Genomic DNA, 53,556 nt, shown 5'->3' on the forward strand with positions numbered 1-53,556 from the left:
GCGCCTATGGCCGCAGCGGCGAAGGCTGGTTCGACGCGCATGCGATGCTGATGCTGTTCCGCAAGGCACTGCGAAGCAAGAACATCGATTTCATCACAGCGTCGGTGACCGGTATCGAGCGGCAGGGGAAGCGCGTCGCCGGTGTGACCCTCGACAATGGCGAGCGGCTCGAGGCCGGTACCGTCGTTAACGCCGCCGGGCCGAATGCCGGCAAGGTGGCAGCAATGGCCGGGCTGGCGCTGCCGGTGGAGCCGCGCAAGCGCAATGTCTTCGTCTTCGAGGCGCGCGAAAAATATGACGACATGCCGCTGCTGGTCGACCCGAGCGGCATCTATGTCCGGCCGGAGGGCTCGGTCTACATCACCGGCGGCGCCGAGCCGGAAGAGGGCGAAGGACCGGCCGACCCCGCCGACTTCGACCCCGACTGGCCGCTGTTCGAAGAGGTGATCTGGCCGGTGCTGGCGACCCGCATTCCGGCCTTCGAGGCGATCAAGCCGACGCGCGCCTGGGTCGGCCATTACGACTACAATACGCTCGACCAGAACGCGGTGATCGGCCCGCACCCGGAGGTCGGCAATTTCCTCTTCGCCAACGGTTTTTCCGGCCACGGCTTGCAGCAGGCTCCGGCGGTCGGCAAGGCGCTGGCCGAACTGATCGTGCATGGCGGCTATCGCACGGTGGATTGCTCGGCGTTCGGGTACAGCCGGATCGCCGACGGGCGGCCGTTTCGGGAATTGAATGTAATTTAACGCTGGCGCGAAGGGATGCTACCGTTGCTTGGTGGATTGAGCCGCCACCAAGCCGCCCGTACCAAGATACGCCTGAAGCCAGCCCAGCACCCGGGCCCAGCCTTCGGCATGCTTCGTTGCGGCAGCAGCGAGGCCGGCGAAGCCGCCATGGCAGATGGTGACGCGTGTGCCGCCGGCGATCGGCTCCAGCAGCCAGGCGACTTTGGTTTCGCGGCGGCCAAGCGTCGGATGGTCCCAGTCGTATCTCCGCGTCTGCACGATCCGGCGCGGCTCTTCGATCTCCAGGAATTCGCCGCTGGCGGGCAGGTGTCTGCCGGCCGCCGTCTCGACGGTGACGCTCCAGCGGCCGCCGACGCGGAGGTCGGCCGCCCATCCGGTCATCCGGTAGGTCCTGGCGGACCCCCACCAGCGCTCGACCTCGCGTGTAACGAGCGCGTCAAATATCCGCTCGGGCGGCGCGCGAACATCGGCGCTCGCCATGACGGTCTCGCCATTGGTCATGCTGTGCACCGCGGAACCGTGCATCACCTGTCCTCCAGAAACGTTTCGCTATCGAAACAACCTCAAGCCTTCGACGCCGGGCGCGACAGGCCTTTGCCGGTTTCGAGCAGGCTCTTCAGGCTGGACAGGATGAGCGGCCAGCCGTTCGCCACATGGCCAAGCAGCTTGTGCGGTCCATCGGCTTCGTGTGTGATGGCGAGCTTCATCATCTCGCCCTCCTGCTCGAGGGCGAAGGTGCAGCGTGTGTAGCCGTCCGCCTTGACCTCGGGCATGAACTCGTTGCGCCATTTGAGCACGATGCGCTTGGGTGGATCGATCTCGAGGACCTCGCCGCTGTCGGTGACCCGGCCGTCGGTGTAAACCATCTTCCACGCCGAACCTTGTTTCCAGTCGCTTAGCATCTGAGCGCCGAGGAAATATTGCCGCTGGAACTCCGGCGCGGTCAGTGCTTGCCAGAGTTTTTCGGGCGAAGTGCGGATGTAGGTGACATAAACGAAAATGTTGCTCATCAGTCTTCCCTTTCGAGACGTTTCTTCAAATCGCCGAGGGCGCCCAGTCGCCCCCGCTCGAATTTGCCGATCCAGCGTTCGGCGATCTCGTTGATGGGAACGGGATTCAGATAATGTTGCTTCTCGCGTCCCTTGCGGATGGTGGCGACGAGGTTTGCTTCTTCCAGGATCGCCAGATGCTTGGTCACCGCCTGGCGCGTCATGTCCATCTCACCGCACAGCGCGTTCAGCGTCTGCCCGTTCCGGGCATGAAGGCTGTCCAGCAATCGCCGGCGTGTCGGGTCGGCCAAGGCGCGAAAGACAGCATCCATGCTCATGACTCTAATATGCAACCATTTGGTTGCATGTCAAGAGGCAGAATGCGCGGGTTGAGGTCGCTGGGAGTGGATTTCAGCGCTTGCGGCCGAACCAGAATGCGTTGGGCATGCGCTCCATGCCGATACGCTCATAGAAGCCGACGGCGTCGGGTATGGAGATCAGGCTGATGGCAACGGAAGGTCCGAGTTGCCGGCGTGCCTCATCCATCAGGCCCTTGCCGATACCCAGCCCTTGCGCCGATGCAGAAACAGCGAGCTCGGAGATATAGCAGACCCAGGAAAAGTCGGTGATGCCGCGAGCGACACCAACCAGCGGTTTGCCCGGTGCATCGATGCGCGCGGTGAGCACCAGGTCGGCACTCGTGAGCATCGCCTTCAAACGGGCATGATCATCGACGGGCCGTGTCTCGCCGAGGCCGGATTCCACCAGAACGCGGCGGAACTCGGCGATGCCGAGGCCCGGTTCGCTGGCGTAAAGGATCGTGGATCGCGTTGTCATGTCGACAAAAGTGCACCATGGGCAGGTGGTTTTGAAGCTGTTTTGTACCGAACTTGTGTTTCGATCGACGACGGAAGTCCAAAAACAGCCGTCTTTTATTTGCCCGCGGCATTGTGTAAACCGGGCGCCAGCAATTCCCCGCAACGAGAAGAAGACGGGCAAGAACCATGGAAAAATTCACCAAGCTCACCGGTGTCGCCGCGCCGATGCCGATCGTCAATGTCGACACTGACATGATCATCCCCAAGGATTATCTCAAGACGATCAAGCGCACCGGGCTCGGCACCGGCCTGTTCGCCGAAATGCGTTACAAGGACGACGGCTCGGAAAACCCGGACTTCGTGCTCAACAAGCCGGCCTACCGCAAGGCGCAGATCCTGGTCGCCGGCGACAATTTCGGCTGCGGTTCGAGCCGGGAACATGCGCCGTGGGCGCTGCTCGATTTCGGCATCCGCTGCGTCATCTCGACCTCGTTCGCCGACATTTTCTACAACAACTGCTTCAAGAACGGCATCTTGCCGATCACCGTCAGCGCGGAAGACCTGGAGAAGCTGATGGACGATGCCTCGCGCGGTTCCAACGCGACGCTGTCGGTCGATCTCGAAGCCAAGGAAATTCGCGGGCCGGACGGGGGCGTGGTCAAGTTCGACCTCGACGAATTCAAGCGCCACTGCCTGCTCAACGGGCTCGACGATATCGGTCTGACCATGGAGAAGGCCGGCGCCATCGCTTCGTTCGAGAAGAAGAACGCTGCTGAGCGCCCCTGGGCCTGAGCGGTAGGATGACCTGGCCGCGACAGGCCGGGTTCGTGGCGGCTGAACGGAGGGGACAGTCATGACACGTTCGCTTCTTGCCGGAGCCTGCGCGCTGGCGTGGATTCTGATGCCGGTGGCAGGCGCGCATGCACAGACCGACATGGTGCTCGTGCCGGCTGACGATGCGTCCGGCGGGGCCGCCGACCAGGGCGCGGTGAGCAATGCGGCCCTAGCCGACAATGACAAACAGGCGCCGGTCCCGTTCGAGGGCGGCCAGCTGACCATCACTCAGGAGGAAGAGTACGGGGAACGGGTGCTCGCCTTCGACGGCAAGGAACTGGCGCGCAATTACGACGTCTTCTTCGACAAGATCGTCGAGGTCGGCGGCGTCAAGGTGGCGCTGGTCGATGTCGGCGACGGCGGCAATCAATGCGGCCCGGCCAAGGTGATCGTGTGGAAGCCGGAAGGCGGCACGATCCAGACGACCACGGTCGAGCAGGATGAATGCGGCGCGCCGCCGGCCGCGATCTCCGACAGCGCCATCTATTTCGTGCCCTATCTTTTGCCGGGCGATTCCAAGCCGGCGCTGCAATGGTCGCCGACGGACGGACTGACGACGTCCGGCAATCTGACCTACATGCCGGAGCTGGGCACCGACTGGAAGGACGTTGATCCGTCGAAATACGACAACATCATCGACGCCTTCCACAATGAAGCGGTCTACAAACTAGCCGAGACACTGCTTGGCAAGGACATGCCCGACATGGCGACCAGCCTGCTGGTCGGCGGCGGCACGGAAAAAACCGCGTCGGGCGCCTTTTTTGCCAGCGGCTGCGTGCCGCATGATTGCGGCGGCAATGACGGCTTCATGGCGGTCGACCCGGTCAACCGGAAGCTCTATTTCGCCCGCCGCGGCGACAAGCCCGAGCCGGACGCGTGGCCAGCGGTGAGTACATGGCCGGCCGACGTCAAGGAAGCGCTGGACAAGGCGCTGGGGTCGGCGAATTAGGTTTTTTTGCGCGGCGCGGCGACTACCCTGCTTTCGTCATCCTCGGGCTTGACCCGAGGATCCATGCCGTAACATCGGCCGAAGAACCGTTGTGTCGCTCGGATGTCACGGCATGGATCCTGGGGTCTGCGCCGCGTCGCTTCGCTCCTTGCTTCGCCCCAGGATGACGACTGGAGAGATGTTCTGGCCAATCTCCAAGGTCTGCGCTTTCCACGTCGTAACAACAATCGGTTGCCTCTGGCCCATGGCCGGGTGGACCCTATACCTTCAGGATGGCCGCAACCACTGCGAGGAAGCCATGCGAAAACTGATCTCCACCGGTTCGCCCTTCGAGAAGACCGCCGGCTATTCGCGCGCCGTGGTGCAGGGCGACTGGTGTTTCGTGTCCGGAACGACCGGCTACGATTATGCGACCATGTCGATGCCGGAGACCGTAGAGGCACAAACGCGCAATTGCTTGGCGACGATCGCCAAGGCGCTCGGGGACGGCGGCTTCGAGATGGCCGATGTGGTGCGGGCACATTACTATATTACCGATGCGGCTTTCGTGGATGTGGTGTTCCCGATCCTCGGCGAGGTCTTTGGCGAGATCAGGCCGGCGGCAACGATGATCGTGTGTCAGCTCAACAAGCCGGAGATGAAGATCGAGATCGAGGTGACGGCGCTGCGGCGCACAGCCTGATGCCTGTCACGGTTGCGAAAACGACACGGTCAGCACGAGGATCGGCCCATGGCGAAGGTCAGGCGCATCGTTGCAAACATAGACACGCAGGATATCGCGGCGGCAAAGCCCTTCTATCAGGATGTGCTCGGCCTCGATCTCAAGATGGATTTGGGCTGGATCGCTACCTACGGCTCGCAAGAGACGATGTCCGTGCAGGTCAGTTTCATGGCCGAAGGGGGATCAGGAACGCCGGTGCCGGACATCTCTATCGAAGTCGACGACGTCGATGCCGCGCTTGAAAGCATGAGGACGGCCGGCTTTGCCATCGAATACGGTCCGGCGGACGAACCCTGGGGCGTGCGGCGCTTCTTCGTACGCGACCCGTTCGGCAGGCTGGTCAATATCCTTTCGCATCTCTAGGCATTTTGTCTTGAGCATCGGAGTTTCCCAAAACCGGTTTCCACTTTTGGGTCCGATGCTCTGAACCGCAGGCTTGCGCGCCGGCCGCTTGGCGTTTAGCAAGGCCGCGGCTCACGACACAATCAGGACGGTTCCCCATGGCTTCGAAAAATCTTCTCCTGCTTGCCGGCGACGGCATCGGCCCCGAGGCGATGGCCGAGGTGAAGAAGCTGATTTCCGCCATGAACGACAAGCTCGGCAGCGATTTCGTCACCGATGAGGGCCTTGTCGGCGGCTGCGCCTACGACGCGCATGGCGCGGCGATTTCCGATGCCGACATGGCCAAGGCAATGGCGTCGGACGCGGTGCTGTTCGGCGCCGTCGGCGGGCCGAAATGGGATGCGGTGCCTTACGAGGTGCGCCCGGAGGCGGGTCTGCTGCGGCTGCGCAAGGACATGGAGTTGTTTGCCAATCTCAGGCCGGCAATCTGCTATCCGGCACTGGCGGCGTCCTCCTCGCTGAAGCAGGACGTGGTCGAGGGGCTCGATATCCTGATCGTGCGCGAGCTCACCGGCGGCGTCTATTTCGGCGAGCCTAAGCAGATCATCGACCTCGGCAACGGCCAGAAGCGCGGCATCGACACCCAGGTTTACGACACGTTCGAGATCGAGCGCATTTCGGGCGTTGCCTTCGAGTTGGCACGCACGCGCAAAAACCACGTCACCTCGATGGAAAAGCGCAATGTGATGAAATCAGGCGTGCTGTGGAACGAGGTCGTCACCCAGACGCACAAGGCGCGCTATGCCGACGTCAAGCTCGATCACATGTTGGCCGATGCCGGGGGCATGCAGCTGGTGCGCTGGCCGAAGCAGTTCGACGTCATCGTCACCGACAATCTGTTCGGCGACATGCTGTCCGACATCGCCGCCATGCTGACCGGCTCGATCGGCATGCTGCCGTCGGCCTCGCTAGGCGCACCTGATGTCAAGACCAAGAAGCGCAAGGCGCTCTACGAGCCGGTGCACGGCTCGGCGCCCGACATCGCCGGCAAGGGTATCGCCAATCCGATCGCCATGATCGCCTCCTTCGCCATGTGCATGCGCTATTCCTTCGGCATGGTTGATGAGGCCGACAGGCTGGAAGGCGCGATCGCCGCCGTGCTCGATCAGGGCTTGCGTACCAGGGATATTCATTCGCCGGGGATGACCGAGGTCGGCACCGCTGAGATGGGCGATGCGATCATCGCCAAGTTCCTGGGCTGATCCCGTGTCGGTCGACGTCCGCTGGGCGACGACCGGGGATGCGGCGGCACTCGCCGCCATGCTTTGCGAAATGGCGGTGCATTACCGGCAGCCGCCACTCGACGCCAGCCAAGCTTTGTCGGCGGCACAGAAATGCCTTGGCGACGAAAGTCCGGCCTATCCGCATTTTGCGCTCGCCTTCGTCGATGGTGGAGTTTGCGGGCTGGCCTCGGTTGCGATCGCGCATCCTGGCATCGATCTCGAGCGGCTGCTGTTCCTCAAGGACCTGTTCGTGCGCGATACCGCCCGCGATGGCGGTGTCGGTCGAGCGCTGATGGCATTCCTCGCTGGCAATTGCATGCGCGAAGGCATCGGCCGTATCGATCTGACCACGGAGGACTGCAACGAAGGCGCGCTGCGCTTCTATGCCCAATTTGGTGCCGAGCGTCACGAGCAGAAGGTCTTTCTCAGGCTATCCGGCGAGGCGCTGCTGGCGATCGCGGCTGGTTCCTCGACGCGATCTTGGAAGCCCTAAATTGGAGATTGGCCGAAACATCTCCCCCTTCGTCATCCTGGGGCGAAGCAAGGAGCGAAGCGACGCGGCGCAGACCCCAGGATCCATGCCGTTACCCGGCGGCAGTGCTCGGCCGACCAGAACCGAGTGCTTCTTCGTGGTGGATATGAGCGCCATTCTGAACCGCTGCGTTCCTCGGCTTATGTCGCGGCATGGATCCCAGGGTCTGCGCTCCGCTTCGCGTCGCTCCGCCCTAGGATGACGAAGGCGTGGCGGCCGGCGACCCAATCATGGAGGTACTAAACCCTGACACCTACTGGCACCGGACCCCACTGGTTTTCGCGCGGCTGGGTCGGGATCAGCGCAAAGATCAGGATGATGACGGTGCCGAAGGTCGGGATCAGGAAAAGCAGGAAGAGCCAGCCGGTCAGGCCGGTATCGTGCAGGCGACGCACGTTGAGCCCGAACCACGGCAGGGCTGTCGCCAGCAGGAAGAGACCGGAAAGGCCGACCGTCACTGCCGGCAATTCACTGTTGTCGAGATTGCCCATGGCGTCGTCGATAAAGACGCCGAGTCCTATGACCACGATCAGCGCGATCGTCCAGAACAGGCAATAGCCCCAATATGCCTTGCGGCGGGCACGGCCGGCGAAGTTGAAGTAATTCTCGGTCAGACCCCGCCGGAAGTAGCTCCACAGGCCAGCCGATTCGGCCCGACTTTGCTCAGCGGAACGGCCGAAATGTTGCGGCTGACGTGCCGCGGGCGCATTGCCGGCCTGAGTTGGGGCGGCGGTTGCAGTGGAGGCGTCGGCGGGCGCGCTGGCAGGTTGGGAGCGGATCGAAAAAACATCGCGTGCCCGTCCGCCAGCCGGCTGGAATTCGACGGTCGTACCTCCGGCAACCGATGCTTCGCGGCGCAAATCTTCGCGCGCCAAAGTGTAGCGGTTGCCGTCGGCTCCGGTGATGAAGCCGAAACCCTGGTCTTCGTCGTAATGAAGAACTTCGCCGCGCATGTCCTGCCCACCCCCATTTCCCCGCCCCAGACTGTGCAAAGTTCCGGCAGACCGCAAGAGGCGTGCGGAAATGGAGAGTTCTGGCTATTTACCCCGGCCGTTTCTTCGATTTCTTGTGTTTCGCAGGCCCGCCTTCGAACTTCGCCTTGGCCGGTTTCCCGCCCCAGGGCTTCGCCTCGAATGCCGGGCGCTGGTCGGCCGGTGCGCGCTTCTCGAATTTGGGCGTGTTCTGATCGAAGGTGCGCTTGCCGCGGTGCGGCTTCTTGTCGGGTCGTGGTTCCTGATAGCCGGCCCGCGACAAATCCGGCGTGCCGTCCAGCCGCTTGACCGCAATGTTGCCCTGCAGCTTCCGGTCGGGGCCGATCGCAGCGAGGAAACGCTCGGCCCAGTCCGCCGCGATCTGCACGAAGGTTTCCTCCGGCTGCATCTTGATGGCGCCGATCTCGCGCTTGGAAATGCCGCCTGTCCGGCACAGCATCGGGATCAGCCAGCGTGGCTCAGCATTCTGCCGGCGTCCGACCGACAGCGAGAACCAGACGCTGTCGCCGAAATCGTCGCGGCGGCTCGGTGTCTCGTCCCGGCGCGCAAATTTTTCGCCCGACGGCGTGAACGCTGCCACGTCGAGAAGATCCTCCGGCGCCGAGTGGCTGGAGCGGCACATCCGCACGAAGGCGGCGGCAACCTGTTCGGGCCCGTGCTGATCGAGAAGCGCCTCGACGAGGCCGCGCTCCTCATCCTTCATAGGCTCGCTGAAGACCGGATCAGCGAGAATGCGCTCATCGTCGCGCCGTATCACGTCGTCGGCCGACGGCGGGCTCGCCCAGGTTGCCGCAAGGCCGGCACTTTGCAGCAGCCGCTCGGTGCGCCTGCGGGCACTATTGGGCACGATCAGCGCGCTGACGCCCTTGCGTCCCGCACGACCCGTGCGTCCGCTTCGGTGCAGGAGCGTTTCCGGGTTGGTCGGCAGGTCGGCATGGATCACCAGCTCGAGATTGGGCAGGTCGATGCCGCGTGCCGCGACGTCGGTGGCGATGCAGACCTTGGCGCGGCCGTCGCGCATCGCCTGCAGCGCGTGGCTGCGCTCGTTCTGGCTAAGCTCGCCGGACAGCGCCACGACGGAAAAGTTGCGGTTGTTGAAGCGTGCCGTCAGATGGTTGACGGCGGCGCGCGTGTTGCAGAACACCAGCGCGTTCTTGGCCTCGTAATAGCGCAGCACGTTGATGATGGCGTTTTCGCGGTCCGCCTGGGCGACGCTCAGCGCCCGGTATTCGATGTCGAGATGCTGCTTTTCCTCACCGGAGGCCGAGATGCGTACCGCATCGCGCTGGTAGCCCTTGGCCAGCGTGGCGATGGAGCGCGGCACGGTCGCGGAAAACATCAGCGTGCGGCGGTCGGCGGGTGCGGCATCGAGGATGAATTCCAGATCCTCGCGAAAGCCGAGATCGAGCATCTCGTCGGCCTCGTCGAGCACCACTGCCTTGAGCGCCGACATGTCGAGCGAATTGCGGGTGATGTGGTCGCGCAGGCGGCCGGGCGTGCCCACGATGATATGGGCGCCGCGCTCCAGCGCGCGCCGTTCGGTGCGCATGTCCATGCCGCCGACGCAGGACGCCACCGTGGCGCCGGTCAGTTCGTAGAGCCATTCCAGCTCGCGCGTTACCTGCAGGGCCAGCTCCCGCGTCGGCGCTACGGCCAGCGCCAGGGGTGCCGCCGCGTGGGAAAAGCGCTCCGCGCCATCGAGAAGGGTCGGCGCCAAAGCCAGACCGAAGGCGACGGTCTTGCCGGAGCCGGTCTGGGCCGAAACCAGCGCATCGGCCTGGCCAAGCTCGAGAACGGCCTTCTGCACCGGCGTCAGCTCGACATAGCCGCGTTTTTCCAGCGCCTTTGCCAGCGCGGGAACAATAGCTTCGAAATTGGACATCTTGCTCTTTCGAAATTCGGATTCTGAATACCCGGCGACGGGTCAAATGTCGGCAAGCGCCACAGACGGGCGCCACGAGCCAGACAATGCTCGTTCGTACTTGGTGCCGCCGTCATTGTACAGGGCGGGCGGGTCGGCCTGGTTGCGATTGACTCTAGACGTAAACCGCGTAAAAGCCGGCACCGAACGGGATAGTTTTCGATGCGCGGCCTTTTGATGGCGCTTTCTGCCTTCGACATCCCCGGCCCCAATGCGAACCATTGGGCCGGGCGCGTCGCTGCGTCTCCTCGTTCCAGCAAAATCACGTTCTTGCTCAAAAAAACCGGCAAAACGACCACCAAAACGGTCTGATTCCCTTGGCCTAACCACCCTCTCCCGGGTCCGGCCCGGGGGTTGAAACCCGCATCGGCCGGCGGGTTTTCTCCAGAAACCGAGCGGAGAGGGACAGGAGATTTCGATGAGTTTCAAGGTTGCGATCGTCGGCGCCACGGGCAATGTGGGCCGGGAAATGCTCAACATACTGGAGGAACGCGGCTTTCCGGTGAGCGAGGTGGTTGCGCTGGCCTCGCGGCGCAGCCAGGGCACGGAAGTGTCGTTCGGCGACCGCACGCTGAAGGTCCGGACGCTCGACCAGTATGATTTTTCCGACACCGACATCTGCATCATGTCGGCCGGCGGCAACGTCTCCAAGGAATGGTCGCCGAAGATCGGCAAGCAGGGCTGCGTCGTCATCGACAATTCGTCGGCCTTCCGCTACGACCAGGACGTGCCGCTGATCGTTCCGGAAGTGAACCCGGACGCGATTTCGCTGTTCACACGCAAGAACATCATTGCCAACCCGAACTGCTCGACGGCGCAGCTGGTTGTGGCACTGAAGCCGTTGCACGACTTCGCCACCATCAAGCGCGTCGTCGTCGCCACCTACCAGTCGGTCTCCGGCGCCGGCAAGGAAGGCATGGACGAATTGTTCACGCAGACGCGCGCCGTGTTCGTCGCCGACCAGGTCGACGTCAAGAAATTCACCAAGCGTATCGCCTTCAACGTCATCCCGCATATCGACGTCTTCCTCGACGACGGCTTCACCAAGGAAGAGTGGAAGATGGTGGCCGAGACCAAGAAGATGCTCGACCCGAAGATCAAGCTGACGGCGACCTGCGTGCGCGTGCCGGTGTTCATCGGCCATTCGGAAGCGGTCAACATCGAGTTCGAGAAGCCGATCACCGCCGATGAGGCGCGCGAGATCCTGCGCGAGGCGCCGGGCTGCCAGGTCATCGACAAGCGCGAGGACGGCGGCTACATCACGCCGCTGGAATCGGCCGGCGAGGACGCCACCTTCATCTCGCGTATCCGCGAGGACTCGACCATCGACAACGGCCTGTCGATGTGGATCGTCTCGGACAATCTGCGCAAGGGCGCGGCACTCAATGCGGTGCAGATCGCCGAGCTGCTGGTCGAGCGCGGGCTGATCCAGCCGAAGAAGAAGGCGGCATAGTTCGCTCACGGGCTCGGCCTTCGGCCGGTTTAGTTTCGCTCACGGGCCGCACCGCCGCTTCGCGGCCGGCCCTTCGCGGGAGCGCCGGAAAGCCGGCGGCCCGCAGTCGCGGGCTCGGCCTTCGGCCGATAGCTCCCTTCTCCCCGCTCATGAGGAGAAGGTCCCGGCAGGGGGATGACGGGCGGCACCGGCATCTGAAGTAAACAGCAGGTGCCGGCGTCACAGCGGGCTCTCCTCCGCCAGCTTCTCCAACATCGCCACCGCCTCCTCCGCCCGGTCGGCGGGCACGAACAGATAGTCGTGGTAGAAGGCCGAGACCGGATTGACGCCCATGCCGGCGGTAGCCAGCCGCGCGGTGATGGCGGCGAGGAAGCCGACCGCTTCCAGCGACGAATGGACGTTCAGCGTCAGCATCCGGCAGCGGAATGTTGGTTGCAGGCCGGCGGCTTTGGCCTCGTCCTCAGGCACGATCAGCGTCACGCCCTCGTGCTCGTAAAACAGCATCAGCGGATGAAGCTCGCCGGGAATAGGCGCACCGGGCGGCAAGCTGGCAAAGACATAGACACCGGCTGTCAGCTCCGGTTGCATTCCGGCCAGCAGCGTCTTCAAATCGGTTTCGCCGGCCATGCCATGCCTCCCGGATATTGTGCGGATCACCCTGCCGAGAACCCGCGTTTTGCGGCGATGATTTTGCGGGCCACTTGATCACACGAGACCCGCTTGGTCTGCCGCCGACCTTCTTCATTGGATCAAATCGCCAGGTTGCGAGTTAGGGGGTGCAGCGGCGAGGACGGCACCCTGTTGGAGAGGAACGACAATGAAAAAGGTGATGATCTTGATGGCCTTGCTGGTCCCGCTCGGTGCCTGCTCCCGTACTGAGCAAGGCGCGGCAGTTGGTGGCCTGGGCGGTGCGGCGGTCGGCGCTGCTGTGGCCGGCAACCCGACCAAGGGCGCGGTGATCGGCGGTGCGGCCGGCGCTTTGGCCGGTGCACTGATCGGCCGTGCCAGCGAAAGCGGCCAATGCCGTTATCGCGATCGTAACGGTCGTGTCTACGTTGCGAGTTGCCCGGAAGGCTATTGATCGGGCCGCATCATATGGATGCAATAGCAAAACGGCGGGCAGGGCCCGCCGTTTCGTGGTTGTGGAGATGATTTTATTCGGCGCTGGCGGCTTCCGCCTCGGCCGGCGCGGCTGCGGCGGCGGCAACGGCCGCGGCGGCATCTTCCTGCGCCTTCTTCAGCAAGGCTGCGCGCTCCTGCGCCTTCTTGCCGGGCTCGGCCTTTTTCGGGTTGGCGCGCGCTTCGCGCTTGGCGATGCCGGCTTCATCGAGGAAGCGCAGCACGCGGTCGGTCGGCTGGGCGCCATGCGACAGCCAATGCTTGACGCGCTCGGCGTCGACCTTGACGCGTTCGCCGTCCTTGGGCAGCAGCGGATTCCATGAGCCGAGCGACTCGATGAAACGGCCGTCGCGCGGCGAACGCGCGTCGGCGACGACGACATGGTAATAGGGACGCTTCTTCGAGCCCGCACGGGCCAATCGGATTTTCAGTGGCATTTCTTTTCTCCTAAAAGCTCTGATTTGGTTGATCGGTTGGTGGCTGGTCCTCAGCCGGTTTTCGCTACGCCGTTGGATGCGGCGATCTGCTCGTGATGGCGGATCACTTCGCGGACGACGAAGTTCAGGAATTTCTCCGCGAAATCCGGGTCGAGATGGGCGTCCTTCGCCAGTTGGCGAAGACGGGCGATCTGCTCCTGCTCGCGCGCCGGGTCGGCAGGCGGCAGGCCATGTTCCGCCTTCAGCACGCCGACTGCCTTGGTGCAGCGGAAGCGCTCGGCCAGCATATGGATCAGCGCCGCGTCGATATTGTCGATCGAGGCGCGATAATTGGCCAGCGCCGCACGCGCGTCCGCCATGTCCTTCTCTTCGTTCATGGCGCCCTCACTTCTTCTTGCCGAGGCCATTCTTGCCAAGCATTGGCAGCCCGCCACCGCCCGGCAGGCCGGGAAGTTTCATGCCGCCGGGCAGCCCAGGCAGGCCACCGCCACCGGGAAGACCACCGGGCAGGCCCTTCATGCCGCCGAGCCCGGCCGCCTGGGCCTGCTTCTGCAAGGCGTCGAGCTGCTTGGGGTCCATCTTGGAGAGGTCCGGCATGCCGCCGCCCATCATGCCGCCTGCGCCGCCAGGCATCATGCCGCCGAGCCCCATCTTGGAAGCGAGGCCGCCCATCATGCCGCGCATCAGGCCGCCGCCTTTGCCCTTGCCGCCCATCGCCTTCATCATGTCGGCCATGCCGCGATGCATCTTCAACAGTTTGTTGATTTCGGCCGCGTTGGTACCCGAGCCGGCGGCGATGCGCTTCTTGCGCGAGTGCTTCAGAATATCGGGGTTGGCACGCTCGGCCTTGGTCATCGACGAGATGATGGCGAGCTGGCGACCGAACATCTTGTCGTCGAGCCCGGCGGCGGCCATCTGGTCCTTCATCTTGCCCATGCCGGGCATCATGCCCATGATGCCGCCCATGCCACCCATTTTCGACATTTGCTGAAGCTGGCCGGCGAGGTCGTTCAGGTCGAACTTGCCCGACTGCATCTTCCTGGCCATCGCCGCGGCCTGTTCGGCGTCGATGTTCTCGGCCGCCTTTTCGACGAGGCTGACGATGTCGCCCATGCCGAGGATGCGGTCGGCGATGCGCTTGGGGTGGAATTCCTCCAGCGCGTCCATTTTTTCGCCGGTGCCGATCAGCTTGATCGGCTTACCGGTGACGGCGCGCATCGAGAGCGCCGCACCACCGCGGCCGTCGCCGTCCATGCGGGTCAGCACGAGGCCGGTGATGCCGACGCGCTCGTCGAAGCTTTTTGCCAGATTGACGGCGTCCTGGCCGGTCAGCGAATCGGCGACCAGCAGGATCTCGTGCGGCGACGACATCTTCTTGATGTCGGCCATCTCGACCATCAACGGCTCGTCGATATGGGTGCGGCCGGCGGTGTCGAGGATGACGACGTCATGGCCGCCGAGCTTGGCCGCCTGCACGGCGCGGCGGGCGATATCGACCGGCGTCTGGCCGGCGACGATCGGCAATGTGGCGACCTTGACCTGCTCGCCGAGCTGGCGGAGCTGCTCTTGCGCGGCGGGACGCCGCGTGTCGAGCGAGGCCATCAAGACTTTCTTGTTTTGACGGTCGGTGAGGCGCCTGGCGATCTTGGCCGAGGTCGTCGTCTTGCCGGAACCCTGCAAGCCGACCATCATGATGACGACCGGAGCCGGTGCATTGAGGTCGATGGCGACGCCCTCGGCGCCGAGCATGTCGACCAGCTCGTCATGGACGATCTTGACGACCATCTGGCCGGGCTTGATCGACTTGACCACGGCGGCGCCGACGGCCTTCTCGCGCACCTTGTCGGTGAAGGAACGCACCACTTCCAGCGCCACGTCGGCCTCGAGCAACGCACGGCGCACCTCGCGCAGCGCCGCCGAGACATCAGCCTCCGACAAGGCGCCGCGGCCGGTGAGGCCGTTCAGGATCGAACCAAGGCGCTCTTGCAGGGACTCAAACATTGGTCAAACCGCCGTGCGAGAGCGCCTTGGATTCATGCTGATCCCCGTCGGGCCTGCGGCCCTCCACGCCTCTTGTGCGTTCCTGTAGCGATTCAAACATTCTTTTTCCTTTTCCCTGGCACCCGGATGATGCCCGAGAGGTAATGCGTTCGCGCCAACTGTCCAAGCAAAAGCCGGTCCGGGCAAAGCCCAAAGCCAAAAAGCACCCGGGGGCGCACAGCGCTGCCGGGTGTTGGCCTCCGGGATCGATTTACAGCACTTCACCTCAAAGAGGTTTCGGCGTCCCGGTCGGTTTGCTCGGAGGAATACTCGTCGCGGAATTCGCGGCGTGTAGACAGGAAATCGGCCGCAGAGTCAAGCTTTGGTCAAGCTTTGCGTCAAATAGCTCAGGACGACCAGGCAATGCACATCAGCGCACGCTGCCGGCGCGCGCCATATCCGGCTCGACCTTCAGCGGTGAGCGCGGATGTAAAAGCAGCAGAACGGTCAACAGGCTGCTGACGATGCCGATCGAAGCGATGAGGACGGCGTCTGAAGTCGTCCAGCCGGCGGCTTCGAGCGGCTTGGCGTTGAACAGGGCGAAGGAATTATAGCTTTGCTGGTGCGAAATCAGCAGGAAGCCGGTCAGATTGTTACCGAGATGGGCACCAAAGCCGGCACCGAGATTACCGGTTGCATAGACCAGAAGCGTTAGCAGCAGCGCAAAGGCGGCGATCGAGGCCAGCACGCAGGCATTGATGGCAGCGCTCGAACCTGGGCTCCAGTGCAGGGAGGTGAACAGCAATCCCGGCAGCAGCGCCCAGATGAAAGGGTTCCGGAACCGGCTCGCCAGGCCCCTGAGCAGATAACCGCGAAACAGCATCTCCTCCGACGAGGTCTGCAGAAAGGTCAGGGCGGTGATCGGGATCAGGAACGAAAGCCACGCGGACAGGCCGATCGCGCCGCGCGCGATGTCGGGCTGCAAACCATAAAGCAGGATCTCGGAAAGCAGCGAGGTGATCAGCACCGCGGTCAGTCCTTTCAGGAACCCCGACCAAGAAATGCGCCGGCTGACGCCAATCAGGGCTGTCAGCTTCTCGCGATGGATCCAGCGCATGGCAGCCCAAAGGCCGAGCCAGATTCCGGCAAATGAAGCCAGCGCCGCGAGGATGCCCGCAGGAGAGGCCATGAAATCCTGCACCGCTCCTCCACCTGGCGGGGCGGTGCCAGACGATGCCTGCCAAACGGCAAAGGCATAGGTGCCGCCGAACAGCACGGCGGCAGTGGTTCCGAGCCAGAACAGGATGACGACCACCGCTCCAAGCAGAAGCCGCGGCAAAGTGGTCTTGTTGTTGGCGGTGTGCCGGTACTGTTGGAAGGCGGTTGGGTCGATCGTCACGCGGGCTCGCTGGCTGGTGCTTCGGCTCGCAAGGTCTAGAACATCGGCCCCAATGTGGAAACCGGTATTGCAGCGGCAATGCCGGCTTGTGGCAATGTCGGGAGTGCGAGCGGCCGCCATTACAGGGCGACCGCCCTGTTTGTATCGTCAGCGCACGACGTACACGATACGCCGGCTGCCCGGATCGACCAGTGCCGGCTGGCCGTTCACATAGACGTAGCGGTAATCATAGTCCGGAATCTCGCGCAGCTCGACGGTGTCAGGCAACGTCGCGCCCGTCACCACCTCGCCCTCCAGATAGACCGGATCGAGCCGATGCGTACGCACATAGGTACGGATCTCGGCCGGCGGTCTCCGGATAGGCTCGATCGCCTCGCCGGCGACGATTGCTCCGGTATAGCTGTCGGAATACTCGACGCTATCGGCGGGCGGCGTCACGACGGCAATGTCGGCGCCGGCCGGACGCTGTGTCAGGACCACACGGCTGCCGCCGAAATCGGCCGTCACATAGTCGGAATAGACCCAGCCCTGGCCGTTAGCCTCGGCGATAGTGCACCATTTGCTGTTAGCGATGCAGCCGTCGAGCGTCGCCGACTGGCCGGCCGCGAGCACGCCGATCACCGGATATTGCGGGCCGGGGCCGGCGCGTACATTGAGATCAGTGATGGCCGAGACGGCGGTGTCGGCCAATGCAGAGCCCGACATCGCTATGAGCGCTCCGGCCACCGCCGGAAACAATATGCGTTTCATGGTCTTCTCTCCGTTTCACAGTCCCTTGGCACGGAAAACGAAGCAAAGCCGCATGCGTTCCGGCTAAAAGGCTTCGGCCGGCTCACGATTTGTTCCAGTCGTTTTCGGCAGGTCGGTCAAAAGCTCGTGAACAAAAGCAAGTTTTTGCGCCGCCACGTCCGAGATGACGAAGGGATAGAGATCGGGCAGGCCCATGCAGCGGTTGATCGAGTTGGACGCCTCCGACAGCACCAGCCAGCGGTCGAGAATCCTTTCGAAAGGCTCTGGCCTGGAGGCGGGTTCCGATGGTGCCGGCTGCAGCTTGCCGCCGGTATCGGCGCGCGGCAGCTCGTTGGCTTCAACGGTTTCCAGCCGGCCGAGCGGGAAATTCAGGGCATGCACCATCTCCAGCGTGTCGGTGATGTGCATGTGATGCGCCCATGTCTCGGCCCAGTCCTCCCATGGGTGCGACGTCGCATAGGCCGAGATATGGCGCTGCTGCCAGTCGGGCGGCGCGCCATCGGCATAATAGGTCTTCAGCGCCTGTTCGTAGCCGGCGCGCTCGTCGCCGAACAAAGCGCGAAAACCGGCAAGCTTTTGCGAATCGTCGCGGATCAGGCGGTCCCAGTAATAATGGCCGAACTCATGGCGGAAATGGCCGAGCAGCGTGCGGTAGTTCTCGCCCATCTCGACGCGACGCCGTTCGCGCTCTGCCGAATCCGCCTCGGCGACGTTGAGCGTGATCCGGCCGTTGTCATGACCCGTCAGGATACGTTCGCCGCCCGGACCGCCGCCGATCGGATCGGCAAGAAAATCGAAAGCGAGACCGATCTCGTCGCCAACGTCCTGCTTGGGTGCGACCGGCAGGCCGAAGGCGAGCAGCGAATAGACGGCACGCTTCTTTGCCGCCTCGACACGGATCCAGCGGCGGCGGTTGCCGTCGACCGACAGATCCGGGATCAGCTGGTTCAGCGCACAGGCGCGGCAGAAGGCGTGGCCGGGCTCCGCCATCCAGTTGCAGGCGCATTCGTCGGCATTGGTGCAATGGAAGACGTCGGCGCCGGACAGCGCGAAGCGCGCATGCTCGGGATCGTAGAGCACGAGGCTGGCGCAGTTCAGGCATTGCGCGTTCTCGAAATAGAGACGGTGGCCGCAATGCGGGCAGTCGAAAAGCTTCATTGGCGTCTCAAATCATTCGAAATGCGGAGGACGATACGAGCAGGAGAACGCCAAACGCCTGTCAGCTGCCCACGTTCCTGCCGGCCGATGCTATTTTGCCGCAAGCTGGGCGACGACCTCCCTGGCCACTGCCTCGCCCGACAATCTGGCGCCGCCGCAGGTCTGCATCAGCGGACCGGCCAAATGCTCGCCGGCGAAGAAGATCTTTTCCGCCACGGGCTGCATCAGCGTGGCGCGCGCTTGCGAGCGGCCGGGCCGCGCCGCCGCATAGGCGCCGCGCACGAACCGCTCAGCGCCCCAATTGGTCATCATTGCGCGTCCGACATGCTTTCGTATGTCGCCGCCAAAGATGCCGCAGAGCCGGTCGACGACGAAGTCGATGCCAGCCGCCTCGCCCGCCGCTGACATCTCCCAAGCGAAATCGCCGCCGACGAAACCGACCATCAAATCGAGGTCGAAGGGAAAGCAGAGGAAGTAAATGTCGTGCCGGGCCAACCGCTCGATCAGCAAATCGTCGAACGGCTCCAGGCCGAGTCTTGTACCGGATATTTCGACCGGCAGCTTGGTCAGCATGCCCATCGGCAGGTCGAAGAAGGCGGCGAAATGCGCATCGGGGAGTGCAGGCGAGAACGCAATCTCCTCGAAGGCGAGCACTGCCGGGGAGGCAGTGACGATGACCGCCTTGGCGCGGATGGTACCGCGATCGATGACGCAGGCTACGCCCGGCCCATCCCAGACGATCTTGCGCACCGGCGTCGACAGCTCCACCGGCACGTCGGCGCCGAAGCGGGCAACCAGCGTACCGAAGCCTTCCCTGGTGAAATAATTCGGATCGAGATCGGCGGCGACCTGAAAGTCGCGGATCGATATCTCGTCCTCGTCGGCGCCGAAATCCATCGGCCCGGCGAAGGTTGCGGCGGCGCGCGGCGCGTGTCCCTTGGCGAGCAATGCCGAAAGGCGGTCGTCGTCGCCTTCCCTCACCTGATGTGCCGCCACCAGTTCGAACAGCCTTGCGTCGGCCACCTTCATCGCCGCCTCCTCGGCTTCGCTTGCCTTTCGCTCACGGTAATAGAGATGATCGACATTCATGTCGTGGTGATGAAGCGTCCAGGCAGCGGCCTTCGCCTCGGGAAAGTAGGGATTGCGGTCCGCGGCATGCAGCCAGGCGCAGCCGATGTCGAACGGCACGCCGAAATGCTGGTCGCTGGTCCAGGCGCGGCCGCCAATGCGGTTCATCGCTTCCAACAATTTGAAGGAAAAACCGGCAGCGCGCAGGGTCTTGGAAGCCGAAAGCCCGGCTGAACCGGCGCCGATGATCACGACATCAACGTCTTCCATGCTTATTCTGTCCCCGCCACAATAATTACTTGATCGTAGGCAAATTCCCGGGCGTCCGCCAGTGTGGTGGATTTGAGGTTCCTGCTGTATTGAGTGCATCGGCGTGGCGCCAGGGCAGTGACAAGCAGGTGTTTCGCAGGCAAGTTCGCAATTGGGAACGTGATTCAGGCAACCAGGAGAGCAGCATGGCATTTCTTGCCAAGGGGAAGATGTTTGTAGTGGCCACGGTGGTGGCGGTGCTTGCGCTGGCGACGGGCGCGCAGGCGGCGGCCAGCTGTGGCAAGAGCGGCGCCGGCTTCGAGGCATGGAAACCGGAGTTCGCCGCGGAGGCGAAGGCCGACGGTGTCGGCTCGAAGGGTCTGGCCGCTCTGGCTCGCGCAACCTACGCGACAAAGACGATCTCCGTCGACCGCGCCATCCATAAGGCTTTCAGCGGCTCGGTGGAAGCTTTCATGAAGCGCCGTGGCGCGTCCGCGATCATTGCCAGGGGCCGTGCGCTGAAGAAGGCCAATGCTGCGCTGTTCGACAAGATCGAACGGAATTACGGCGTGTCGCCGGGCGTGTTGCTCGCCATCTGGGGCATGGAGACCGGCTTCGGTTCCGCCATGGGCAACCAGAATACGGTCTCCGCCATTTTAACGCTGGCCTATGACTGTCGCCGTCCGGAGTTCTTCTACCCGCATGCCATTGCGGCCCTGAAGCTGGTTGATCGCGGAGCGTTGAGCGCCTCGTCGGTCGGTGCCGCGCACGGCGAGATTGGCCACACGCAGTTCCTGCCCGGAAATGTTTTGACGTATGGTGTCGGAAACAAAAATCTGCGCGACAAGAGCACTGCGTTGGCTTCCACCGCCAACTTCCTCAAGAGTCATGGTTGGCGGGCCGGCGCGAGCGCGCAGGCGAATATGGGCGCAATCGCTGGCTGGAATTCCGCGAGCGTCTATCAACAGGCCATCGCCCGCATGGCCACGGCGATCGATGCCGACTGACAGGGCCCTCTAGAGCTTTGTTTTAACGCAATTCCGGACGGAAAACCGTTTCACACTTTTCCTGGAATTGCTCTATTCGACAGAAAGCCCTGCCAAGCCTCGGGCTTTCTATTTCACGTTGAGCGCGTAGGAGCAGCCGGCGAGCACGTTCTCACCAAGGAATTTGTCCGGTGGCGCGAGTTCGGGTGCGATGCCGAGTTCGCGGGCAAGGTCCGGTGCGGAAACGCCGTCGAGAACCGGCATCGGCCCGGTCGCGGCAAAGACGACGGACGCCGTTTCGCGCCCGAATACGCGAAGCGGGGCCGGCAATTCATATTGCTTGAGGAAAGGATTGCCGGAAGAAACGTCGTTCCAGCCGAGCTTTGCGGGCGTATCGGGGCGGTCGCTCAGCCAAAGGGCAAAACCACTATAGGTCGGAACGTCAGCCCTGCACTCGACCAGCGCGGGAAGGTCAAGGGAGGGGGGGCATCGTTGGCTTTGGCGACGGCCAAGTTCGCCAGGACAGCCAACGTGGGCAGGAAACCAGCTCCAAGCGTGGCCAAGCGCCTGGGCACATCACGCTCAATAATGCACGTAGCCGCTCAACGGGCATTTCTGGGAAATGGGAATCTGGAAGGGGCCGTCAAAACTTTTGCAGGTACGGAATTTGGAATTCCGCGGCGCCGGGGTAGCCGCTTTTGGCTTGTCCCCGATGACCGTCGGGACTCTGGGACCCTGCGCGTAGCCGCTCAACGGGCATTTCTGGGAAGCGGGAATCTGGAAGGGGCCGTCAAAACTTTTGCAAGTATGGACCTTGGATGTTTGCCCCGCCGGGACTTGCGTGGACTGACCCGCGGTAAAGACGGCCACCGCCGCAAGCAGAAGAAAAAGTCTGTTTTTCACTGTCAAAGCCCTCCGACCCGCACGAGAAGTAAGATCAAATCACGGAAAGGTCAAACAGGAAACGATCTGAAATCGCGGCTTCTATTATATTAGAGACGCCAAATAAAACCCGGTGTCCTCACCGGGTTCCTAACTCATCTAAGCATTGGGCCTGTTGGGAATATCAACCCTTGCGATTGCGCGCCGCCAGTGTCCGCAGCCTCAGCGCGTTGAGGCGGATGAAACCTTCTGCATCCTTCTGGTCGTAGGCGCCGCGGTCGTCCTCGAAGGTGACCAGCGCGTCGGAATAGAGCGTCTTCCTCGACTTGCGGCCGCTGACCATGACGTTGCCCTTGTAGAGCTTCAGCCGCACGGTGCCTTCGACGTCTTCCTGGCTCTTGTCGATCATCGCCTGCAACATCAGCCGCTCGGGCGCGAACCAGAAGCCATTGTAGATGAGCTCGGCATAGCGCGGCATGAACTCGTCCTTGAGATGGGCGGCACCGCGGTCGAGCGTGATCGATTCGATCGCCCGGTGGGCGGCGATCAGGATGGTGCCGCCGGGGGTCTCGTAGACACCGCGCGATTTCATGCCGACGAAACGGTTCTCGACCAGGTCGAGCCGGCCGATGCCATTGTCACGGCCGAGATCGTTCAGCGCCGCCAGCATCGTCGCCGGCGACAGCTTCTTGCCGTTGAGCGCGATCGGATCGCCCTTGAGGAATTCGATCTCGATCTCGGTGACCTTGTCCGGCGCGTCCATCGGCGAGATGGTGCGCTGGTGGACGAATTCCGGCGGTTCCGTCCACGGGTCCTCCAGCACCTTGCCCTCGGAGGAGGAGTGCAGAAGGTTGGCGTCGACGGAAAACGGCGCGTCGCCCTTCTTGTCCTTCGGCACCGGGATCTGGTGCTGCTCGGCGAAGTTGATGAGATCGGTGCGCGACTTGAACGACCAGTCGCGCCACGGCGCGATGACCTTGATGTCGGGGTTCAGCGCATAGGCGGAAAGCTCGAAACGCACCTGATCGTTGCCCTTGCCGGTGGCGCCATGGGCGATGGCATCGGCGCCAGTCTCTTTTGCGATTTCGACAAGATGTTTCGAAATCAGCGGCCGGGCGATCGAGGTGCCGAGCAGATAGGTGCCTTCATAGACGGCGTTGGCGCGGAACATCGGAAAGACGAAATCGGATACGAACTCCTCGCGGACATCGACGATGCGGATGTCCTTGATGCCCATCATCTCGGCCTTGCGCCTGGCCGGCTCCAGTTCGCCACCCTGGCCGAGATCGGCGGTGAAGGTGACGACCTCGGCGCCGAGTTCAGTCTGCAGCCATTTCAGGATGATCGAGGTGTCAAGGCCGCCGGAATAGGCGAGCACGACTTTCTTGACGGCTTTTGCTTTCGACATGGTGGGCAGTTCCGCGACAGGGGTTCTTCGCGGGCGAGGTATCACGGCGTTTTAGGCCAGCGCAAGGGACGAACGATGCCTGGACCAGATGCTTCATCTCCAAGAGGCTGGCGAGCACACGGCTCTTGCGCTATGGCTGCGCCGTCTTTTGCCGCTACGAGACGAGCCATGTCCTTCATCCCCGACAGTACGACGCTTATCCAGTTCTCCATCGCCACCTTCATCCTGGCGATCACGCCCGGGCCTGACATGACGCTGTTCGTCTCGCGCACGCTGAGCCAGGGCCGTGCCACCGGCTTTGCCTCCATGGCCGGCGCCTTGTGCGGCACGCTGATTCACACCACGCTGGTGGTGGTCGGCGTCTCGGCGCTGATCGTCGCCTCGCCGATGGCGTTCTTCGTGCTGAAGATTTTTGGCGCCGGCTATCTGGTCTTCCTGGCATGGCAGGCGATCACAAAAGGGTCGGCGTTTTCACCGGAGAAGAAGAGCGGGCCGCAGATCTCGCTGTTCCGCAGCTGGGCGGCGGGGCTCGGGGTCAATCTGCTCAACCCGAAGATCATCCTGTTCTTCATGACCTTCCTGCCGCAATTCGTCTCCGCGCATGATCCCGACGCGCCGGGAAAGCTGTTCTTCCTCGGCGCGATGTTCGTCGTGCTGGCGATCCCGGTAACGGCGCCGATGGTGCTGGCGGCGGAAAAATTCTCGGCCGTGATGAAATCCAGCCCGCGTGTGACCCGCGTCGTCGACTATCTGTTTGCCGGAGTTTTTTCGGCCTTCGCGCTCAAGATCCTGACGGCCCAGGCGAAATAGGGCGTCCGATCTGACGCCAGCTTCCGGCCGAGCGCCCGGCGCTCAGCCAGTAGAAAATACCGCCGACCATGCCGCAGCCGATCACCGCCAGCATGACGCTGGTATTGGTAACCTCGAAATTGGCATCGGCCGTCTGGTGGACGAAGCCAAGGAAGACCGCCGCCACCGCTGCGCCCGCCAGCGCATAGAACAGCCAGTCACGCCGGCCAAGGATCTCGGAGACGAGGATGGCGATGGCGGCCGGCATGAAGGCGAAATAGGCGACGAACAGCGCGACGAAGGGGATTGAAAACCACAGCGCCGCCTGCGCCGCCGGTTGCGTCTCGTCCGTTATCAGCCCAAGAGACGCCAGGAACATGACGTTAAGGAAGGCGCTTGCCGCCAGCGAAGCAACGCCGTAGCCGACAAGGATGACGGCGAAGCGGATCAGATAGGCGACGAGGCGGTTCACGCGAATTGTCCGGGCATTTGCAGGAACCGGCTCTCGACCAGGCGATAGACGGCTCCTGCCAAGCTTCCCGCAATGATTAGGGCCACCAACACGTCAACGTCCGGTGGCCTCTGTGCCGACGGATGCAGTTTCCAGACCGCAAATACGCACGTCCCAACGAAAGCTCCCCCGACGACAAAAAGAATCCAGCGTCTCGCCTCGAGAACTTGGGAAGCAATGACCATCGGGATTGCCAGCGGTGCGCCAAAGATGCCTGCGATCATCGCTCCAAGCAGCAACAGCGACCAACTATCTCGAGTGGACAGGAAAGCGGGAACACGCCACCACATCAGTGCATCGAGCAGGAAAAAGACCAGAGACATGGTGAAGGCAGCCAGGGCGTAGCAGAGCAAAGTCACTGCCAATCGCCTGAGGTATTTCACGCCTCGCCATGCCCCGCGATCATCATCGCTTCCAGCGCCAGCCGGTCGACCTTGCGCATGCGCTCGGAGTCCGACTTGAGCTGGCCGCAGGCGGCCAGGATGTCGCGGCCGCGCGGCGTGCGGATCGGCGAGGCATAGCCGGCATTGTTGATGTAATCGGCGAATTTCTCGATCGTTTCCCAGTCCGAGCACTGGTAGTTGGTGCCCGGCCACGGGTTGAACGGGATCAGATTGATCTTGGCCGGAATGCCCTTGAGCAGCTTGATCAGCGCCTTGGCGTCGTCGATGGAATCGTTGACGTCCTTCAGCATGACATATTCGAAGGTGATCCGCTTGGCGTTCGACAGGCCTGGATAGGCGCGGCAGGCAGCGATCAGATCCTTCAGCGGATACTTCTTGTTGATGGGCACCAAGAGATCGCGCAAATCGTCATTGGTGGCGTGCAGCGAGATCGCCAGCATGACGCCGATCTCCTCGCCGGTGCGGAAGATTTCGGGCACGACGCCGGAGGTCGACAGCGTGATGCGCCTCTTCGACAGGGAAAGCCCGTCGCCGTCGGATGCGATCAGCAGCGCCTTTTTCACCGCCTCGAAATTGTAGAGCGGCTCGCCCATGCCCATCATGACGACGTTGGACACTCTCCTGCCCTCGGCCGGCACGATGGCGCCGTCGGGCGTATCGCGGTCGGGGAAGTCGCCGAGCCGGTCGCGGGCGGTCAAGAGCTGGGCGAGGATTTCCTCCGCCGTCAGGTTGCGCACCAGCTTCTGCGTGCCGGTGTGGCAGAAGGAGCAGGTCAGCGTGCAGCCGACCTGCGAAGAGATGCACAGCGTGCCGCGGCCTTCTTCGGGAATGTAGACGGTCTCGATCTCGACCGGCCGGCCAGCGCCGCGCGGCGGAAAGCGGAACAGCCATTTGCGCGTTCCGTCGGAGGAAATCTGCTCCTCGACGATCTCGGGCCTGGCAACGGTGAAATGCGTGTCGAGGGCGGCGCGCAGATCCTTGGAGATATTGAACATGCCGGCAAAGTCGGAAACGCCGCGCACATAGATCCAATGCCAGAGCTGTTGGGCGCGCATTTTCGCCTGGCGCTCCGGCACGATGCCGGCGGCGACGAGGGCGGCCCCGAGTTCGGCGCGCGTCAAGCCGATCAGCGACGGCTTTTCAGGCGTCGTGTGGGTGCGCAACGCGTCACGCGCGCCTTCGGCGGTAAGATCGAATGTAAGGGTCATTGTTGCGCCAATATAAGCGATTTGCGGCCGAATACAGCATCGTGCCCGAAATCAAGCGCGGCGCATAGCACAGGTTAGCGGCGGAGTCATGCCGGGGTTCTTCCTTCTCCCCTTGTGGGAGAAGGGAAGACCGCGCCTAACCGCCTACTTGCACTTGGCGATCGAGGCCAGCGCCGCCGAGATGCCCTTCAGCGAGAAGACGTAGGTGGTGGTGTTGCCGCGGCCGGACTTGGCCGACACCTTCATGTCGGTGCCGGTCTTCATCGCGGCTATCAGCACCGGCTCCTCGGCGGCGTTCTCGACCCAGGCCGACTTGCCGCGCGTGAACATCGAAAAAGACTTCTTGTCGATGGTGACGGTGGCCTTGGAACCTTCCTGGAAGGTATAGCCGGCGATGAATTGCGGCTCGTAGGACACTTGCTGCCCAGGCCGCTGGCTGACGAAGAAGAACATGTCGCCGTGATCGAGCGTCGGCGGCTGCTTGTCGGTTGGCACCGTCAGGACATAGCAGACCTTGCCGCCGCCCGACGCCTGATAACTGTAGGTGCCCCAGGCATTATGCTGGCCGATCTTGGTTGCCGACTGCGCCAGCGCAGGCGCCGTCAAGGCCACCAGGGCCAGGCTGGAAACTATAGCAATCAATCCGCGCATCGCTTTTCCCGTATTCCACTGGTGCGGCGGCAGGCCGGCTCGGCGTCCTGCCCGTCGCTTCATTTTGATTTAATCTGGGTTACCAAACGGTGAAATTCCCCTGAGAAAAGGATGTTCACGCCAGGAAACCGCCGCCGTCTTCGCGCTGCCGCTCGAAAAAGCGGCTGGCGCAATGTCCCTGCCGCGACTTGGAGGCCACGAAAACGGCAAGAGTTTGACTTTTCAAGCAGCTAGGTCTTGCCGCGATTCTCGCTTTTTGAGGTGCGTGACGAATTTCCCTGCAGGCGGTACCATGTCTGCGTTCGCCGCTACGGCGCTCGGCCAGGGTGCCCTCCCTGGCGGCTTACGGGAGATTTGGCCATGGCCGTTTCCGAGACAGTCCTGATCCTCGCGGGCGGCACAGCCGTCCTGGCGATTGTGTTCGGCATTCGTGTCGCCATGCGGCGGACGGCCGGTGGCGCGGTGCGCCGGTCGGATGCCGGGGAGACGGCGGGCGGATCGGGCGCGCCCGACGTGGCCGGGGTCATTGCGCTGCCGCCTTTGATCTTCCTTGGCTTCCTGGTGGCGGCAACCGTGCTCGAGGTGCTCGTGCCGCTCCCGGTCATGGCCGGGCAGGCGCTCGCCCGCTATCTGACCGGCGCTGTGCTCGCGGTGTGCGGCTTCGTGTTCATCTTTATGGCGGCGGGCCGCTTTCAGGCCGCTGGCACCAACATACCACCGACCTTGCCGACGACGGCGCTGGTCGTCGACGGTATCTATCGGCGCACCAGGAATCCGTTCTATCTGGGAACGACCCTCGTCTATCTGGGCCTCGGCGTCGCGGCCGGAAGTCTTTGGGCTATCGCGCTCGTCATCCCCCTGCTGTGGGTGATCAATACCGGCGTTATCGCGCCGGAAGAGCGCTATCTCGAGCGGAAGTTCGGAGATGCCTATCGCGCCTACAAGGCGCGGGTGCGGCGGTGGGTTTGACGGCCGGAAAGTCTCGCGCGATTTTTTGCGCCGTACCGGCTCAGCTCTTGTCGGCGATGGCCTGCCTGGCGGCGAGCCGGTGCGCCGGCGTGATGTGGGCGCTGACGGCGGTAATCGCGGCGGTCAGCACGGCGATGTCGTCGGTGAAGCCTAGCCCAAGGATGAAATCGGGGATGACGTCCGTCGGCAGCACGAAATAGCCGAGCGCAGCCAGCAAGGTGCCCTTGGCGCGCAGCGGCGTCTTCTTGTCCATGGCACAGTAATAGGCGGCGACCACCTCTTCCATGAACGGGATCTGCCGGGCGGCCTTCTTCGCCGTACGCCAGAACTTTTCGCGCACTTCGCTCTCGTTGCCCGGCTTGCTGCCGAGGCCGAAGAAATCCTTCCGGCCGTCGCGTGACTTCACGCGTGACCGCGACGCAAAATGTGGTGAAAGCCGAACCTCGCTGCAAGGTGCAGATAGGCTCAGCCGCCGAAATAGCGGTTCATTTTCCTGGCCAGATCGAAATCCAGCGCGGTCAGGCCGCCGGCGTCGTGCGTGTTGAGGGTCACGTTTACCGTCTTGTAGACGTTCGACCAGTCGGGATGGTGGTCCATCTTCTCCGCGGCCAGGGCAACGCGGGTCATGAAGGCAAAGGCTTCGGAGAAATTCTTGAAGGTGAAGCTGCGGGTGATCGAGCCACCATCCTTGGCCAGCGACCAGCCGTCGAGGCCGGCAAGTTCGGCGCGGATCGCCTCTTTTGCTAGTTTCTCCCTGGCCATGTCCGTCTACCGCATGATCCGCGAAGCGTCGGCGGCGCCGACCAAACGGCTGGCGACGCGGTTGTCGGCACCTGAAAGCGGCCAGGCCTCCTCGACGACGTAAGGCCCGCCGCCAACCGAATCGCGCGACGACATCAGCACGAAGCGGCCGACCCGGAACGGCAGCGTCGAAAAATTGCCGCGTGCCGACAGGTACTGGGCGACGTCGAGCGGGCTCGAATTGCGCAGGCGGGCCAGCGTCACATGCGGCATGAACTTGCGCGGGTCGGCCGGGATGCCGAGCCGCTGGCAGATGCGCTCGATCTCGGCCTGCAATGCGGAAAGATCGGGCGAAGCGGCGACCCCGGCCCACACCGCATGCGGCTTCTTCTGGCCGAAGGCGCCGACGCCGGACAGCGTCAGCGGGAAGGACGGGCGGTGAACACGGTCAAGCGCATTGGCGATGTCGTCGGCGACATGGCCCTCGACATCGCCGATGAAGCGCAGCGTCAGATGATAGTTTTCGACATCGATCCAGCGGGCTCCGGGCAGGCCGCCCCTGAGCAGGGACAGTGAAAGAGCGGCATCACGCGGTATCTCGAGGGCGGTAAAAAGACGCGGCATGGGAAGCCTCCTGTCCTCGAATCGAACTCTTGCCCCTAGCGAATCATCGATATTCAAACGGGGCAAGGGGTTTGTTGGTCGCAGGCCTGCCTAAAAGCTTCCCCTGCGGAAGGTGTTGCGACGGCGAACCCTCGCCTTCAGGAATTGCCCCGGACCGCTTCAATGGTCTTCTCCACACTGGGCAGGATACCCTCGACGATGCGGTCGACGCCTCGGGCGTTTGGATGAAGGCCGTCCTCGAGTTGCAGGACGGATTGACCGGCGATGCCCTCGAGAAAGAAAGGATAGAGCGGCACGCCATATTTTTCAGCCAGTCTCGGAAAGGTCGCGTCAAAGGCGTTCTGGTAGTCGGCGCCGAGATTGGGCGCCGCGCGCATTCCGGCCAGCAAAACGGCGATCTTGCGCTGCTTCAGCTTTGCCAGCATGGCGTCCAGGTTCTTTTCCGCTATGGCGGGCGAAACGCCGCGCAGCATGTCATTGGCGCCGAGCTCCAGGATGACCAGCTGCGTGCCGTCCGGCACCGACCAGTCGAGCCGCGACAGGCCGCCGCTCGTCGTATCGCCGGAGACGCCGGCATTGGCGACCGTGACATCGTAGCCCTTGGCGCGCAGCGCCGCCTGCAACTTCTCGGTGAAGCCCTGACCTGGCCCGAGGCCATAACCCGCCATCAAGCTGTCGCCGAAACCGACAATGGTGAACGGTTCGGCGCGCGCCGACGAAATGGCGCCGCAAATGGCGAGGAAAAGGGCGAAGGCTGCGGCAAAGGTGTGTTTGAAAGCCATGCGGCAGGCCCCATATGACCAGGAACATCTGTTGGCGAAGGCAGGTTTTCGTCTTTGTCGAGCATCGGATGCTCTAGCCTTCATCCCCCATATAGGACGATTTGATTTTGGAAGAAGCCGTCATTTCGCTGAAAGACGTATCGCTGACGCTCGGCGAAGGTGCATCCTCGGTCCATGTGCTGAAGGGCGTCAGCCTCGATGTGGCGGGCGGCGAAGCGACAGGCATCGTTGGACCTTCAGGTTCGGGAAAGTCGACATTGCTGATGGTTTTGGCCGGGCTTGAAAGGGTCGATTCGGGGACGGTCCGAATTGCCGGCGAGCTGCTCAACGGCAAAAGCGAAGATCAGATCGCATCGTTTCGGGGACGAAACATCGGCATCGTGTTCCAGTCTTTCCATCTCATCCCTAATATGACGGCGCTGGAAAACGTTGCTGTCCCGCTGGAGCTTGCCGGCCATGTCGATCCATTCGGCGTGGCGGCGCGCGAGCTGGCGGCGGTCGGTCTCAGCGATCGCGTCACCCATTACCCCGGCGAATTGTCTGGCGGCGAGCAGCAGCGCGTGGCGATCGCCCGGGCGCTGGCGCCGTCGCCGCGCATCCTGATCGCCGACGAGCCGACCGGCAATCTCGACCAGGCAACGGGGCGGCACGTCGCCGACCTGCTGTTTGCCAAGGCGGCCGAACGCGGCATGACGCTGGTGCTGGTCACGCATGACCCGCTACTCGCGGTGCGCTGCTCGCGCCAGGTGTCGATGCGGTCGGGGCTGATCGAAGACGCGCCTAACCCGGCCACCAGGGCTGGCAAGGTGACCGCATGATGCCGCTGGCGCGCACGCTGAGGCTCGCCTTTCGGTTTTCGCTGCGCGAAATGCGTGGCGGGCTGTCCGGCTTCCTGATCTTCCTTGCCTGCATCGCGCTCGGCGTCGCTGCGATCGGCGGCGTCAATTCGGTGGCGCAGGCTATTTCCGCCGGTGTTGCCGACCAGGGCCAGACGCTGCTCGGCGGTGATCTCCGCTTCCAGCTCAACCAGCGCGATCCGACCAGAGCCGAACGCAGCTTCCTCGACCGGCTTGGCACGGTTTCGCACAGCGCCAATATGCGCTCGATGGCGAGGCTCGAGGACGGCTCCGACCAGGCGCTGGTCGAGGCCAAGGCGGTCGACGGCGCCTATCCGCTCTATGGTGCGCTGGAGACCGAGCCGGTGCTGTCGCGAGAGGATCTGTTCGGCGAAAAATCCGGCGTCTTCGGCGCCGCCGCCCCGGACCTCTTGTTCGAGCGGCTGAACCTTGGCATCGGTGACCGGCTAAAGCTCGGCAGCGCGACGTTCGAGCTGCGCGCCAGGCTGGTCAACGAGCCGGATGCAGTGTCGGATGGCTTCGGTTTTGCGCCGCGGCTGATGGTGTCGACCGACGGGCTTGCCGCTTCCGGCCTGATCCAGCCGGGCAGCCTGGTCGAGAACGCCTATAAGGTCCGCCTGCCCGGCGGCACCACTGAGGCACAGATCAAGGCGATCCAGGAGCAGGCGGCAAACCAGTTCCCGCGGGCCGGCTGGTCGATCCGCACCCGCAGCAACGCAGCGCCGGCGCTGTCCTCCAACATCGAACGGTTTTCGCAATTCCTGACGCTGGTTGGGTTGACGGCGCTGGTGGTCGGCGGCGTCGGCGTGGCCAATGCCGTGCGTGCCTATCTCGACGGCAAGCGCGGCGTCATCGCCACCTTCAAGAGCCTGGGGGCTTCGGGCGGGTTCGTCTTTGCCGTCTATCTGGTGCAGATCCTGATGATCGCCGCCCTCGGCATCACGCTAGGCCTTGTGCTTGGCGCGCTGATGCCGTTCGCGGCCAGCGCGGCACTCCAATCGGTCATTCCAGTGCCGGCGGAAGGTGGGTTCTATCCCGGCGCCCTCGGCATGGCAGCGCTGTTCGGGCTGCTGGTGACGCTGGCTTTCGCCTTGCTGCCGCTCGGCCGCGCACGCGACGTGCCGGCAACGGCGCTGTTTCGCGAAATGGGTTTCGAGGGCCGCGGTTTTCCCCGCCCGCTCTATATCGCCGCGGCATTGGGCATCGCGCTGCTGCTCGCGGTACTGGCGATCCTGTTTTCCGGCGACCGCCGTATTGCCTCGATCTTCGTTGGCGCCACGATCTTTTCGTTCCTGGTGCTGCGTGTGGTCGGCTCGCTGGTGCAGTGGGCGGCGAAGAAAAGCCCGCGCGTGCGCTCGACCGCGCTCAGGCTCGCCATCGGCAACATCCATCGGCCTGGCGCCTTGACGCCGTCCGTGGTGCTGTCGTTGGGACTCGGGCTGACGCTGCTGGTGACGCTGGCGCTGATCGACGGCAATCTCAGGCGGCAGATCTCGGGCAGCCTGCCGGAAAGGGCACCGAACTTCTTCTACGTCGATATCCAGAGCGGTGACGTCGATGCCTTCTCCGCGCTGGTCGGCAAAGAGGCACCGCAAGGCAGGCTGATCAAGGTGCCGATGCTGCGCGGCCGGGTGATGGCGCTCAACGGCGTCGATGTCGACAAGGTCAAGGTTCCGGCCGAAGGCGCCTGGGTACTGCGCGGCGATCGCGGCCTGACCTATGACGCAAAGCTGCCGGAGAATGCGACGCTGACCGAGGGCAGCTGGTGGCCGGAGAACTATGCCGGCGAGCCGCTGGTCTCGTTTTCCGCCGAGGAAGGCAAAGAGATCGGGCTGAAGCTCGGCGACACCATCACCGTCAACGTGCTCGGCCGCAACATCACGGCCAAGATCGCCAATTTCCGCCAGGTCGAATGGGAAACCATGGGCATCAATTTCGTCATGGTGTTCTCGCCCAACACATTCGCCGGTGCGCCGCATGGCTGGTTGGCGACGCTGACCGAGACGAATGCGTCGGCAGCCGACGATGCGCATCTTCTCAACGCCGTCACGCGTGCCTTTCCCGCGGTGACGACGGTCAGGGTCAAGGACGCGCTCGAAATCGTCAACCGGCTGGTGGCGCAGCTCGGCACAGCAATCAGGGCAGCAGCGGGCGTGGCGTTGATCGCCTCGGTGCTGGTGCTGGCCGGGGCGCTCGCCGCCGGCAACCGGGCTCGCATTCACGACGCGGTGGTGCTGAAGACCCTGGGTGCGACCAGGAAAACGCTGATCGCCGCGTTTTCGCTGGAATACATGCTGATCGGCCTTGCCACTGCGATCTTCGCGCTGGCGGCGGGCGGTGTGGCGGCATGGTTCGTCGTCGCGCGCATCATGACGCTGCCATCGCATTTCATGCCCGAAGTGGCGGTGGCGACCATCGGCTTTTCGCTGGTGGTCACGGTCGGCATCGGCCTTGCCGGCACGTGGCGGGTGCTGGGCCACAAGGCGGCGCCGGTGCTCCGAAATCTTTGAGCCAGAGCCGGTTTTGATTAAATCTCGGTAATGTTCCGGGCGGGGAAGGCCAATAAAACCGTATCTCTGGCACTTCACGGAGCATTACGCTTGGTTACGGTCTTGTCCTTTACGCCAAGAACCATCATATTTCGGCGCAGGCATGCTGGAGCCCCGCCAGCGGCGCCTGGGTTCAAAAGGACCTGACACCGGACGGGGCAGAAGCAATATGAGGATTTCCATGGCTGATCCCGTTCGCAATTATCAGACGCGCGCCGTGCCCGGCGCCGGCGTCGATGCTGCCATCGACCAGGGCCTGCGGGCCTACATGATTAAGGTCTACAATCTGATGGGGCTTGGCCTCCTCATCACCGGCCTTGCTGCGGTCGGCACAATCATGCTGGCCACCACCAGCGATCCCGCCTCGGCCGTCGCGACGTTGCCAAGCGGCGAGATGCTGACCTCGTTCGGCTACGCGATCTTCGGCTCGCCGCTGAAATGGCTGGTGATCTTCGCCCCTCTGGCAGCGGTGATGTTCCTGTCGTTCCGAGTCCAGTCGATGAGCGTTTCGGCCGCGCAGACGACGTTCTGGGTCTACGCCGGCCTCGTCGGCCTGTCGCTGTCGTCGATCTTCCTGGTCTACACCACCGCCAGTATCTCGCAGACCTTCTTCGCCACCGCCGCCGCCTTTGGCGGGCTGTCGCTCTACGGCTACACGACCAAGCGCGATCTCTCGGCGTTCGGGTCGTTCCTGGTCATGGGCCTGGTCGGCCTGATCATCGCGATGGTGATCAACATCTTCCTGCAGTCGTCGGCGCTTTCCTTCGCCGTTTCGGCGATCGGCGTGCTGATCTTCGCGGGCCTCACCGCCTACGACACGCAGAACATCAAGGAGATGTACTTCGAGGGCGACGAGACTGATGTCGCCGGCCGCAAGGCGATTATGGGCGCATTGAGGCTCTATCTCGACTTCATCAACCTATTTATGTTTCTGCTGCAGTTCATGGGCGACCGTCGCTAAATACGGTTTTCCTGGACCAGCGAGTTTGGAAAGGGCGGCCCAATGGCCGCTCTTTTCTTTTGTGCCGGCTTTTGCTGTGATATAGGCAGATGAACGACGTGCCTAAATTATGAGCAGCATCACCTTGCGGGCCGCGACGTCGGCCGATCTCGACCGGATCACGGAAATCTATGCCGACGCGGTGACGAATGGCACGGCGAGCTATGAACTCGAACCGCCAAGCCGCACCGAGATGGGCGCGCGCTTCGACAGCCTGATGGCGGGCGGCTTTCCCTATCTCGTGGCGGAAAAGGCCGGCGGCGTGCTCGGCTATGCCTATGCCGGGGCGTTCCGGCCACGCCCGGCCTACCGCTTCGTCGTTGAGGATTCCGTCTATGTCGCGCCCGAGGCCAAAGGGCAAGGCGTCGGGCTGCTCCTGATGCAAGGGCTGATCGAAGCGGCCAAGGCGGCGGGCTTTCGCCAGATCATCGCGGTGATCGGCGACGGCCGGCACGACAGCGCCTCGGTACGGCTGCACGAAAAGCTCGGCTTTCGCCATTCCGGCCGCCTGGAAGGCTCAGGCTACAAGCACGGACGCTGGCTGGACACGGTGTTCATGCAACTGCCGATCAATGGCGGGGCGTCCATCCCGCCTGATGCGCAATCGCTGCCCGAGCGGAAGTTCCGCCAGCAAAAATAAAGAGTTACGCCTCGACCAGCTTCAGTGTTCGGTCGAACACGCCAAGCACCCGGCCGAGTTCCTGGCCGCGCTTGAGGATGCGCCCGCCGGCGGCGATGACGGCGAACGCGCCTTGCCGGCGCGCCAGCTTCGGATCCTTGACGATCTGGAAAAGCGGCACTTCGCTGGTGCGGCGGAAGACGGAAAAAACGGCGCGGTCGGCGAGATGGTCGATGGCATAGTCGCGCCACTCGTTGGCGGCAACCATACGGCCGTAGAGCCTGAGGATCTGGTCCAGTTCGCGCCGGTCGAACCGCACCGGCTGGTCCAGGCGTTCGCGTCTTGCCTCATGCAGCGGGATCAATATTGCGGATGCGTCCCCATCCTCCGTCCCGCTGCTGCGATCAGTCATGCCTGGATCCTCGCAATGAATCGTACGCCGACCAAAGTTGGCGCTTTCGTTGCCGAATTGCAAGGCCCGGCCGGGCAAGGCCAGCACCGCGCGGTTTCTCCAGCGTCCAGTCACGTTTGCGAAACGCCTGTTGGAATTGGTGATGCTTCGCCACAATCCTGCCTTTTTTTATCCGTGCTCATGCCCCAATGTCCGACGAATTTACCGGTGTTGCCTGAGACGGTTCGGTCCGGCACCGGCTCGTAAACCCCAAGCCCCCCGCCCACGGGTCTGCGTCGGATCGAACCAACCTCGGTTTTTCCTTGGAAAGATCGGGTGCGACGATCCCAAAACCTAAATGACCGGCGTCAGAAGCAAGCTGACGCCGGTTTTTTATTGGCCGGAGCCGTGGCGGTGCGATCCGTCCGGATTGGCTGCCATCAGAAGGTTGAGCGCGGTTCTCCCTTCTCCCCTTGTGGGAGAAGGTGTCGCCGAAGGCGACGGATGAGGGGTGTTCCAGCTTGGCAATTTCCTTGAAATCGCCGCCGCCTCAATTCTTCCAGCACCCCTCAACCGTCTCGGCGCTGCGCGCCGATCCACCTTCTCCCACAAGGGGAGAAGGAGAGGTCCCCGCTTAAGGCTTGCGGATAAAGGCTGCACCCAGGATCGGACCGGGCATGCCGTCCTTGCCGACCGACTGCAGCAGCACGGCGCAGCCGCCCTTCTTGGCGATCTCGCTCATCGGCAGTTCGTAGCGCTGCGCCTTGCCGTGCCACATGCCGGCGGTCTGGATGGTGGAGACGGCGTTCCAGTAGGTCATGCTGCGGCCGCTGTTTTCGCCCTTGCCGATCTTTATCGTCTGTGGCGGGTTGAAATAGACGATGACGACATGCGCGTCGGTGGGGCCGCTAACGGCGTCGCCGGCATCGATCATGACGCGATCGCTGGTCCGGCTGACCTTGATGCCGACGCGCATGCCTTCGCCGACCCTCTCCATGCGGGCCAGCGCGCCGTCGACTTCCTCGCGGCTGGCGCCGTTGACATGGCTGCGGCCGTTTATGACGGCTTGCGGGGTGTAGACGGAACGACTGCCGAAGGCGCGCATATACTCGTATTGCCGCTCGGTATTTTCCTTGCGGCTCAGCGTGTCCTGCCAGCCGAGGTAATCCCAATAATCGACATGATAGGCGAGCGCGACGATGTCCTCCTTGGCGGCAAGCTCGGCGAAGAATTCGTCGGCCGGCGGACAGGAGTTGCATCCCTGGCTGGTGAAGAGCTCGACGACGCCTAATGGCTTGTCGGTTGGCTCGGCAAGGGCCCTGCCGGCAAACGCCGAGAGGGCCAGCGCAAGGGCCGCAAGCCGCAATGGTCTTCGAGATGGCATGGCCGTTCCGATCCCGCCGGTGACGCCGGCTTTGTTCTGGTTGTCGAAATATGTGGCAGAAGCGGCAGTCAACGGGAAGTCACGTTGCGGTGAAATTTTGCCGTTGCAACCGCTGGCAAGGGCGCAATAGGTGGACTTGCACTTCACGATGGAAGCGATTCGGGCGGCAATCAGCATGTGGCAATCTCTCCTGGCGCCGGTCGACCTCTATTGCGAACGGACGGGGCCGGAATTCTGGGCCGAACCGCTCAATGCGCTGAGCAATCTGGCTTTTTTTGCCGCCGGGCTATGGGGTGTCTGGCAGGTGCGCAAGCGCGGCACCGGCACCTTCGCCGAAGTGCTGGCCTGGTGGGTGGTGGCGATCGGCATCGGCTCGTCGCTGTTCCATACCTTTGCCACAAGGGCAATGATCCTGGCCGACGTGCTGCCCATTGCAGGGTTCACGCTGGCCTACACGCTGTTCAACCTGCGACGTTTTCTCGGCATGAAATGGGGCAGGGCGATCGCCATCTTCGTCGCCTTTTACGCCGTTGCCGGGCTGGTGACCTTTGCCGTGCCCGACTGGCTGCGCCAGGCGTCGAACGGGACGACCGGCTATCTGCCTCCGTTTCTGGCGCTCGCCTTCTTCGGCGCCTGGGTGGCGGCCAGCGGCAATCGCGCCGGCTGGTACAATCTGGCGGGTTCGGCGATCTTCGTCGTGTCGGTCATCTGCAGGATGATCGATCCGCTGGTCTGCGGCGGCTTTCCGCTCGGCACGCATTTCCTGTGGCACATATTCAACGGGCTGATGCTCGGCGTGCTGCTGGCGGCGACAGCGCGGTTTGGCAAGCCAAGACAGGGCAGTAGGGCAGTAGGGGAATAAGTCGCTTCTCTTTGCTTCACCCTACTGCCCTACTCCCTTATTGCCCTACTCCCTTAAGCGGCCAGATCGCGCAGCACGTATTGCAGGATGCCTCCATTCTTGAAGTAGTCGAGCTCGTCCAGCGTATCGATGCGGCAGATGATCGGAACCTCTTTGACGCTGCCGTCGCCGTAGGTGATCCTGGCGATCATCTTCTGCCGCGGCTTGATGTTGCTCAGTCCGTCGATCTCGACCAGTTCGTCGCCCTTGAGGTTGAGCGAGGCCCATGAGGTGCCTTCCTCGAAGACGAAGGGGATCACGCCCATGCCGACCAAATTGGAGCGGTGGATGCGCTCGAAGGACTGGGCGATGACCGCGCGGACGCCCAGCAAATTGGTGCCCTTGGCCGCCCAGTCACGCGACGAGCCGTTGCCATATTCGACGCCGGCGAAGATGACCAGCGGCACGCCTTCCTTCTTGTAGCGCATCGCGGCGTCGTAGATCGATTCCTCTTCTTTCGAGGGGTAATGGATGGTGTAGCCGCCCTCGCGGCCGTTCTCGCCCAGCATATGGTTGCGGATGCGGATATTGGCGAAGGTGCCGCGCATCATCACCTCATGATTGCCGCGGCGCGTGCCGTACTGGTTGAAATCGGCGACGCCGACGCCGTGGTCGGTGAGATACTTGCCGGCCGGCGAGGCCGCCTTGATCGAACCGGCCGGCGAAATGTGGTCGGTGGTGATCTTGTCGCCGAACAGACCGAGCACACGCGCGCCCTTGATATCGCCGATCTTGCCGAAGCCTGACTTCATGCCGGCGAAATAGGGCGGGTTCTGCACATAGGTCGAATTGTCGTCCCAGGCATAGGTCTGGCCTTCCGGCGCCTTGACGTTCTGCCAGTACTCGTCGCCCTTGAAGACGTCGGCATATTTGCGGGCGAACAATTCGCGCGTGACGTTCTTCTCGATGAATTCTTGGATCTCGACCGAACTTGGCCAGATGTCTTTGAGATAGATCGGACTGCCGTTGCGATCGTCGCCGAGCGGCTCGGTGGTCAGATCTTTGGTCACCGTCCCGGCCAGCGCGTGGGCGACGACCAGCGGCGGCGAGGCGAGATAGTTCGCCTGCACGTCGGGCGAGACGCGGCCTTCGAAATTGCGGTTGCCGGACAAAACTGCCGCAGCAATCAAGCCCTTATCGTTGATGGTCTTGGAGATCGGCGCCGGCAACGGGCCGGAATTGCCGATGCAGGTGGTGCAGCCGAAGCCGACCAGGTTGAAGCCGATCTGGTCGAGCTCCTTCTGCAGGCCGGATTTCTCGAGATATTCGGCGACGACCTGGCTGCCCGGCGCCAATGAGGTCTTGACCCACGGCTTCTGCTTGAGGCCGAGCCGGTTGGCATTGCGCGCCAACAGCCCGGCGCCGATCAGCACGCTCGGGTTCGAGGTGTTGGTGCAGGAGGTGATGGCGGCGATGACCACATCGCCATGGCCAAGATCGTAGTTCGTGCCCTCGACGGCATAGCGCTTGTCGATTTCGGCGGCCTTCTTGTATTCGGACTCCATGGCCTTGGCGAAGCCGGCCGGAATGTCTTCAAGTGCGACCCGGCCTTCCGGCCGCTTCGGGCCGGCCATCGACGGGACGACACTGCCGAGATCGAGCTCCAGCAGGTCGGTGAAGACCGGATCGGCCGAGCCGGCATCGCGCCACAAGCCTTGCGCCTTAGAATAAGCCTCGACCAGGGCGATGCGGCTTTCGTCGCGACCGGACATTGTGAGATAGCGGATGGTTTCGCTGTCGACCGGGAAGAAGCCGCAGGTGGCGCCATATTCCGGCGCCATGTTGCCGATGGTGGCGCGGTCGGCCAGCGTCATGTTGGACAGGCCCGGCCCGAAGAATTCGACGAACTTGCCGACGACGCCCTTCTTGCGCAGCATCTGGGTGACGGTGAGCACCAGGTCGGTGGCGGTGACGCCTTCCCTCAGCCTGCCGGTGAGCCGGAAGCCGATGACTTCAGGCAGCAGCATGGAGACCGGCTGGCCAAGCATCGCGGCCTCCGCCTCGATGCCGCCGACGCCCCAGCCGAGAACGCCGAGGCCGTTGATCATCGTGGTATGTGAATCGGTGCCGACGCAGGTGTCGGGATAGGCGGTGGTCTCGCCGTCTTCGCTGTTGGTCCACACGACCTGACCGAGATATTCGAGATTGACCTGATGGCAGATGCCAGTGCCGGGCGGCACGACGCGGAAATTGCGGAACGCCTGCTGGCCCCATTTCAGGAATTTGTAGCGTTCCTCGTTGCGCTCATATTCAAGCTCGACATTGCGGGCGAAAGCCAGTGGCGTGCCGAATTCGTCGACGATGACCGAGTGGTCGATGACCAGATCGACCGGCACCAGCGGATTGATCTTTTGCGGGTCGCCGCCGAGCGAGGCCATGGCGTCGCGCATGGCGGCAAGGTCGACCACGGCTGGAACGCCGGTGAAATCCTGCATCAGCACGCGAGCCGGGCGATAGGCGATCTCGACGCCGGCGGTGCCCCGGTCGGTCAGCCAGCCGGCGACCGCCTGGATGCTCTCCTTGGTAACGGAACGGCCGTCCTCGTTGCGCAGCAGATTCTCCAGCAGCACCTTCATCGAATAGGGCAATTGGGCAATACCGGTGAGGCCGTTCTTTTCGGCCTCGACAAGGTCATAGTAGATGTACTCGGTGCCGCTGGCGGTCAGCGTGCGGCGGCAATTGAAGCTGTCGAGTGATTTGGACACGTGCGATCCCTAACTGTCGGTTGCCGGAAGGGAACGGACGCCAGTGGGCATGCAAATCACGCGCAAAGGTGCGGGTACGGCCATTTCCGCTATCCGTTCCCAAGCGTCCGGGCCGTTCAAGGCGGCACGCGCGCTGGTTCGGCGCAAATTCGGTTCCCGTGCCGACCGCTGGCACGGATGATGCGGATATAGAGAATTTTCTGGAATAGTTCTAGACACGGATTCGCCATTTTTGCTGCGGCGCACCGAAGCCGCACCTGAACTTTCGGCGAAGGGGGACGGATGCGGCTGATCGCCGAAAATCTGGGCGGCGAACGCGGCGGCGAGACGGTATTTTCCGGCATCGAATTCGCGCTGGGGGATGGCCAGGCGCTGGTCGTCACCGGGCCGAACGGCGCCGGCAAATCGACGCTGCTCAGGATCGTCGCCGGACTGTTGCCAGTGGCGGCAGGCCGTGTGCGGTTCGAAGGTGGTGGCGAGGACTTTCCGTCGGCCGCCTCGGCCTGTCACTATCTCGGCCACCTCAACGCGATGAAGACGGCGCTGAGCGTTACGGAAAACCTGTGCTTCTGGCGCGATTTTTCGGGCGCCGGTTCCGTGGGTGTTGAAGAGGCGCTGGAAACCGTCGGGCTGGGCGGCATCGGCCATCTGCCGTTCGGCTATCTCTCGACCGGGCAACGCCGCCGCGCGGCGATTGCAAAACTGCTGGTAAGCCACCGGCCATTGTGGCTGCTCGATGAGCCGACGGCAGGACTGGACAAGGCTTCGGAGGAGAGGTTCGGCGAATTGATGGGGAAGCACCTCGAGAGTGGGGGGATCGTGGTTGCGGCGACGCATTTGCCGCTGGGGATCGAGGGGGCGGAGGGGCTGGTGATGGGCGAGGCCGCTTGATGTTGGTGCTCTATGCGATGGAACTCCATCCTTTGCTTGGCCTTCATGCATGCATCGGGACCAAACCATAATGTGGTCCCTCTTCCTACGCGACATCCGCCTGAGTATCCGCGCCGGCGGCGGGGCGCTTACTGGCGTGATTTTCTTTCTCGCCGTTATCGCGACCATCCCCTTCGGCGTCGGTCCCGAGCTGAAGCTGCTGGCCCGCATCGGCCCGGCGATCCTGTGGATCGCCGCCTTGCTGGCCTGCCTGCTCGGCCTCGACCGGCTGTTCCAGGCCGACCGCGAGGACGGCTCGCTCGATCTTCTGGTGCTTGGCAACGACCGGCACATGCTGGCCTTGACCGTTCTGACGAAATGCCTGGCGCATTGGGCGGGAAGCGTGCTGCCGCTGGTCATCGCCGCTCCCTTGCTCGGCCTGTTCATGAACATGGAGCCGGCCGGCATCGGCGCTACGGCGTTGACGCTTCTGGTAGGCACGCCGGCGATCACCTTCATCGGTGCTGCCGGTGCAGCGGTGGCAGTGGCGTTGCCGCGTGGCGGGCTGCTGATCTCGGTGCTCGTGCTGCCGCTGACCATTCCCGTGCTGATCTTCGGCGTATCGGCAAGCTATGGCGCGGTGGCGGACCCCGATCCATTCCTGCAGCCCTTCCTCATTCTTGCCGCGCTGACCTTGTTTCTTGCCGCGCTCGGCCCTGTGGCGGCGGCGCTGGCGCTGCGGCACGGAACGGATTGATGTGTTGGCTTCAGCTCATGCCTGCGGCGCGGCGAACAATTGCGGAGCCGATGGCGCAGCGTTAAGAGAAGACATGTTGGAACGGCGTGAGACGGACCGGTTGGAAAGCGCCGCGGAGCGAAAAGCATGAGCGTACATGCGCTTTATGTCACCGCCGCCTATGCGATCACGGCCGTGGTGCTGGGCGGGCTGATCGGCTGGATTCTGCTCGACCAGCGCGGCCGCAAGCGAGAGCTTGCCGAGCTGGAGGCATCCGGCCTGCGCCGGCGCTCCGATAAGGCAGTAAAATCATGAGCACGGAAACCCAAACACCGGCGCGCCGCCGCCTGATCGTGCTGCTGCCGCTGCTGGTCTTTCTCGGGCTGGCGGGATTGTTCCTGGCGCAGCTTTTGTCCGGGCGCGACGTGTCGGAAGTGCCGTCAGCGCTGATCGGCCTGCCGGCGCCGCAGACCAACCTGCCGGCGCTCGAAGGCACCAATTTGCCGGGCTTCGATTCAAAACAGTTCGCCGGCAAGGTGACGCTGGTCAACGTCTTCGCGTCCTGGTGCGCGCCGTGCCGCGAAGAGCATCCGGTGCTGCTGGCGCTGTCGCAGGACAGACGCTTCGTCATGGCGGCGCTGAACTACAAGGACCAGCCGGAAAACGCCCGTCGGTTCCTTGGCGATCTCGGCAACCCATTCCAGGCGATCGGCGTCGATCAGGCCGGACGCACGGCGATCGACTGGGGTGTCTACGGCGTGCCGGAGACCTTCGTCATCGGCAAGGATGGCAAGATCGCCTATAAGCATGTAGGGCCGCTGACGCCGGACTCGGCGCGGACGCTGCTGTTACCCGAAATCGAGAAGGCGCTGGCCATGCCGGACTGATGGCCCGCCGTTTCGTCATGCTAGGGTCTTTGCTCCGCTTTGCGTCGCTACGCCCAAGGATGACGAACGTGATAGGTCGACCACATGATAGGTCGACCGAAGACTCAGCCGTAGATCTGCTTGTGGACCTGATAGAGCATTTCGCTGCGGTCGGCGCGCATGTCGGCGAGGTCACGGCTGCTGAAGCTGTCGATTTCGGCGACGAGGCGGTTGTAATGCCGGCGCTTGGCGATGCTGGCGCGAGCGCGGCTCATGAGGCTGTCGATGATCATAGCGAGTTTCCTTTTTGCGCCGCGTTTCGCGGCCAGTTGTTCCTCCCTTGATCGATACGGAGCATGACATAGTTATGGTGCATTGCAAAAATAAGATGTTGCAATGCACCATTGCGCTGGGCGCATAGCCGGTTAACGGGATGTGACCTGCCGTCCGGGCCAGCATTCGCTTCCATAATGCCTCTGACGCATCATCGATCTTGCCATATCGATCGTGGGCTGGCTTGATCGCGCCTTGCCAAGCGACTGCTACCGGGAGGAACCATGGCCAGCGAATTCTACGAAGTTCTCGATCCGCGCTTTTCGCGGCTGTTCAACGGCAATGCACAGGTCGACAGGCTGTTTACCGGCTGCCGATGGGCGGAAGGACCGGCCTGGTTCGCGGCCGGGCGCTATGTGGTCTGGTCCGACATCCCGAACAATCGCATGCTGCGTTACGACGAGACCGACGGCAGCGTCAGCGGGTTCCGTCAGCCGTCCGGCAATTCCAACGGCAACACGGTCGACCGGCAAGGCCGGCTGGTTACTTGCGAGCATTCCGGCCGCCGCGTCAGCCGCACCGAGCATGACGGGTCGGTAGTCACCATCGCCGACAAATGGCGCGGCAAGCGGCTGAACTCGCCCAATGACGCCGTGGTCAAGTCCGACGGCTCGATCTGGTTCACCGACCCGAGCTACGGCATCGATACCGATTACGAGGGCGACAAGGCCGAAAGCGAGATCGGCGCCTGCCATGTCTACCGGGTCGATCCCGGCACCGGCGAGACCGAGGCGGTGATCACCGACATGGTCAGGCCCAACGGGCTCGCCTTCTCGGTTGACGAGAGCAAGCTCTATGTCGCCGACACTGGCCGCACGCATGGTGCGCAAAACCCGGCGCACATCCGGGTGTTCAATGTCGACCAGGGCGGCAAGACGGTCTCAGGCGAAAAGGTCTTTGCCGACTGCACCGCCGGCCTGTTCGACGGTTTCAGGCTGGATGCGGACGGCCGCATCTGGACCAGTGCCGCCGACGGGGTCCATTGCTACGATCCGGACGGGACGCTGATCGGCAAGGTCAAGGTACCGGAAGTCGTCGCCAATTGCGTGTTCGGCGGCAACAAGCTGAACTGCCTCTACATCGCCGGCACCACATCGCTCTATATGGTCCGGCTTATGGTCAACGGCGCCAAAACCTACTGAGCGGCCGCCAAGCATATCCAAGGGAGGGAACCATGCCATTCGTGAATATCCGCCTGGTCAAGGAGGTGATTGCCGACGACCCGGCCGGCAAAAAGGCCGCGATCGCCGCCCAGGTGACGGCGGCCATCACCGGCGTCACCGGCCTGACCAACAACGATGTCTGGGTGGTTTTCGAGGAGATCGCTGCACGCGACTGGTTCGTCGGCGAGACCGACGTCGAGACGCGGAGGGGCAAGGGATAGTTCCCGGCACAGATTGGCCGCAGCTCCTAGCGTCGTCATCCCAGGGCGGAGCAGGAGCGAAGCTCCGTCGCGGAGACCCTAGGATGACGAAAGCACGGTCCGGCGTTCACCGCGAGCGGATGAACTCCGCGAAGGCGGATAGGGCATCGCGCATCGTCAGCCGGTTTTCCGGCTGCGATAAGATATCCTCCGGCAGCTTCTTGCCGAGCAGCGCTATTTCGAGCGCTGCTTCCTCATGGAGCGCGAAAGACATTGTCCGCATGACCTCGGCCAGTGCGGCGCGGGCAAACAGCGAGCGCTGCGAGGCATGCACCAGCATGGCTGGCTTGCCAACGGCGGCATCGCGCGACACCAGCCAGTCAAGCGCGTTCTTCAGGCCGCCTGGCACACCGTGGGCATATTCCGGGCAGGAGACGATGACGCCGTCGGCGGCGGTGACCGCATCGATCAGCGCCGCTGCTTGCGGCGGCGTTCGCTCGCCTTCGTCGTCGGGGTTGAAGATCGGCAGCCGCCCAAGCCCGTCAAAGACGCCGACATGGCAACCCGGCGGCGCGTTTCGCGCGAGCGCCGCAAGCAGGGCCGAATTGGTCGAGGCGGCGCGCAGGCTGCCGGAGATGGCGAGGATGTTCAGCAAAGGAATGGAGACCGGCTTGGGAGATTCGTTGCCGATCACGCTACCACATGGTCTCCCTGTATTCCTCGTCCAGCCAGCGGTCGGTCGCCTCGGCCGAATCGGCGAGCGCCAACTGGTCGCGCAGGATCTGGCCGAGCGTCGGCAGCGTCGCGCGGTCGTACCAGCTCTCCGGCTTCCACAATTCGGAGCGCATGAAGGCCTTGGCGCAATGCATGTAGGCGGCCTTGACCGTCACCACGACGACGCTTTGCGGTGCCTTGCCGTCGACCGCCAGCCGCTCACGCAACGCCGCATCGACGGTGATGCGGGCATCGCCATTGACACGCAGCGTTTCGTTCATGCCGGGAATGAGGAAGAGCAGCCCGATCGAGGGATTGAGAAGGATGTTCTCCAGCGTGTCGAGCCGGTTGTTACCGGGCCGGTCGGGGATGGCGATGGTCTTCTCGTCGAGCACTGTTACGAAGCCCGGCCTGTCGCCCTTGGGCGTCACATCGGCATTGCCGGCGCCGTCGGACGAGCCGATCAGCACGAAAGGGCTCTTGCCGATGAAGGAACGGCAGTGGCCGTCCAATGCCTTCAGTTCCTTGCGGATCGAGCCGTCAGTCGGCCGAGGCGTCTTGTAGATCGTCCTCAGCTCGTCGCGCGTGGTGATGAATTCCATGCCCCTCTCCTCTTATTCTGACGCAATTCCCTAGGGAAAGCGCTACGCGCTTTTCCCGGGAAAACCGCTACACACTTTCCTGGAATTGCTCTATTTGCCGGCCTTCTCTTCCTTGCCGGTCTTGTCCTCGAGCGAATGGCGCAGGATCAACGGCATTTGGCTTAACGTGAAGACAAGGGTAATGGGAATCGTGCCCCAGACCTTGAAATAAAGCCAGGCTTCCTCAGAAAAGTTGCGCCACACGACCTCGTTCAGCGCAGCCAGAAAAAGGAAGAAGAGCCCCCATCGGAAAGTGAGCTTGCGCCAGCCTTCGGCGTCGAGATTGAAGGCGGAATCAAAGACATAGCCCAACAGCGATCTGCCAAACGCCAACCCGCCAAGCAACGTGATGCCGAACAGGCTGTTGATGATTGTCGGCTTCATGAAAGCGAAGGTCTTGTCCTGCAGCCACAGCGCCAGCGCGCCAAACACAAACACCACGATGGCCGAGACCAATGGCATGATCGGCCAGCTGCGCGTCAAAATCCACGAAACGCTGAGCGATAGCGCCGTCGCCACCATAAAGAACGCTGTGGCAATCAGGATAGGCTCGCCGATATGGCCGAGGATCGGAAACTTCCCGACGAGCCACGCGCCGCGGATGGTGGTGAAAAAGAACACCAGGCCAGGCCCGAGTTCGAGCAGGAATTTCAGGCCAGGGTTCAATGCCTTGCGGCGCGGATCGGACAGGTCGCGTTCGAGGATGGGTGGGCTCATAGGGTCCTTCTTATGCATGATTCAATCCAAAAAGGCCTGCAACTTTTCGGGATCATGCTCGTCAAGCCACGCCAGCGATCGCCCTGGCGAATTCGCTTGCGGAAAAGGGTTCGAGGTCGTCGACCTGTTCGCCGACGCCGATGAAATAGACCGGCAATTTGTGCTTTGCCGCGATCGCCACCAGAATACCGCCGCGCGCCGTGCCGTCCAGCTTGGTCATCACCAGGCCGTTGACGCCGGCGACATTGCGGAAGATCTCGACCTGGTTGAGCGCATTCTGGCCGGTGGTGGCATCGACCGTCTGCAGCACGGTGTGCGGCGCTTCCGGATCGAGCTTGCCCAGCACCCGGACGATCTTTTCCAGTTCCGCCATTAGTTCGGTCTTGTTCTGCAGCCGCCCGGCGGTGTCGATGATCAGCACGTCGGAGCCGGCCTCCTTCGCGCGCTCGAATGCATCGTAGGCGAGGCCGGCGGCATCGGCGCCGAGCTTCGAGGCAATGACCGGCGAGTTGGTACGCTCGCCCCAGATCTTCAGCTGCTCGATCGCGGCTGCGCGAAAGGTGTCGCCGGCGGCGAGCATCACCGAGAGGCCGCCATCGGTGAGCTTCGCCGCCAGCTTGCCGATGGTCGTGGTCTTCCCGGTGCCGTTGACGCCGACCACCAGGATGACATGCGGCTTGTGGCTGAGGTCGAGCTCCAACGGCATGGCGATGTGGGTCAGCACTTTCTCAACCTCGGCCGCCATGATGGCCCGGACTTCGGTGTCGGAGACGTCCTTGCCATAGCGGCTGGCGGAGAGCGCGTCGGTAACGCGCAAAGCCGTCTCCATGCCGAGATCGGCGCGGATCAGCACATCCTCCAGGTCCTGCAGCGTGTCCTCGTCAAGTTTCCGCTTGGTGAAGACGCCGGCGATGTTGCCCGACAACTCCTTGGAAGAGCGGGCAAGCCCGTCTCGCATGCGCTGGAACCAGGAGCGCCTCGGCGCCGGTTCGGGCGCCTTCTGCGGCTCGGCTTTCTGCTCGACCTTCTTGGTTACGGTGACTTTGCCGGGGGCGGGCTTTGGCTCCGGCGATGGTTGCGGAACGGCTTCTGGCTCGGGCTTTACCTCCCCTTCGATGGGAGGGTGGGGCGCCGGCACGACCTCCGGTTCGGGCGCGATCTCGGTCAAGATCGGTTTCGTCTCGGCCGGCGCTGGCTGGCGGATCGGGGGCGGTATTTCGGCGGGCGGGACTTCGCGCGCTGGCGCTGCTGAGGGAGCCTCGGTGGGCACTACCGGCACTTCGACGTGTGCAGGTTCTGGCTGGGAGGGGACGATTTCTGGCTGCTGCGGCTCGGCCCGGATCTCCTCCGGTTCCTCAGCAGGCGTTTCCGGCTCGGGTGGAATGGTCGGCGGCGGCTCAGGCTTCTGCGATTCCGGCGCCGGTTGGGGTGCCGGAGGCAACTCTGGTTCGACTGGCGGTGGAGGTACGGCTTCGACTTCGGGCCGCGATTCTTCGCGTTTCAAAAACTCCGGGACGGCCTGCTCGGCGGCCGGTTTCAGCGCCTCCAGTTCGTCCCATTTGATCGGCGGCAGCGGCGCGGCCTCGTCGGGCCGCTCCTCGACGACTTCCTTCTTGCCGAACGAAAATATCTTCTTGAAAAACCCAGCCATGTCTTGCGCTCTCAGGCGGCGCGGGCGGCGCGGGCGGCAAGCGGCGCGGCGATCAGTCGGATACCGTCATGGCCGGCGATATCAGCCTCGACGATGTCGCCCGGAGCGCCGGCAGAGACCGCGGCCAGCGTAAACCCTTCGGTGCGGCCAAGGCCGTCACGCTCGACCAGGATCGACTGATGCGTTCCAGCGAGCGAGGTAAGATGGCGGCGATAGGCGGCCTCGCCGGCGGCGCGCAGGCGTGCCGCGCGTTGCTTGACGACGTCGCGGCGGAGCTGCGGCATGCGAGCGGCGGGCGTGCCCTGGCGCGGCGAAAACGGGAAGACGTGGAGATGCGTCAGGCCGCATTCCTCGACGATCTCCAGCGAGTTTTCGAACATGGCGTTCGTCTCGGTCGGGAAGCCGGCGATGATGTCGGCGCCGAAAACAATGCCGGGGCGCAGTTTGCGCACATCCTCGCAAAAGCGGATCGACTGGTCGCGGCTGTGCCGGCGCTTCATCCGCTTCAGGATCATGTCGTCACCCGATTGCAGCGACAGATGCAGATGCGGCATCAGCCTCGGCTCGGTGGCGATGGCGTCCAGCAGATCGTCGTCGGCTTCGATCGAGTCGATGGAGGAAAGCCGCAGGCGTTTCACGTCTGGCACCTGCTTCAGGACGGTCTTGACCAATTTGCCGAGCTTCGGTGCGCCCGGCAGATCGGCGCCAAAACTGGTCATGTCGACGCCCGTCAGCACGATCTCGGCATAACCATTGCCGACGAGTCGCTTGATCTGCTCGACCACGGCGCCCATCGGCACCGAGCGCGAATTGCCGCGACCGTAGGGAATGATGCAGAAGGTGCAGCGGTGGTCACAGCCGTTCTGCACCTGGACAAAAGCGCGCGCCCGGCCCTCGATGGCGTCGACCATGTGGGCGGCCGTCTCGCGCACCGAAAAGATATCGTTGACGCGCGCCTTCTCAGTGTCGTTGACGCCGAAATCCGGCAACGCGCGATAGGAATGCGCCTTCAGCTTTTCCTCATTGCCGAGGACGAGATCGACCTCGTCCATGGCGACGAAATCCTGCGGGCCGGTCTGCGCGGCGCAGCCGGTAACGATGATGCGGGCAGCCGGGTTCTCACGGCGGGCTTTTCTGATCGACTGCTTGGCCTGGCGTACAGCCTCGCCGGTGACGGCGCAGGTGTTGAAGATGATGGCACCGCCTTCGAGCCCGCCGAGGCCCGCACTTTCGGCTTCACGCCGCATCACCTCGGATTCATAGGTGTTCAGCCGGCAGCCGAAGGTGACGACCTCGATACCCTTGTTGCCAAGAGGAGCCATCAGGCGGCGCTTTCGGTGTCGCGCGCCCACGCCCCGGTCGACGGATCGAAGCTGCCGGAAAATTCCCATTCGGCGGCACCGGTCAGGATGACGTGGTCGTCGTCGCGCCACAAAACATGCAGCGAGCCGCCGCCGGGCGTCATCAGCGTGACGCCGCGGCCGGTACGCCGGGTGCGGGACGCGGCGACCACAGCGGCGCAAGCAGCCGTGCCGCAGGCCTTGGTCAGGCCGGCGCCGCGCTCCCAGGTGCGGATGGCCATGGTCTCCGGCGAGGTCACCTGCGCGATGGTGATGTTGGCGCGCTCGGGGAAGATCGGGTGGTTTTCGAGCAGCGGGCCGAAGCGCTCGAGCTCGTACGACCAGACGTCGCGGTCGACCCAGAAGATGCCGTGCGGATTGCCCATCGAGACGACCGACGGCGAATGCAGCACCGGGGCATCGATCGGGCCGATCTGCAGCTCGATCATGCGGGTGTCGCGGAATTCCTCGGCCAGCGGGATGTCCTGCCAGCCAAAGCGCGGCCTGCCCATGTCGACCGAGATCATTCCGTCGGCATGTTCCTCGGCATTGAGGATGCCGGCGACTGTTTCAAAGGCAAATGTCTTCTGGCCGGTCTCGGCGGCGAGCGCCTGGACGACACAACGCATGCCGTTGCCGCAGGCTTGCGCCCTGGTTCCGTCGGAATTCAAGATGTCGATGAAAAAGGCGGTGCCCGGCGTCCTGGGGTCGTGGATCGCCATGATCTGGTCGAACCTTGTCGCCGCATCGGCATTAAGCGCGACGGCTGCCGCAGGCGTCACGCGATCGGCACGGCCACGCATATCGGCAACGATGATTTCGTTGCCGATGCCGTTCATCTTGGCGAAAGGGGCCGCGCTTGCCATCGATCGAAAGGTCTCTTGCCGGTTTGGCGCCTATATGGCGGATAGCGGCAGAAATTACCAGCGCGGCGTGATTTTCAAGTCACCGCGAAGACGCCAAGCACGATCAGCAGGAAGATGATCAGCACGATGCCGATGAGGATGCGCGCGCCGGTGGCGGCGGCTCCGGCCAGTGCCGGCATGCCGAGCAGGCTCGCCGCGGCCGCGATAATCAAAAGAATTATGATCCACCTGATCATGAGAGACACCTCGCAGCCGACAGGTTTGAACACGTACAAACGCTTCAGCGAGGCCTTGGGTTCCGCCGGCGGTGGCTGGGGCGGGTCGGAGAACCCGGCTGGGACATGCAGCTACGGATGCAATGTGTCATAGTATTGAATGATCCAAACGACGTGTTAGCTGGCACATGAGCTGCGGCCGGCGGATAGGAAATTCGGGACTTGCATATTTGAGTCTCGACGGCTTGGAAAATTTCCAATGACCGAGCGTTGGGACACAATCATTATTGGTGGCGGCCAGGCGGGGCTCGCCATGAGATACTATCTTCAACAACATGAACGTGAGCATGTTGTGTTGGAACGCGCTCGTATTGCCGAACGCTGGCGGACGGAGCGTTGGGATTCGCTCCGATTTCAATTCATCAACCAGGCAATAGAGCTTCCTGGGCTTTCTTATCAGGGCCCCGAACCGGAGGGGTTCGCCCATCACACCGCTGTCACGCGATTCATCGAGCACTATGCGGCCAAAATTGCAGCTCCGGTTCGCCAGGGTGTCGAGGTCACGAGGCTCCGGCACAGGGATACCGGCGATTATGCATTGGAGACAAACACCGGCAGCATGAGAGCCCGCAATGTCGTAGTGGCGACGGGCCCGTTCCAGCGTCCGATGGTACCGGCGGCCGCCAGGGATTTGCCTCGATCCGTTTACCAGGTTTACGCTTCGAACTACCGCAGCCCCGACGAACTTCCCCCCGGAGCGGTGCTGGTGGTGGGCAGCGGCGCATCTGGAAGCCAGATAGCCGATGAGCTCCAGCAATCCGGGCGCAATGTCTACCTTTCGGTCAGCCCCCATCGTCGGGTGCCTCGGCGCTATCGCGGCAAGGATGTTTTGTGGTGGTTCGACAAAATGGGACGTTTCGAGATCACCATCGACAGTTTCCCGGAGCAGCGGTATCCCCCTCGACGGTCGTAACCGGTGTCAACGGCGGTTACGATATGAACGTCCGCCGTTTTGCCCGCGATGGCGGAACGGTGCTGGGACGTGTGCTCGGATGCGCCGATGGAAAACTGTTGGTGGCCGGGGATGCCTCGCAGATATTGGCTGAAGCCGATAGGTCCTATGACGATTTTGTCTCCGCTGCAGAGGCGTTGGCAGAGAAACCTGAAGTCGCGGACCACATCAGCGATGGCAATGAACGCTCAGCAACGCCAATCCTGGCGGAAGTCGGCGGCGCCCGGTCAGTGGATATCTCCGGCGAGAACGTCAGCTCGGTTATCTGGGGGACGGGATACCTCTTCGACTACAACTGGATAGATTTGCCAATTTTCGATTCGCGCGGTGCACCCGTTCAACAGCGTGGCGTGACGGCTTTTCCTGGCCTGTATTTTCTTGGCCTCCATTGGATGCATACCTTTGGCTCCGGCCTTCTCTCATATGTAGGCCGCGACGCCGCCCACATAGCCAGGTGTATGGAAGCCTTGGGGTCGCCTGCGCCGTCAGGCCGGTCGCCGCGCTAGACCGCCGGCACGTCCCAGACTTCGCCCGGCCGCAAGGCGCGAAAACGTTGCCGCGGCAGGCCGGCAGCATCGAGCGCTTCGCCGAGCTTTCTGGGCGGCTCGTCGATCGGCTCGTTGGTGAGCCGGAACGTGCCCCAGTGACAGCCGGCGGCATAGGCGGCGTTGCACAAAAGCATGCCTTGCACCGCCTCCTCCGGATCCTGGTGATGTGGCGCCATGAACCAGCGCGGCTCGTAGGCGCCGATCGGCAGGATGGCGAGGCGGAACCCGCCGTGCTTTTGCGCCATCAGCCGGTAATTGATGCCACCGTGGAAGCCGGTATCGCCGGCGAAATAGATCCTTGCGTCGGGTGTGTCGACGACGAAACCCGCCCACAGCGCCATGCGCCGGTCGCGAGTACCGCGGGCCGACCAGTGGTGCACCGGCTCGACATAGACCGCGACGCCATCGCCGATATCGACCCGGTCGCCCCAGTCATGCGCGGAAAGCCGCATGCGGGGCACGGCAGCGCCGATGATCGTGTCGTTGCCGAGCGGCGTCAGCAGCAGCGGGTCGTGTCTTGTCTTCAGGCGCTTCAGCGTGGCGAGGTCGAGATGGTCGTAATGATTGTGGCTGACCAGCACGAGGTCGATCGGCGGCAAATGCGAAAAGGCGATGCCCGGCGGATTGACGCGTTTCGGACCGGCGAAGGAGAGCGGCGAGACGCGTCGCGACCAGACCGGGTCGGTCAGGATGTTCAGGCCGGCTGTCTGGACGAGCAGCGAGGAATGACCGACCATGGTGAGGCGGAGCGCTGCACCATCGATGCGCTCGACCGGTCTTGCCGGTGGAAACGGGCTCGGATCCGCCGCCGGCCATTTCGAGCGCTCGCGGCTCAATTGCCATTTCAACAGATCGGCAAAGCGACCCGGCGGCCGTCCGTTGGGATTGAAGAACAAGGTGCCGTCGAAATGATCGCTGGGCGGCCCGCTGTAATAGCGGTTGGCGGCTCTCTTTCTCGCGGCCAAGAAATCGGCTCCCTGCAGTTTGCTGATCCCAAGAGATAATGCCGGCGCCGGCCCGCACAAGCATTTGAGGTGAACGCCAAGGGTTTGGCGCCAGCGTGCCGTATCGAATCAACCGGAGGTGTCGGCCAAACGGCCAAGGCGTAACGCAATTTCAGGCAATGTGCATTTTGCGACAAATTTGCAACATTAGCGGCGCAAACCGTATTTTAACCATATCGGGTTGAAATTTCGCCACCTTCTCCATCTTGGTGAGGGGGACATTGCGCGGACGGCATCCCCAGCCCGATCCGACGGAGGTTGAAGAATGAAATTTTCGAAAACCGGCCTGCTGGCCGTATCGTTGGCCGTGCTCGTTGCGAGCGGCTGTTCAACCTCACGGTTCTCATCGATGGACGAGCAGCAGCCGGCGCCCCTGGAAGCTGCGCCCGCCGGCAAGGTGACTGCAAACCAGCTGCCGCCGCCGGCGACACCCGGCCCGGCCGACCCGTCGAAATTTCCGACCGCGCCGCAGAACACCCAGGTCGCCTCGCTGCCGCCCGACGGGACGGCGCCGGCCGGTGCGGCCGATCTGACCGCCTCCAGCGTCGCCGGTGTTTGGAAGGCAAGCGTGTCCGG

The 53,556-nt window shown here is 63.2% G+C and carries 64 protein-coding genes (1 of these 64 only partly in view); 27 read left to right on the forward strand and 37 right to left on the reverse strand.

The window, feature by feature from the left end; all coding sequences use genetic code 11:
• The coding region (locus NKI24_RS24135) for an NAD(P)/FAD-dependent oxidoreductase (protein ID WP_352748968.1) at positions 1-749 on the forward strand (749 nt) is incomplete at its 5' end.
• An 18-nt stretch (positions 750-767) separates the two neighbouring features.
• Here NKI24_RS24135 and NKI24_RS24140 read toward each other — a convergent pair.
• The 4 genes from NKI24_RS24140 to NKI24_RS24155 form a co-directional block, all read right to left on the reverse strand.
• Positions 768-1,274, reverse strand: a complete 507-nt coding sequence (locus NKI24_RS24140) for an SRPBCC family protein (protein ID WP_352707631.1) — start codon at positions 1,272-1,274, stop codon at positions 768-770.
• Between the two features lie 38 nt (positions 1,275-1,312).
• Entirely contained in the window at positions 1,313-1,759 is a 447-nt protein-coding gene (locus tag NKI24_RS24145; protein WP_352450227.1) for an SRPBCC domain-containing protein, read from the reverse strand.
• Entirely contained in the window at positions 1,759-2,070 is a 312-nt protein-coding gene (locus NKI24_RS24150) for an ArsR/SmtB family transcription factor (RefSeq protein ID WP_352450226.1), read from the reverse strand. Before NKI24_RS24150 ends, NKI24_RS24145 begins: the two co-directional genes overlap by 1 nt.
• A 79-nt stretch (positions 2,071-2,149) precedes the next feature.
• The gene (locus NKI24_RS24155; RefSeq protein ID WP_352450225.1) at positions 2,150-2,575 is read right to left on the reverse strand and encodes a GNAT family N-acetyltransferase; all 426 of its coding nucleotides are present in this window, start codon (positions 2,573-2,575) and stop codon (positions 2,150-2,152) included.
• Between the two features lie 167 nt (positions 2,576-2,742).
• Here NKI24_RS24155 and leuD point away from each other — a divergent pair, with 167 nt between their 5' ends.
• The 6 genes from leuD to NKI24_RS24185 all read left to right on the forward strand — a co-directional run bounded on the left by leuD (position 2,743) and on the right by NKI24_RS24185 (position 7,178).
• The gene (leuD, locus tag NKI24_RS24160) at positions 2,743-3,348 is read left to right on the forward strand and encodes a 3-isopropylmalate dehydratase small subunit (RefSeq protein WP_352450224.1); all 606 of its coding nucleotides are present in this window, start codon (positions 2,743-2,745) and stop codon (positions 3,346-3,348) included.
• Between the two features lie 61 nt (positions 3,349-3,409).
• The gene (locus tag NKI24_RS24165) at positions 3,410-4,339 is read left to right on the forward strand and encodes an Ivy family c-type lysozyme inhibitor (protein ID WP_352748975.1); all 930 of its coding nucleotides are present in this window, start codon (positions 3,410-3,412) and stop codon (positions 4,337-4,339) included.
• Between the two features lie 298 nt (positions 4,340-4,637).
• On the forward strand, positions 4,638-5,021 hold the full coding sequence (locus tag NKI24_RS24170) for a RidA family protein (RefSeq protein ID WP_352450222.1): 384 nt from the start codon (positions 4,638-4,640) through the stop codon (positions 5,019-5,021).
• A 48-nt stretch (positions 5,022-5,069) separates the two neighbouring features.
• A complete protein-coding gene (locus NKI24_RS24175; RefSeq protein ID WP_352748978.1) occupies positions 5,070-5,423 on the forward strand; it encodes a VOC family protein in 354 nt (117 codons plus the stop codon).
• Positions 5,424-5,560: 137 nt separating this feature from the next.
• Entirely contained in the window at positions 5,561-6,664 is a 1,104-nt protein-coding gene (leuB, locus tag NKI24_RS24180; RefSeq protein WP_352748981.1) for a 3-isopropylmalate dehydrogenase, read from the forward strand.
• Between the two features lie 4 nt (positions 6,665-6,668).
• The gene (locus NKI24_RS24185) at positions 6,669-7,178 is read left to right on the forward strand and encodes a GNAT family N-acetyltransferase (RefSeq protein WP_352748983.1); all 510 of its coding nucleotides are present in this window, start codon (positions 6,669-6,671) and stop codon (positions 7,176-7,178) included.
• Positions 7,179-7,456: 278 nt separating this feature from the next.
• On the opposite strand, the gene NKI24_RS24190 is transcribed toward NKI24_RS24185, so the two are convergent.
• Both NKI24_RS24190 and NKI24_RS24195 read right to left on the reverse strand, forming a co-directional pair.
• Positions 7,457-8,170 (reverse strand): DUF805 domain-containing protein, encoded by a 714-nt coding sequence (locus NKI24_RS24190; RefSeq protein WP_352708524.1) that lies wholly within the window; start codon positions 8,168-8,170, stop codon positions 7,457-7,459.
• Between the two features lie 88 nt (positions 8,171-8,258).
• Complete coding sequence (locus NKI24_RS24195) at positions 8,259-10,091, reverse strand: DEAD/DEAH box helicase (RefSeq protein ID WP_352748987.1); 1,833 nt, start codon at positions 10,089-10,091, stop codon at positions 8,259-8,261.
• A 201-nt stretch (positions 10,092-10,292) separates the two neighbouring features.
• On the opposite strand from NKI24_RS24195, the gene NKI24_RS24200 reads away from it, so the two are divergent.
• Positions 10,293-10,442 carry a hypothetical protein gene (locus NKI24_RS24200; RefSeq protein ID WP_352450216.1) on the forward strand — a complete coding sequence of 50 codons (150 nt, stop codon included), beginning with the start codon at positions 10,293-10,295 and terminating at the stop codon, positions 10,440-10,442.
• A 106-nt stretch (positions 10,443-10,548) separates the two neighbouring features.
• A complete protein-coding gene (locus NKI24_RS24205) occupies positions 10,549-11,583 on the forward strand; it encodes an aspartate-semialdehyde dehydrogenase (RefSeq protein ID WP_352450215.1) in 1,035 nt (344 codons plus the stop codon).
• A gap of 219 nt (positions 11,584-11,802) precedes the next feature.
• Here NKI24_RS24205 and NKI24_RS24210 read toward each other — a convergent pair whose 3' ends face one another.
• The gene (locus tag NKI24_RS24210) at positions 11,803-12,210 is read right to left on the reverse strand and encodes an ACT domain-containing protein (RefSeq protein WP_352748991.1); all 408 of its coding nucleotides are present in this window, start codon (positions 12,208-12,210) and stop codon (positions 11,803-11,805) included.
• Positions 12,211-12,400: 190 nt separating this feature from the next.
• Between NKI24_RS24210 and NKI24_RS24215 the strand changes: the two genes are divergently transcribed.
• Positions 12,401-12,664, forward strand: a complete 264-nt coding sequence (locus tag NKI24_RS24215) for a YMGG-like glycine zipper-containing protein (protein ID WP_023680734.1) — start codon at positions 12,401-12,403, stop codon at positions 12,662-12,664.
• 73 nt (positions 12,665-12,737) lie between these two features.
• On the opposite strand, the gene rpsP is transcribed toward NKI24_RS24215, so the two are convergent.
• The 7 genes from rpsP to NKI24_RS24250 all read right to left on the reverse strand — a co-directional run bounded on the left by rpsP (position 12,738) and on the right by NKI24_RS24250 (position 19,764).
• The gene (gene rpsP, locus NKI24_RS24220; protein ID WP_352450212.1) at positions 12,738-13,139 is read right to left on the reverse strand and encodes a 30S ribosomal protein S16; all 402 of its coding nucleotides are present in this window, start codon (positions 13,137-13,139) and stop codon (positions 12,738-12,740) included.
• A 50-nt stretch (positions 13,140-13,189) separates the two neighbouring features.
• Positions 13,190-13,516 (reverse strand): chorismate mutase, encoded by a 327-nt coding sequence (locus NKI24_RS24225; protein WP_352450211.1) that lies wholly within the window; start codon positions 13,514-13,516, stop codon positions 13,190-13,192.
• A 7-nt stretch (positions 13,517-13,523) separates the two neighbouring features.
• Positions 13,524-15,140 (reverse strand): signal recognition particle protein, encoded by a 1,617-nt coding sequence (gene ffh / locus NKI24_RS24230; RefSeq protein ID WP_352748291.1) that lies wholly within the window; start codon positions 15,138-15,140, stop codon positions 13,524-13,526.
• A gap of 409 nt (positions 15,141-15,549) precedes the next feature.
• Complete coding sequence (locus NKI24_RS24235; protein ID WP_352748290.1) at positions 15,550-16,518, reverse strand: CPBP family intramembrane glutamic endopeptidase; 969 nt, start codon at positions 16,516-16,518, stop codon at positions 15,550-15,552.
• Between the two features lie 147 nt (positions 16,519-16,665).
• Positions 16,666-17,268, reverse strand: a complete 603-nt coding sequence (locus tag NKI24_RS24240) for a DUF1236 domain-containing protein (RefSeq protein ID WP_352450208.1) — start codon at positions 17,266-17,268, stop codon at positions 16,666-16,668.
• A gap of 63 nt (positions 17,269-17,331) precedes the next feature.
• Positions 17,332-18,426 (reverse strand): zinc-binding metallopeptidase family protein, encoded by a 1,095-nt coding sequence (locus tag NKI24_RS24245; protein ID WP_352450207.1) that lies wholly within the window; start codon positions 18,424-18,426, stop codon positions 17,332-17,334.
• 90 nt (positions 18,427-18,516) lie between these two features.
• Positions 18,517-19,764: a flavin monoamine oxidase family protein gene (locus tag NKI24_RS24250; protein ID WP_352450206.1), complete on the reverse strand. Its 1,248-nt coding sequence runs from the start codon at positions 19,762-19,764 to the stop codon at positions 18,517-18,519.
• A 185-nt stretch (positions 19,765-19,949) separates the two neighbouring features.
• Between NKI24_RS24250 and NKI24_RS24255 the strand changes: the two genes are divergently transcribed.
• Entirely contained in the window at positions 19,950-20,750 is an 801-nt protein-coding gene (locus NKI24_RS24255) for a lytic murein transglycosylase (RefSeq protein ID WP_352470839.1), read from the forward strand.
• A gap of 108 nt (positions 20,751-20,858) precedes the next feature.
• Here the strand turns inward: NKI24_RS24255 and NKI24_RS24260 are convergent, their stop codons facing one another.
• The 3 genes from NKI24_RS24260 to NKI24_RS24270 all read right to left on the reverse strand — a co-directional run bounded on the left by NKI24_RS24260 (position 20,859) and on the right by NKI24_RS24270 (position 23,019).
• Positions 20,859-21,059: a hypothetical protein gene (locus tag NKI24_RS24260; RefSeq protein ID WP_352470838.1), complete on the reverse strand. Its 201-nt coding sequence runs from the start codon at positions 21,057-21,059 to the stop codon at positions 20,859-20,861.
• A gap of 252 nt (positions 21,060-21,311) precedes the next feature.
• Positions 21,312-21,632 (reverse strand): hypothetical protein, encoded by a 321-nt coding sequence (locus NKI24_RS24265; protein ID WP_352748999.1) that lies wholly within the window; start codon positions 21,630-21,632, stop codon positions 21,312-21,314.
• Positions 21,633-21,795: 163 nt separating this feature from the next.
• The gene (locus NKI24_RS24270; protein ID WP_352685353.1) at positions 21,796-23,019 is read right to left on the reverse strand and encodes an argininosuccinate synthase; all 1,224 of its coding nucleotides are present in this window, start codon (positions 23,017-23,019) and stop codon (positions 21,796-21,798) included.
• Between the two features lie 168 nt (positions 23,020-23,187).
• Between NKI24_RS24270 and NKI24_RS24275 the strand changes: the two genes are divergently transcribed.
• A complete protein-coding gene (locus tag NKI24_RS24275) occupies positions 23,188-23,829 on the forward strand; it encodes a LysE family translocator (protein ID WP_352470836.1) in 642 nt (213 codons plus the stop codon).
• Here the strand turns inward: NKI24_RS24275 and NKI24_RS24280 are convergent.
• The 4 genes from NKI24_RS24280 to NKI24_RS24295 all read right to left on the reverse strand — a co-directional run bounded on the left by NKI24_RS24280 (position 23,801) and on the right by NKI24_RS24295 (position 26,582).
• A complete protein-coding gene (locus NKI24_RS24280; RefSeq protein WP_352470835.1) occupies positions 23,801-24,280 on the reverse strand; it encodes a hypothetical protein in 480 nt (159 codons plus the stop codon). The two genes, NKI24_RS24275 and NKI24_RS24280, sit on opposite strands and share 29 nt — an antisense overlap.
• Positions 24,277-24,702: a hypothetical protein gene (locus NKI24_RS24285; RefSeq protein WP_352470834.1), complete on the reverse strand. Its 426-nt coding sequence runs from the start codon at positions 24,700-24,702 to the stop codon at positions 24,277-24,279. The genes NKI24_RS24280 and NKI24_RS24285 overlap by 4 nt, the downstream gene beginning before the upstream one ends.
• Positions 24,699-25,931, reverse strand: a complete 1,233-nt coding sequence (gene rlmN / locus NKI24_RS24290) for a dual-specificity RNA methyltransferase RlmN (protein WP_352748284.1) — start codon at positions 25,929-25,931, stop codon at positions 24,699-24,701. Before rlmN ends, NKI24_RS24285 begins: the two co-directional genes overlap by 4 nt.
• A gap of 144 nt (positions 25,932-26,075) precedes the next feature.
• Positions 26,076-26,582, reverse strand: coding sequence for an invasion associated locus B family protein (locus NKI24_RS24295; protein ID WP_023721899.1), 507 nt, complete (start codon positions 26,580-26,582; stop codon positions 26,076-26,078).
• 360 nt (positions 26,583-26,942) lie between these two features.
• Between NKI24_RS24295 and NKI24_RS24300 the strand changes: the two genes are divergently transcribed.
• The gene (locus NKI24_RS24300; RefSeq protein WP_352456357.1) at positions 26,943-27,551 is read left to right on the forward strand and encodes a methyltransferase family protein; all 609 of its coding nucleotides are present in this window, start codon (positions 26,943-26,945) and stop codon (positions 27,549-27,551) included.
• Positions 27,552-27,591: 40 nt separating this feature from the next.
• Here NKI24_RS24300 and NKI24_RS24305 read toward each other — a convergent pair whose 3' ends face one another.
• From NKI24_RS24305 to NKI24_RS24320, 4 genes are all read right to left on the reverse strand, one after another.
• Positions 27,592-27,957, reverse strand: a complete 366-nt coding sequence (locus NKI24_RS24305; RefSeq protein WP_352749004.1) for a YkvA family protein — start codon at positions 27,955-27,957, stop codon at positions 27,592-27,594.
• Between the two features lie 59 nt (positions 27,958-28,016).
• Positions 28,017-28,313, reverse strand: a complete 297-nt coding sequence (locus NKI24_RS24310; protein ID WP_023679826.1) for a 4a-hydroxytetrahydrobiopterin dehydratase — start codon at positions 28,311-28,313, stop codon at positions 28,017-28,019.
• A 6-nt stretch (positions 28,314-28,319) separates the two neighbouring features.
• Positions 28,320-28,916: an RNA 2',3'-cyclic phosphodiesterase gene (gene thpR, locus NKI24_RS24315; RefSeq protein ID WP_352450198.1), complete on the reverse strand. Its 597-nt coding sequence runs from the start codon at positions 28,914-28,916 to the stop codon at positions 28,320-28,322.
• Between the two features lie 137 nt (positions 28,917-29,053).
• Entirely contained in the window at positions 29,054-29,698 is a 645-nt protein-coding gene (locus tag NKI24_RS24320; protein ID WP_352450197.1) for an arylesterase, read from the reverse strand.
• A 107-nt stretch (positions 29,699-29,805) separates the two neighbouring features.
• On the opposite strand from NKI24_RS24320, the gene NKI24_RS24325 reads away from it, so the two are divergent.
• The 4 genes from NKI24_RS24325 to NKI24_RS24340 all read left to right on the forward strand — a co-directional run bounded on the left by NKI24_RS24325 (position 29,806) and on the right by NKI24_RS24340 (position 34,744).
• The gene (locus NKI24_RS24325; RefSeq protein WP_352749007.1) at positions 29,806-30,516 is read left to right on the forward strand and encodes an ABC transporter ATP-binding protein; all 711 of its coding nucleotides are present in this window, start codon (positions 29,806-29,808) and stop codon (positions 30,514-30,516) included.
• Entirely contained in the window at positions 30,516-33,065 is a 2,550-nt protein-coding gene (locus tag NKI24_RS24330; RefSeq protein ID WP_352749064.1) for an ABC transporter permease, read from the forward strand. The genes NKI24_RS24325 and NKI24_RS24330 overlap by 1 nt, the downstream gene beginning before the upstream one ends.
• Before the next feature lie 220 nt (positions 33,066-33,285).
• Entirely contained in the window at positions 33,286-34,065 is a 780-nt protein-coding gene (locus tag NKI24_RS24335) for a Bax inhibitor-1/YccA family protein (protein WP_254817871.1), read from the forward strand.
• A 109-nt stretch (positions 34,066-34,174) separates the two neighbouring features.
• Entirely contained in the window at positions 34,175-34,744 is a 570-nt protein-coding gene (locus tag NKI24_RS24340) for a GNAT family N-acetyltransferase (RefSeq protein ID WP_352680609.1), read from the forward strand.
• A 4-nt stretch (positions 34,745-34,748) separates the two neighbouring features.
• Here the strand turns inward: NKI24_RS24340 and NKI24_RS24345 are convergent, their stop codons facing one another.
• Positions 34,749-35,135, reverse strand: a complete 387-nt coding sequence (locus tag NKI24_RS24345) for a DUF2794 domain-containing protein (protein WP_031212724.1) — start codon at positions 35,133-35,135, stop codon at positions 34,749-34,751.
• Positions 35,136-35,748: 613 nt separating this feature from the next.
• Entirely contained in the window at positions 35,749-36,498 is a 750-nt protein-coding gene (locus NKI24_RS24350) for a DUF1223 domain-containing protein (protein ID WP_352450193.1), read from the reverse strand.
• Positions 36,499-36,673: 175 nt separating this feature from the next.
• Here NKI24_RS24350 and NKI24_RS24355 point away from each other — a divergent pair, with 175 nt between their 5' ends.
• Positions 36,674-37,360, forward strand: a complete 687-nt coding sequence (locus tag NKI24_RS24355) for a ceramidase domain-containing protein (protein ID WP_352450192.1) — start codon at positions 36,674-36,676, stop codon at positions 37,358-37,360.
• A 53-nt stretch (positions 37,361-37,413) separates the two neighbouring features.
• Here the strand turns inward: NKI24_RS24355 and acnA are convergent, their stop codons facing one another.
• Positions 37,414-40,104 carry an aconitate hydratase AcnA gene (gene acnA, locus NKI24_RS24360; protein ID WP_352450191.1) on the reverse strand — a complete coding sequence of 897 codons (2,691 nt, stop codon included), beginning with the start codon at positions 40,102-40,104 and terminating at the stop codon, positions 37,414-37,416.
• A gap of 282 nt (positions 40,105-40,386) precedes the next feature.
• Between acnA and ccmA the strand changes: the two genes are divergently transcribed.
• The 4 genes from ccmA (at position 40,387) to NKI24_RS24380 (ending at position 42,597) form a co-directional block, all read left to right on the forward strand.
• Positions 40,387-40,995, forward strand: a complete 609-nt coding sequence (ccmA, locus tag NKI24_RS24365) for a heme ABC exporter ATP-binding protein CcmA (RefSeq protein WP_352680606.1) — start codon at positions 40,387-40,389, stop codon at positions 40,993-40,995.
• A 70-nt stretch (positions 40,996-41,065) separates the two neighbouring features.
• Entirely contained in the window at positions 41,066-41,731 is a 666-nt protein-coding gene (gene ccmB, locus NKI24_RS24370; RefSeq protein WP_352749012.1) for a heme exporter protein CcmB, read from the forward strand.
• A gap of 126 nt (positions 41,732-41,857) precedes the next feature.
• Entirely contained in the window at positions 41,858-42,025 is a 168-nt protein-coding gene (gene ccmD / locus NKI24_RS24375) for a heme exporter protein CcmD (protein WP_352680604.1), read from the forward strand.
• The gene (locus NKI24_RS24380; RefSeq protein WP_352680603.1) at positions 42,022-42,597 is read left to right on the forward strand and encodes a DsbE family thiol:disulfide interchange protein; all 576 of its coding nucleotides are present in this window, start codon (positions 42,022-42,024) and stop codon (positions 42,595-42,597) included. The genes ccmD and NKI24_RS24380 overlap by 4 nt, the downstream gene beginning before the upstream one ends.
• A gap of 104 nt (positions 42,598-42,701) precedes the next feature.
• Here NKI24_RS24380 and NKI24_RS24385 read toward each other — a convergent pair whose 3' ends face one another.
• A complete protein-coding gene (locus NKI24_RS24385) occupies positions 42,702-42,869 on the reverse strand; it encodes a hypothetical protein (protein ID WP_023721879.1) in 168 nt (55 codons plus the stop codon).
• A 264-nt stretch (positions 42,870-43,133) separates the two neighbouring features.
• On the opposite strand from NKI24_RS24385, the gene NKI24_RS24390 reads away from it, so the two are divergent.
• A complete protein-coding gene (locus NKI24_RS24390) occupies positions 43,134-44,051 on the forward strand; it encodes an SMP-30/gluconolactonase/LRE family protein (RefSeq protein WP_352680602.1) in 918 nt (305 codons plus the stop codon).
• Between the two features lie 32 nt (positions 44,052-44,083).
• Positions 44,084-44,293: a tautomerase family protein gene (locus tag NKI24_RS24395; protein ID WP_352680601.1), complete on the forward strand. Its 210-nt coding sequence runs from the start codon at positions 44,084-44,086 to the stop codon at positions 44,291-44,293.
• A 106-nt stretch (positions 44,294-44,399) separates the two neighbouring features.
• On the opposite strand, the gene NKI24_RS24400 is transcribed toward NKI24_RS24395, so the two are convergent.
• The 7 genes from NKI24_RS24400 to NKI24_RS24430 form a co-directional block, all read right to left on the reverse strand.
• Entirely contained in the window at positions 44,400-44,927 is a 528-nt protein-coding gene (locus NKI24_RS24400) for an NADPH-dependent FMN reductase (RefSeq protein ID WP_352680681.1), read from the reverse strand.
• 40 nt (positions 44,928-44,967) lie between these two features.
• Positions 44,968-45,588 (reverse strand): pyridoxamine 5'-phosphate oxidase family protein, encoded by a 621-nt coding sequence (locus tag NKI24_RS24405; protein ID WP_352456344.1) that lies wholly within the window; start codon positions 45,586-45,588, stop codon positions 44,968-44,970.
• 90 nt (positions 45,589-45,678) lie between these two features.
• On the reverse strand, positions 45,679-46,344 hold the full coding sequence (locus NKI24_RS24410) for a septation protein A (protein WP_023679806.1): 666 nt from the start codon (positions 46,342-46,344) through the stop codon (positions 45,679-45,681).
• Between the two features lie 61 nt (positions 46,345-46,405).
• Positions 46,406-47,995, reverse strand: a complete 1,590-nt coding sequence (gene ftsY / locus NKI24_RS24415) for a signal recognition particle-docking protein FtsY (protein ID WP_352680600.1) — start codon at positions 47,993-47,995, stop codon at positions 46,406-46,408.
• Between the two features lie 11 nt (positions 47,996-48,006).
• Complete coding sequence (gene mtaB, locus NKI24_RS24420) at positions 48,007-49,317, reverse strand: tRNA (N(6)-L-threonylcarbamoyladenosine(37)-C(2))-methylthiotransferase MtaB (RefSeq protein ID WP_352680599.1); 1,311 nt, start codon at positions 49,315-49,317, stop codon at positions 48,007-48,009.
• A complete protein-coding gene (gene dapF / locus NKI24_RS24425) occupies positions 49,317-50,201 on the reverse strand; it encodes a diaminopimelate epimerase (protein ID WP_352749019.1) in 885 nt (294 codons plus the stop codon). The genes mtaB and dapF overlap by 1 nt, the downstream gene beginning before the upstream one ends.
• A gap of 74 nt (positions 50,202-50,275) precedes the next feature.
• On the reverse strand, positions 50,276-50,437 hold the full coding sequence (locus NKI24_RS24430; protein ID WP_031195454.1) for a DUF1328 family protein: 162 nt from the start codon (positions 50,435-50,437) through the stop codon (positions 50,276-50,278).
• A gap of 238 nt (positions 50,438-50,675) precedes the next feature.
• Here NKI24_RS24430 and NKI24_RS24435 point away from each other — a divergent pair, with 238 nt between their 5' ends.
• Together NKI24_RS24435 and NKI24_RS24440 are read left to right on the forward strand one after the other, a co-directional pair.
• Positions 50,676-51,389, forward strand: a complete 714-nt coding sequence (locus NKI24_RS24435) for a flavin-containing monooxygenase (RefSeq protein ID WP_352749022.1) — start codon at positions 50,676-50,678, stop codon at positions 51,387-51,389.
• A 23-nt stretch (positions 51,390-51,412) separates the two neighbouring features.
• Entirely contained in the window at positions 51,413-51,934 is a 522-nt protein-coding gene (locus NKI24_RS24440; RefSeq protein WP_352749025.1) for an NAD(P)/FAD-dependent oxidoreductase, read from the forward strand.
• Here NKI24_RS24440 and NKI24_RS24445 read toward each other — a convergent pair.
• A complete protein-coding gene (locus NKI24_RS24445; RefSeq protein ID WP_352680597.1) occupies positions 51,931-52,941 on the reverse strand; it encodes an MBL fold metallo-hydrolase in 1,011 nt (336 codons plus the stop codon). The two genes, NKI24_RS24440 and NKI24_RS24445, sit on opposite strands and share 4 nt — an antisense overlap.
• A gap of 304 nt (positions 52,942-53,245) precedes the next feature.
• Here NKI24_RS24445 and NKI24_RS24450 point away from each other — a divergent pair, with 304 nt between their 5' ends.
• On the forward strand, positions 53,246-53,556 hold the 5' portion of the coding sequence (locus NKI24_RS24450; RefSeq protein WP_023679800.1) for a protease inhibitor Inh/omp19 family protein. It continues 229 nt past the right edge of the window; 311 of the gene's 540 nt are visible here — the first part of the coding sequence; it begins with the start codon at positions 53,246-53,248; its stop codon lies off the right edge, out of view.

Source organism: Mesorhizobium sp. M0701, from assembly GCF_040320365.1.
Lineage (GTDB): Bacteria > Pseudomonadota > Alphaproteobacteria > Rhizobiales > Rhizobiaceae > Mesorhizobium.

What these genes read in the sequence shown, in the direction of transcription:
- NKI24_RS24140 (WP_352707631.1), bottom strand. Translation starts at nt 1,274, where the DNA reads ATGCACGGTTCCGCGGTGCACAGCATGACCAATGGCGAGACCGTCATG.
- NKI24_RS24145 (WP_352450227.1), bottom strand. Translation starts at nt 1,759, where the DNA reads ATGAGCAACATTTTCGTTTATGTCACCTACATCCGCACTTCGCCCGAA.
- NKI24_RS24150 (WP_352450226.1), bottom strand. Translation starts at nt 2,070, where the DNA reads ATGGATGCTGTCTTTCGCGCCTTGGCCGACCCGACACGCCGGCGATTG.
- NKI24_RS24155 (WP_352450225.1), bottom strand. Translation starts at nt 2,575, where the DNA reads ATGACAACGCGATCCACGATCCTTTACGCCAGCGAACCGGGCCTCGGC.
- leuD (WP_352450224.1), top strand. Translation starts at nt 2,743, where the DNA reads ATGGAAAAATTCACCAAGCTCACCGGTGTCGCCGCGCCGATGCCGATC.
- NKI24_RS24165 (WP_352748975.1), top strand. Translation starts at nt 3,410, where the DNA reads ATGACACGTTCGCTTCTTGCCGGAGCCTGCGCGCTGGCGTGGATTCTG.
- NKI24_RS24170 (WP_352450222.1), top strand. Translation starts at nt 4,638, where the DNA reads ATGCGAAAACTGATCTCCACCGGTTCGCCCTTCGAGAAGACCGCCGGC.
- NKI24_RS24175 (WP_352748978.1), top strand. Translation starts at nt 5,070, where the DNA reads ATGGCGAAGGTCAGGCGCATCGTTGCAAACATAGACACGCAGGATATC.
- leuB (WP_352748981.1), top strand. Translation starts at nt 5,561, where the DNA reads ATGGCTTCGAAAAATCTTCTCCTGCTTGCCGGCGACGGCATCGGCCCC.
- NKI24_RS24190 (WP_352708524.1), bottom strand. Translation starts at nt 8,170, where the DNA reads ATGCGCGGCGAAGTTCTTCATTACGACGAAGACCAGGGTTTCGGCTTC.
- NKI24_RS24195 (WP_352748987.1), bottom strand. Translation starts at nt 10,091, where the DNA reads ATGTCCAATTTCGAAGCTATTGTTCCCGCGCTGGCAAAGGCGCTGGAA.
- NKI24_RS24200 (WP_352450216.1), top strand. Translation starts at nt 10,293, where the DNA reads ATGCGCGGCCTTTTGATGGCGCTTTCTGCCTTCGACATCCCCGGCCCC.
- NKI24_RS24205 (WP_352450215.1), top strand. Translation starts at nt 10,549, where the DNA reads ATGAGTTTCAAGGTTGCGATCGTCGGCGCCACGGGCAATGTGGGCCGG.
- NKI24_RS24210 (WP_352748991.1), bottom strand. Translation starts at nt 12,210, where the DNA reads ATGGCCGGCGAAACCGATTTGAAGACGCTGCTGGCCGGAATGCAACCG.
- NKI24_RS24215 (WP_023680734.1), top strand. Translation starts at nt 12,401, where the DNA reads ATGAAAAAGGTGATGATCTTGATGGCCTTGCTGGTCCCGCTCGGTGCC.
- rpsP (WP_352450212.1), bottom strand. Translation starts at nt 13,139, where the DNA reads ATGCCACTGAAAATCCGATTGGCCCGTGCGGGCTCGAAGAAGCGTCCC.
- NKI24_RS24225 (WP_352450211.1), bottom strand. Translation starts at nt 13,516, where the DNA reads ATGAACGAAGAGAAGGACATGGCGGACGCGCGTGCGGCGCTGGCCAAT.
- ffh (WP_352748291.1), bottom strand. Translation starts at nt 15,140, where the DNA reads ATGTTTGAGTCCCTGCAAGAGCGCCTTGGTTCGATCCTGAACGGCCTC.
- NKI24_RS24240 (WP_352450208.1), bottom strand. Translation starts at nt 17,268, where the DNA reads ATGAAACGCATATTGTTTCCGGCGGTGGCCGGAGCGCTCATAGCGATG.
- NKI24_RS24245 (WP_352450207.1), bottom strand. Translation starts at nt 18,426, where the DNA reads ATGAAGCTTTTCGACTGCCCGCATTGCGGCCACCGTCTCTATTTCGAG.
- NKI24_RS24250 (WP_352450206.1), bottom strand. Translation starts at nt 19,764, where the DNA reads ATGGAAGACGTTGATGTCGTGATCATCGGCGCCGGTTCAGCCGGGCTT.
- NKI24_RS24255 (WP_352470839.1), top strand. Translation starts at nt 19,950, where the DNA reads ATGGCATTTCTTGCCAAGGGGAAGATGTTTGTAGTGGCCACGGTGGTG.
- NKI24_RS24270 (WP_352685353.1), bottom strand. Translation starts at nt 23,019, where the DNA reads ATGTCGAAAGCAAAAGCCGTCAAGAAAGTCGTGCTCGCCTATTCCGGC.
- NKI24_RS24275 (WP_352470836.1), top strand. Translation starts at nt 23,188, where the DNA reads ATGTCCTTCATCCCCGACAGTACGACGCTTATCCAGTTCTCCATCGCC.
- rlmN (WP_352748284.1), bottom strand. Translation starts at nt 25,931, where the DNA reads ATGACCCTTACATTCGATCTTACCGCCGAAGGCGCGCGTGACGCGTTG.
- NKI24_RS24295 (WP_023721899.1), bottom strand. Translation starts at nt 26,582, where the DNA reads ATGCGCGGATTGATTGCTATAGTTTCCAGCCTGGCCCTGGTGGCCTTG.
- NKI24_RS24300 (WP_352456357.1), top strand. Translation starts at nt 26,943, where the DNA reads ATGGCCGTTTCCGAGACAGTCCTGATCCTCGCGGGCGGCACAGCCGTC.
- NKI24_RS24310 (WP_023679826.1), bottom strand. Translation starts at nt 28,313, where the DNA reads ATGGCCAGGGAGAAACTAGCAAAAGAGGCGATCCGCGCCGAACTTGCC.
- thpR (WP_352450198.1), bottom strand. Translation starts at nt 28,916, where the DNA reads ATGCCGCGTCTTTTTACCGCCCTCGAGATACCGCGTGATGCCGCTCTT.
- NKI24_RS24320 (WP_352450197.1), bottom strand. Translation starts at nt 29,698, where the DNA reads ATGGCTTTCAAACACACCTTTGCCGCAGCCTTCGCCCTTTTCCTCGCC.
- NKI24_RS24330 (WP_352749064.1), top strand. Translation starts at nt 30,516, where the DNA reads ATGCCGCTGGCGCGCACGCTGAGGCTCGCCTTTCGGTTTTCGCTGCGC.
- NKI24_RS24335 (WP_254817871.1), top strand. Translation starts at nt 33,286, where the DNA reads ATGGCTGATCCCGTTCGCAATTATCAGACGCGCGCCGTGCCCGGCGCC.
- NKI24_RS24340 (WP_352680609.1), top strand. Translation starts at nt 34,175, where the DNA reads ATGAGCAGCATCACCTTGCGGGCCGCGACGTCGGCCGATCTCGACCGG.
- NKI24_RS24345 (WP_031212724.1), bottom strand. Translation starts at nt 35,135, where the DNA reads ATGACTGATCGCAGCAGCGGGACGGAGGATGGGGACGCATCCGCAATA.
- NKI24_RS24350 (WP_352450193.1), bottom strand. Translation starts at nt 36,498, where the DNA reads ATGCCATCTCGAAGACCATTGCGGCTTGCGGCCCTTGCGCTGGCCCTC.
- NKI24_RS24355 (WP_352450192.1), top strand. Translation starts at nt 36,674, where the DNA reads ATGTGGCAATCTCTCCTGGCGCCGGTCGACCTCTATTGCGAACGGACG.
- ccmA (WP_352680606.1), top strand. Translation starts at nt 40,387, where the DNA reads ATGCGGCTGATCGCCGAAAATCTGGGCGGCGAACGCGGCGGCGAGACG.
- ccmB (WP_352749012.1), top strand. Translation starts at nt 41,066, where the DNA reads ATGTGGTCCCTCTTCCTACGCGACATCCGCCTGAGTATCCGCGCCGGC.
- ccmD (WP_352680604.1), top strand. Translation starts at nt 41,858, where the DNA reads ATGAGCGTACATGCGCTTTATGTCACCGCCGCCTATGCGATCACGGCC.
- NKI24_RS24380 (WP_352680603.1), top strand. Translation starts at nt 42,022, where the DNA reads ATGAGCACGGAAACCCAAACACCGGCGCGCCGCCGCCTGATCGTGCTG.
- NKI24_RS24385 (WP_023721879.1), bottom strand. Translation starts at nt 42,869, where the DNA reads ATGATCATCGACAGCCTCATGAGCCGCGCTCGCGCCAGCATCGCCAAG.
- NKI24_RS24390 (WP_352680602.1), top strand. Translation starts at nt 43,134, where the DNA reads ATGGCCAGCGAATTCTACGAAGTTCTCGATCCGCGCTTTTCGCGGCTG.
- NKI24_RS24395 (WP_352680601.1), top strand. Translation starts at nt 44,084, where the DNA reads ATGCCATTCGTGAATATCCGCCTGGTCAAGGAGGTGATTGCCGACGAC.
- NKI24_RS24405 (WP_352456344.1), bottom strand. Translation starts at nt 45,588, where the DNA reads ATGGAATTCATCACCACGCGCGACGAGCTGAGGACGATCTACAAGACG.
- NKI24_RS24410 (WP_023679806.1), bottom strand. Translation starts at nt 46,344, where the DNA reads ATGAGCCCACCCATCCTCGAACGCGACCTGTCCGATCCGCGCCGCAAG.
- ftsY (WP_352680600.1), bottom strand. Translation starts at nt 47,995, where the DNA reads ATGGCTGGGTTTTTCAAGAAGATATTTTCGTTCGGCAAGAAGGAAGTC.
- mtaB (WP_352680599.1), bottom strand. Translation starts at nt 49,317, where the DNA reads ATGGCTCCTCTTGGCAACAAGGGTATCGAGGTCGTCACCTTCGGCTGC.
- dapF (WP_352749019.1), bottom strand. Translation starts at nt 50,201, where the DNA reads ATGGCAAGCGCGGCCCCTTTCGCCAAGATGAACGGCATCGGCAACGAA.
- NKI24_RS24430 (WP_031195454.1), bottom strand. Translation starts at nt 50,437, where the DNA reads ATGATCAGGTGGATCATAATTCTTTTGATTATCGCGGCCGCGGCGAGC.
- NKI24_RS24435 (WP_352749022.1), top strand. Translation starts at nt 50,676, where the DNA reads ATGACCGAGCGTTGGGACACAATCATTATTGGTGGCGGCCAGGCGGGG.
- NKI24_RS24440 (WP_352749025.1), top strand. Translation starts at nt 51,413, where the DNA reads ATGAACGTCCGCCGTTTTGCCCGCGATGGCGGAACGGTGCTGGGACGT.